Origin of the sequence: Tepidimonas charontis (assembly GCF_007556685.1) — a bacterium.
In the GTDB taxonomy this organism is placed as follows: domain Bacteria; phylum Pseudomonadota; class Gammaproteobacteria; order Burkholderiales; family Burkholderiaceae_C; genus Tepidimonas; species Tepidimonas charontis.
Genome location: NZ_VJON01000011.1, coordinates 1 through 57096 on the forward strand (window position 1 = coordinate 1; position 57096 = coordinate 57096).

Annotated in this window: 47 protein-coding genes, 2 tRNA genes, 1 other RNA gene and 1 pseudogene (1 of these 51 only partly in view); 32 read left to right on the forward strand and 19 right to left on the reverse strand. The window is 66.9% G+C overall.

What is annotated here, in order from left to right; genetic code table 11:
* Together Tchar_RS04830 and Tchar_RS04835 are read left to right on the forward strand one after the other, a co-directional pair.
* Window positions 1-331, forward strand: a 331-nt coding sequence (locus tag Tchar_RS04830; RefSeq protein WP_201739304.1) for a PD-(D/E)XK nuclease domain-containing protein, incomplete at its 5' end; no start/stop codon positions are given.
* Window positions 332-516: 185 nt separating this feature from the next.
* A pseudogene (locus Tchar_RS04835) lies at window positions 517-999 on the forward strand (transposase); the annotation flags it as partial.
* 84 nt (window positions 1000-1083) lie between these two features.
* Here the strand turns inward: Tchar_RS04835 and Tchar_RS04840 are convergent.
* Entirely contained in the window at window positions 1084-3195 is a 2112-nt protein-coding gene (locus tag Tchar_RS04840; RefSeq protein ID WP_144327954.1) for a M3 family metallopeptidase, read from the reverse strand.
* A gap of 78 nt (window positions 3196-3273) precedes the next feature.
* Entirely contained in the window at window positions 3274-3756 is a 483-nt protein-coding gene (locus tag Tchar_RS04845) for a YhbY family RNA-binding protein (protein ID WP_144327955.1), read from the reverse strand.
* 137 nt (window positions 3757-3893) lie between these two features.
* Here Tchar_RS04845 and Tchar_RS04850 point away from each other — a divergent pair, with 137 nt between their 5' ends.
* From Tchar_RS04850 to glmM, 4 genes are all read left to right on the forward strand, one after another.
* Window positions 3894-4601, forward strand: a complete 708-nt coding sequence (locus tag Tchar_RS04850) for an RlmE family RNA methyltransferase (protein WP_144327956.1) — start codon at window positions 3894-3896, stop codon at window positions 4599-4601.
* 183 nt (window positions 4602-4784) lie between these two features.
* Entirely contained in the window at window positions 4785-6674 is a 1890-nt protein-coding gene (gene ftsH, locus Tchar_RS04855; protein ID WP_144327997.1) for an ATP-dependent zinc metalloprotease FtsH, read from the forward strand.
* Between the two features lie 385 nt (window positions 6675-7059).
* On the forward strand, window positions 7060-7890 hold the full coding sequence (folP, locus tag Tchar_RS04860) for a dihydropteroate synthase (protein ID WP_144327998.1): 831 nt from the start codon (window positions 7060-7062) through the stop codon (window positions 7888-7890).
* A 234-nt stretch (window positions 7891-8124) separates the two neighbouring features.
* Window positions 8125-9465, forward strand: coding sequence for a phosphoglucosamine mutase (gene glmM, locus Tchar_RS04865; protein WP_144327957.1), 1341 nt, complete (start codon window positions 8125-8127; stop codon window positions 9463-9465).
* 102 nt (window positions 9466-9567) lie between these two features.
* Here glmM and asd read toward each other — a convergent pair whose 3' ends face one another.
* Complete coding sequence (gene asd / locus Tchar_RS04870; RefSeq protein WP_236640235.1) at window positions 9568-10461, reverse strand: archaetidylserine decarboxylase; 894 nt, start codon at window positions 10459-10461, stop codon at window positions 9568-9570.
* Between the two features lie 41 nt (window positions 10462-10502).
* Here asd and Tchar_RS04875 point away from each other — a divergent pair, with 41 nt between their 5' ends.
* Window positions 10503-12182 carry an aminotransferase class III-fold pyridoxal phosphate-dependent enzyme gene (locus Tchar_RS04875; RefSeq protein ID WP_144327958.1) on the forward strand — a complete coding sequence of 560 codons (1680 nt, stop codon included), beginning with the start codon at window positions 10503-10505 and terminating at the stop codon, window positions 12180-12182.
* Here the strand turns inward: Tchar_RS04875 and Tchar_RS04880 are convergent, their stop codons facing one another.
* On the reverse strand, window positions 12183-12785 hold the full coding sequence (locus Tchar_RS04880; RefSeq protein WP_144327959.1) for a hypothetical protein: 603 nt from the start codon (window positions 12783-12785) through the stop codon (window positions 12183-12185). It lies immediately after the preceding gene.
* 137 nt (window positions 12786-12922) lie between these two features.
* On the opposite strand from Tchar_RS04880, the gene Tchar_RS04885 reads away from it, so the two are divergent.
* Window positions 12923-14167: a glycosyltransferase family 4 protein gene (locus Tchar_RS04885; RefSeq protein WP_144327960.1), complete on the forward strand. Its 1245-nt coding sequence runs from the start codon at window positions 12923-12925 to the stop codon at window positions 14165-14167.
* Here Tchar_RS04885 and lplT read toward each other — a convergent pair.
* Complete coding sequence (gene lplT, locus Tchar_RS04890) at window positions 14088-15371, reverse strand: lysophospholipid transporter LplT (protein ID WP_161595456.1); 1284 nt, start codon at window positions 15369-15371, stop codon at window positions 14088-14090. The genes Tchar_RS04885 and lplT overlap by 80 nt on opposite strands.
* A gap of 217 nt (window positions 15372-15588) precedes the next feature.
* On the opposite strand from lplT, the gene Tchar_RS04895 reads away from it, so the two are divergent.
* The 4 genes from Tchar_RS04895 to Tchar_RS04910 all read left to right on the forward strand — a co-directional run bounded on the left by Tchar_RS04895 (window position 15589) and on the right by Tchar_RS04910 (window position 20061).
* Window positions 15589-16440, forward strand: coding sequence for a GNAT family N-acetyltransferase (locus Tchar_RS04895; protein ID WP_144327962.1), 852 nt, complete (start codon window positions 15589-15591; stop codon window positions 16438-16440).
* Window positions 16440-17318 carry a UDP-2,3-diacylglucosamine diphosphatase gene (locus Tchar_RS04900; protein ID WP_144327963.1) on the forward strand — a complete coding sequence of 293 codons (879 nt, stop codon included), beginning with the start codon at window positions 16440-16442 and terminating at the stop codon, window positions 17316-17318. The genes Tchar_RS04895 and Tchar_RS04900 overlap by 1 nt, the downstream gene beginning before the upstream one ends.
* Before the next feature lie 65 nt (window positions 17319-17383).
* Window positions 17384-19522, forward strand: a complete 2139-nt coding sequence (ppk1, locus tag Tchar_RS04905; protein WP_144327964.1) for a polyphosphate kinase 1 — start codon at window positions 17384-17386, stop codon at window positions 19520-19522.
* A gap of 65 nt (window positions 19523-19587) precedes the next feature.
* Window positions 19588-20061, forward strand: coding sequence for a SixA phosphatase family protein (locus tag Tchar_RS04910; RefSeq protein ID WP_144327965.1), 474 nt, complete (start codon window positions 19588-19590; stop codon window positions 20059-20061).
* A gap of 120 nt (window positions 20062-20181) precedes the next feature.
* Here the strand turns inward: Tchar_RS04910 and Tchar_RS04915 are convergent, their stop codons facing one another.
* Window positions 20182-21666 carry a Ppx/GppA phosphatase family protein gene (locus Tchar_RS04915; protein ID WP_144327966.1) on the reverse strand — a complete coding sequence of 495 codons (1485 nt, stop codon included), beginning with the start codon at window positions 21664-21666 and terminating at the stop codon, window positions 20182-20184.
* A 161-nt stretch (window positions 21667-21827) separates the two neighbouring features.
* On the opposite strand from Tchar_RS04915, the gene phoU reads away from it, so the two are divergent.
* The 3 genes from phoU to phoR are packed head-to-tail and all read left to right on the forward strand — an operon-like array spanning window position 21828 to window position 24638.
* A complete protein-coding gene (phoU, locus tag Tchar_RS04920; RefSeq protein WP_144327967.1) occupies window positions 21828-22529 on the forward strand; it encodes a phosphate signaling complex protein PhoU in 702 nt (233 codons plus the stop codon).
* The gene (phoB, locus tag Tchar_RS04925; RefSeq protein WP_144327968.1) at window positions 22526-23245 is read left to right on the forward strand and encodes a phosphate regulon transcriptional regulator PhoB; all 720 of its coding nucleotides are present in this window, start codon (window positions 22526-22528) and stop codon (window positions 23243-23245) included. Before phoU ends, phoB begins: the two co-directional genes overlap by 4 nt.
* Window positions 23246-23288: 43 nt before the next feature.
* Window positions 23289-24638 carry a phosphate regulon sensor histidine kinase PhoR gene (phoR, locus tag Tchar_RS04930; protein WP_144327969.1) on the forward strand — a complete coding sequence of 450 codons (1350 nt, stop codon included), beginning with the start codon at window positions 23289-23291 and terminating at the stop codon, window positions 24636-24638.
* Here phoR and Tchar_RS04935 read toward each other — a convergent pair.
* The 5 genes from Tchar_RS04935 to ffs form a co-directional block, all read right to left on the reverse strand.
* A complete protein-coding gene (locus Tchar_RS04935; RefSeq protein ID WP_144327970.1) occupies window positions 24635-26326 on the reverse strand; it encodes a hypothetical protein in 1692 nt (563 codons plus the stop codon). The genes phoR and Tchar_RS04935 overlap by 4 nt on opposite strands.
* Window positions 26327-26472: 146 nt before the next feature.
* On the reverse strand, window positions 26473-26727 hold the full coding sequence (locus tag Tchar_RS04940; RefSeq protein WP_144327971.1) for a type B 50S ribosomal protein L31: 255 nt from the start codon (window positions 26725-26727) through the stop codon (window positions 26473-26475).
* 90 nt (window positions 26728-26817) lie between these two features.
* Window positions 26818-28083, reverse strand: coding sequence for a transcription termination factor Rho (gene rho, locus Tchar_RS04945; protein ID WP_144327972.1), 1266 nt, complete (start codon window positions 28081-28083; stop codon window positions 26818-26820).
* A 269-nt stretch (window positions 28084-28352) separates the two neighbouring features.
* Window positions 28353-28685: a thioredoxin TrxA gene (gene trxA, locus Tchar_RS04950; RefSeq protein ID WP_144327973.1), complete on the reverse strand. Its 333-nt coding sequence runs from the start codon at window positions 28683-28685 to the stop codon at window positions 28353-28355.
* Between the two features lie 45 nt (window positions 28686-28730).
* Window positions 28731-28827: signal recognition particle sRNA small type (gene ffs, locus Tchar_RS04955), an RNA gene on the reverse strand.
* Between the two features lie 92 nt (window positions 28828-28919).
* Between ffs and dnaX the strand changes: the two genes are divergently transcribed.
* The 5 genes from dnaX (at window position 28920) to ligA (ending at window position 34915) form a co-directional block, all read left to right on the forward strand.
* Window positions 28920-30677 (forward strand): DNA polymerase III subunit gamma/tau, encoded by a 1758-nt coding sequence (gene dnaX / locus Tchar_RS04960; RefSeq protein ID WP_144327974.1) that lies wholly within the window; start codon window positions 28920-28922, stop codon window positions 30675-30677.
* Between the two features lie 23 nt (window positions 30678-30700).
* Complete coding sequence (locus Tchar_RS04965) at window positions 30701-31033, forward strand: YbaB/EbfC family nucleoid-associated protein (RefSeq protein WP_144327975.1); 333 nt, start codon at window positions 30701-30703, stop codon at window positions 31031-31033.
* A 19-nt stretch (window positions 31034-31052) separates the two neighbouring features.
* The gene (gene recR, locus Tchar_RS04970; RefSeq protein ID WP_144327976.1) at window positions 31053-31652 is read left to right on the forward strand and encodes a recombination mediator RecR; all 600 of its coding nucleotides are present in this window, start codon (window positions 31053-31055) and stop codon (window positions 31650-31652) included.
* A 116-nt stretch (window positions 31653-31768) separates the two neighbouring features.
* Window positions 31769-32755: an ABC transporter substrate-binding protein gene (locus tag Tchar_RS04975; protein WP_144327977.1), complete on the forward strand. Its 987-nt coding sequence runs from the start codon at window positions 31769-31771 to the stop codon at window positions 32753-32755.
* Window positions 32756-32794: 39 nt separating this feature from the next.
* Entirely contained in the window at window positions 32795-34915 is a 2121-nt protein-coding gene (ligA, locus tag Tchar_RS04980; RefSeq protein WP_144327978.1) for an NAD-dependent DNA ligase LigA, read from the forward strand.
* Here ligA and Tchar_RS04985 read toward each other — a convergent pair.
* From Tchar_RS04985 to map, 3 genes are all read right to left on the reverse strand, one after another.
* Window positions 34905-35291 (reverse strand): hypothetical protein, encoded by a 387-nt coding sequence (locus tag Tchar_RS04985; RefSeq protein WP_236640241.1) that lies wholly within the window; start codon window positions 35289-35291, stop codon window positions 34905-34907. The genes ligA and Tchar_RS04985 overlap by 11 nt on opposite strands.
* 66 nt (window positions 35292-35357) lie before the next feature.
* Window positions 35358-38042, reverse strand: coding sequence for a [protein-PII] uridylyltransferase (locus Tchar_RS04990; protein WP_144327979.1), 2685 nt, complete (start codon window positions 38040-38042; stop codon window positions 35358-35360).
* A gap of 64 nt (window positions 38043-38106) precedes the next feature.
* On the reverse strand, window positions 38107-38922 hold the full coding sequence (gene map, locus Tchar_RS04995) for a type I methionyl aminopeptidase (protein WP_144327980.1): 816 nt from the start codon (window positions 38920-38922) through the stop codon (window positions 38107-38109).
* Between the two features lie 345 nt (window positions 38923-39267).
* On the opposite strand from map, the gene Tchar_RS05000 reads away from it, so the two are divergent.
* From Tchar_RS05000 to Tchar_RS05010, 3 genes are read left to right on the forward strand one after another with little or no spacing between them, the layout of a single operon-like run.
* Window positions 39268-40350 carry an FIST signal transduction protein gene (locus Tchar_RS05000; protein ID WP_144327981.1) on the forward strand — a complete coding sequence of 361 codons (1083 nt, stop codon included), beginning with the start codon at window positions 39268-39270 and terminating at the stop codon, window positions 40348-40350.
* Between the two features lie 9 nt (window positions 40351-40359).
* Window positions 40360-43539 (forward strand): PAS domain S-box protein, encoded by a 3180-nt coding sequence (locus Tchar_RS05005; protein WP_144327982.1) that lies wholly within the window; start codon window positions 40360-40362, stop codon window positions 43537-43539.
* 19 nt (window positions 43540-43558) lie between these two features.
* Window positions 43559-44614: an HD-GYP domain-containing protein gene (locus Tchar_RS05010; RefSeq protein WP_144327983.1), complete on the forward strand. Its 1056-nt coding sequence runs from the start codon at window positions 43559-43561 to the stop codon at window positions 44612-44614.
* Between the two features lie 238 nt (window positions 44615-44852).
* Here the strand turns inward: Tchar_RS05010 and Tchar_RS05015 are convergent.
* From Tchar_RS05015 to Tchar_RS05025, 3 genes are all read right to left on the reverse strand, one after another.
* Window positions 44853-44929, reverse strand: a tRNA-Arg gene (locus tag Tchar_RS05015).
* Between the two features lie 16 nt (window positions 44930-44945).
* Window positions 44946-45022: transfer RNA gene (locus tag Tchar_RS05020), tRNA-Pro, on the reverse strand.
* A 43-nt stretch (window positions 45023-45065) separates the two neighbouring features.
* Entirely contained in the window at window positions 45066-45797 is a 732-nt protein-coding gene (locus Tchar_RS05025) for a glutathione binding-like protein (protein ID WP_144327984.1), read from the reverse strand.
* A gap of 211 nt (window positions 45798-46008) precedes the next feature.
* Here Tchar_RS05025 and rimP point away from each other — a divergent pair, with 211 nt between their 5' ends.
* Genes rimP through Tchar_RS05060 form a run of 7 tightly spaced genes read left to right on the forward strand, consistent with a single transcriptional unit; the run spans window position 46009 to window position 55395 of the window.
* Window positions 46009-46608, forward strand: coding sequence for a ribosome maturation factor RimP (gene rimP, locus Tchar_RS05030; RefSeq protein WP_144327985.1), 600 nt, complete (start codon window positions 46009-46011; stop codon window positions 46606-46608).
* A 39-nt stretch (window positions 46609-46647) separates the two neighbouring features.
* On the forward strand, window positions 46648-48153 hold the full coding sequence (gene nusA, locus Tchar_RS05035) for a transcription termination factor NusA (protein WP_144327986.1): 1506 nt from the start codon (window positions 46648-46650) through the stop codon (window positions 48151-48153).
* A 31-nt stretch (window positions 48154-48184) separates the two neighbouring features.
* On the forward strand, window positions 48185-51067 hold the full coding sequence (infB, locus tag Tchar_RS05040) for a translation initiation factor IF-2 (protein ID WP_144327987.1): 2883 nt from the start codon (window positions 48185-48187) through the stop codon (window positions 51065-51067).
* A 9-nt stretch (window positions 51068-51076) separates the two neighbouring features.
* A complete protein-coding gene (rbfA, locus tag Tchar_RS05045; RefSeq protein ID WP_144327988.1) occupies window positions 51077-51454 on the forward strand; it encodes a 30S ribosome-binding factor RbfA in 378 nt (125 codons plus the stop codon).
* Complete coding sequence (gene truB / locus Tchar_RS05050; protein ID WP_144327989.1) at window positions 51451-52410, forward strand: tRNA pseudouridine(55) synthase TruB; 960 nt, start codon at window positions 51451-51453, stop codon at window positions 52408-52410. The genes rbfA and truB overlap by 4 nt, the downstream gene beginning before the upstream one ends.
* Window positions 52407-54242 (forward strand): translational GTPase TypA, encoded by a 1836-nt coding sequence (gene typA, locus Tchar_RS05055; protein WP_144327990.1) that lies wholly within the window; start codon window positions 52407-52409, stop codon window positions 54240-54242. Before truB ends, typA begins: the two co-directional genes overlap by 4 nt.
* Before the next feature lie 22 nt (window positions 54243-54264).
* Window positions 54265-55395 carry a 3-hydroxyisobutyryl-CoA hydrolase gene (locus Tchar_RS05060; protein WP_144328001.1) on the forward strand — a complete coding sequence of 377 codons (1131 nt, stop codon included), beginning with the start codon at window positions 54265-54267 and terminating at the stop codon, window positions 55393-55395.
* A gap of 75 nt (window positions 55396-55470) precedes the next feature.
* On the opposite strand, the gene smpB is transcribed toward Tchar_RS05060, so the two are convergent.
* Window positions 55471-55953 carry an SsrA-binding protein SmpB gene (gene smpB / locus Tchar_RS05065; protein WP_144327991.1) on the reverse strand — a complete coding sequence of 161 codons (483 nt, stop codon included), beginning with the start codon at window positions 55951-55953 and terminating at the stop codon, window positions 55471-55473.
* Between the two features lie 33 nt (window positions 55954-55986).
* Here smpB and Tchar_RS05070 point away from each other — a divergent pair, with 33 nt between their 5' ends.
* Window positions 55987-56436 (forward strand): type II toxin-antitoxin system RatA family toxin, encoded by a 450-nt coding sequence (locus Tchar_RS05070; protein WP_144327992.1) that lies wholly within the window; start codon window positions 55987-55989, stop codon window positions 56434-56436.
* 11 nt (window positions 56437-56447) lie between these two features.
* Entirely contained in the window at window positions 56448-56786 is a 339-nt protein-coding gene (locus Tchar_RS05075) for an RnfH family protein (RefSeq protein WP_144327993.1), read from the forward strand.
* A 43-nt stretch (window positions 56787-56829) separates the two neighbouring features.
* Here Tchar_RS05075 and Tchar_RS05080 read toward each other — a convergent pair whose 3' ends face one another.
* Window positions 56830-57096, reverse strand: partial view of a DUF4124 domain-containing protein gene (locus Tchar_RS05080; RefSeq protein ID WP_161595457.1) — the 3' portion only. 252 nt of this gene lie beyond the right edge of the window; only the last 267 of its 519 coding nucleotides appear in the window; its start codon lies beyond the right edge, outside the window; its stop codon occupies window positions 56830-56832.

Sequence of the window (57096 nt, forward strand, 5' to 3'; positions counted from 1 at the left end):
CGACTGGTACCGCGCCAACCCCATCACCCAGTACGAGGGTTACTGGGCCAGCGTCTTCTACAGCCACCTGGCCGCGCTCGGCTTGGAGCTGATTGCCGAAGACGTCACCAACCACGGCTGCATCGACCTGACGGTGAAGATCCCTGAGCGCATCTATCTGTTCGAGTTCAAGGTGGTGCCCGACCAGGCCACCGGGCAGGCGCTGGCCCAGCTCAAAGCGCGCGGCTATGCGGACAAGTACCGCGCCGACGGGCGACCGCTGCATCTGGTCGGCATCGAGTTCAGCCGGCAGCAGCGCAATGTGGTGGGGTTTGAGGTGCAGATGGGCTGAAGCCTTGCCGCTGCGCGGCAGCAACAACCAAAGAAAAGCCTGTGCGCGCCGCACAACGGCCGCACAAGAGCCGTGACCCGCACACCGGCGGCCAGGCCCTAACAGGCCGTTGAAAAAATCCCCCGCCGACGCTGGCCTCGGCCAGTATGATCTGAAACGATCGGCGAACGACGCGGACGAGGACGATGAGAGGCAACCAAGACTTCCCAGGCAAGCGATGTTCAGCTACATCAGCCTTGAAGAGCGCGTGCCGCAGACACACCCGCTGCGCAAGCTGCGCGCCGCAGTCGTTGCGCTGCTGGCGACGATGAACCGCGAGTTCGACGCGGTGTACGCCCGCCGGGGCCGCCCCTCGGTGCCGCCGGGGATGCTCGATGCCCTGCTGCTGCAGATCCTGTTTTCCATCCGCAGCGAGCGCCAGTTGGTCGAGGCCATCGAGTACAACCTGCTGTACCGCTGGTTCGTGGGATTGAACATCGAGGACAAGGTCTGGGGCCACTGCCCCTTCAGCGCGCCAACCGCGAGCGGCTCTTCAACGAAGACTTGGCCCGCGCCTTTTTCGAGCGGGTCAAGCACACACCGCCGATTGGGCAAGCTTGAGCAGCGACGAACACTTCAGTGTGGATGGCACGCTGATCGAGGCCTGGGCCTCACACAAAAGTTTCAAGGTCAGGCCGTGCCCCGCGCACCAGCGCTCGAGCAGCACATGCAGCTAGGCTGCTTGGCTTTGCCGAGGTTGGATTACAGGAGTATCACACCAAGCCGCGGTGGCGCAGCAGGGCGTCGATGCGCGGCTCTCGGCCGCGAAAGGCACGGAACGACTCCAACGCCGGCCGACTGCCCCCGGTTTCCAGGATCTCGCGCCGGAAGCGCTCGCCGGTGGCGCGCTGCAGCGTGTCGCCGCCGGGGCCGGCAGCCTCTTCGAACGCCGCATAGGCATCGGCGCTGAGCACTTCCGCCCACAGGTAGCTGTAGTACCCCGCAGCGTAGCCGCCGGCGAAGATGTGGCTGAAGGTGTGCGGCATACGATGCCACGCCGGCGGCTGCAACACCGCCACCTCGTCGCGCACCTGCTGCAGCAGCGCCATCACATTGCCGTCCGGGGTGCCTTCCAAGTGCAGCCGCATGTCAAACAGCGCGTACTCGATCTGACGCAGCAGCTGCAGGCCGCTTTGGAAGTTGCGCGCCGCCACCATCTTGTCGTAGAGGGCGCGCGGCAGCGGCTCGCCGGTGTCCACGTGGGCCGTCATACGTTGCAAGACGCCCCATTCCCAGGCAAAGTTTTCCATGAACTGGCTGGGCAGTTCCACCGCATCCCACTCCACGCCGCTGATGCCTGCCACCGCGTGCTCGTCCACTTGCGTGAGCAGGTGGTGCAGCCCGTGCCCGAATTCATGAAACAGCGTGATGACGTCGTCGTGCGTGAGCAGCGCCGGCTTGCCCTGGACGCCCTCGGCGAAGTTGCACACCAGATGCGCCACCGGGGTTTGCAGGCCCGCGCCGTCGGGGCGGCACCAGCGGCTGCGCGCGTCATCCATCCAGGCGCCGCCGCGCTTGCCGGCGCGCGCGTGCGGGTCCAGGTAAAACTGCCCCAGCAGCCGGCCGTGCCGCTCGATGCGAAAGCGCCGCACCGTCGGGTGCCAGGTGGGCGCAGGATCTTCGTCGATGACGACATCGAACAGCGTTTGCACCACATGGAACAAGCCGTCGAGCACGCGCGGCAGCGGGAAGTACGCTTTGACCTCTTGCTCGCTGTAGGCGTAGCGTTCTTGACGCAGCTGCTCGGCCAGATAGGTCCAATCCCAGGCCTGCGGATCGTCCCAACCGAGGCGGTCACGCGCGAAGGCGCGCATGTCGGCCACGTCCTGCTGTGCGAAGGATCGCGCCCGCTGCGCCAAATCGCGCAAAAAGCCCAGCACGTGCTCAGGTGAGGGCGCCATCTTGGTGGCCAGCGACAGGTGGGCAAAACTCGGGTAGCCGAGCAGTGCAGCCTCTTCAGCGCGCAAGGCCAGGATCTCACGCAAAATGGGGCCGTTGTCCAGGCCAGCGGTGTCGCCTTCGGCTTGGTCGCTGGCGCGCGTGCCGTAGGCACGATACAGCCGCTGGCGCACGTCGCGATCGTGCGCAAACTGCATCACCGGTAGATACAGTGGCAGTTTCAGACTCAGGCGGCATTGGCCGTCGTGCCCGTCGGCGCGCGCGGCTTCGCGCATCGCCGTCAGCACGTCGTCGGGCACCCCGGCCAGTGTCGAGGGCTCGACGTACGCTCGATACCCGTCGGTGGCATCGAGCGCGTTTTCGCTGAATTTTTGCGCCAGCTCGGCCTGCCGCTCCTGAATCGCGGCAAAACGCGCCTTGGCTGCGCCCTGCAGTTCCGCGCCGCCCAGCACGAAGTCGCGCAGCGCCAGCGCCCGCGCGCGCTGCTGTGTGGCATCGAGCGTGCCCGCATCGATGGCCTTGAACTTGGCGTAGAGGCGTTCGTCCGCACCCAGGCGGGTCCAGAACTCGGTGACGGCCGGCAAGGTCGCGTTGTAGGCGGCGCGCAGCGCCGGCGTGTCGGCCACGGCGTTGAGGTGGCTGACCATGCCCCAGGCACGCGCCAAGCGCTCGGTGGCCACATCCAGTGTGCGCGCCAGCGCGGTCCACTCGGCCGGGAAGTCGTCGGCGGTGACGCGCTGCAGCGCGGCGTCGGCCTGTTGCAGCAGGGTTTCGATGGCCGGCTGCACATGCTGCGGCTGCACCGCGTCGAAGCGCGGCGGATCGGCAAAGTCCAAGAGCGGATTGTCGGCGGCGGGTATCTCGGTCGAGGGAGCCGCCGCGGAATCCGGGGTAGCCAGTGTGGTGAGGTCTGCGCGATCGTTCATGGCCGCAAGCATGCCAGATAAATCGATGCGCCGCGTCGCGGCAAGCGCGTGCCCCCTGGACGCCGCAGACAACCCCGCTCAATCCTGGGCGGCAGCAGCGGCCTTCTTGGCGCTTTTCATGCGCCGCTTGGCTTTTTTGACCAGGCCGCCCGGCGTGATGCGTTGGTTGCCCAGCACGCGCACGGTCTTGATTTCGGGCCGCTGCCCCGGTTTTTTGCCGTACTTGACGACTTTGTACTCGCGTGGGCCGGGCTTGCGATCGTCGTCGCTGGCTTTGCGCTTGGGTGGTAGCGGCCGCCACAGCACGAGCAGCTTGCCGATGTGCTGCACCGCTGCCGCCCCCAGGGTGTCTGCCAGTTCGAACAACCAGGCCTCACGCTGCGCGCGGTCGCCGGCGAGCACGCGCACTTTGATGAGGCCGTGGGCGTTGAGCGCCGCGTCGATTTCGGCTCGCACGGCGTCGGTCAGCCCATCGGCGCCGATCATCACGACCGGCTCCAGATGATGGGCTTCGCCACGGCGCACGGCGCGCTCGGCAGGGGTGAGTTCAATGCGGGCCATGAGACGCATTATCCCGCAATCGACGCCGCAGTGCCCATCGGGCGCAGCGGCTGGCCGGCGGGGGCTGGACACGCGGGTCACGCTGCCGCCACAGTCACCCGCTGCCGTCGCCGGTCGAGGCGGCTATAGTGGTGCGGATGAAGGTCAAAACGCAGAGCAAAAAGGTCAACAAGGCGTGGCTCAACCAGCACGTCAACGATCCGTGGGTGCGGCTGGCGCAGAAAGAAGGCTACCGCGCCCGCGCGGCCTACAAGCTCAAGGAGCTCGATGAGGCGTTTCATTTGGTGCGGCCTGGGCAGTGCATCGTCGATTTGGGCTGTGCGCCCGGCGCCTGGTGCCAGTATCTGCGGCGCCGCTTGGGCACCGTCAGCCGAGCGGGCGAGCCAGCGCGCCTGCGCGGCACCATCGTCGGCGTCGATGTGTTGCCGATGGAGCCGATCGACGGCGTGCACTTCATCCAGGGCGACTTTCGCGAGGAATCAACCCTGCAGGCGTTGCAGGCCGCGTTGCAGCAGGCGCGGCCGGCGGGGGCGCGCAGCGTCGATCTGATCGTGTCGGACATGGCGCCCAATCTCTCGGGGGTGGAAGAGGTGGATGCCGCACGCATCGAGCACCTGATCGAGCTGGCGCTGGACTTCGCCGTGCAACACCTCAAACCCGAGGGGGCCCTGGTGGCCAAAGTATTCCATGGCCAAGCCTACGACCGTGCGGTGCGCCTGTTTCGCCAACATTTTCAAACGGTCAAGGTGCACAAGCCCAAGGCGTCGCGCCCGCAGTCGGCGGAAACCTTTCTGATCGGGCGCGGTCTGAAAGGTGTGCCCAACGCCTGTGGCCACACGCCATAGGCTGCGGCAATCCGTTTCATTGGCAGGGTTGCAGACCAAAGGTGTCTCAAGGGCCCTCGACAAGCCCTACAATGCAACGCATATGGGTTTGGGCAGAGCACCCGCCGGGCGGCGGATGCGCACGGTCAGCGTCAGGAGTTTTCGTTGAACAACAACCAGTGGTTCTCTAAGGTGGCGGTCTGGATGGTGATCGCCATGGTGCTGTTCACCGTCTTCAAGCAGTTCGATGGCCGCGCCAGCAGCGGCGCCGGCTATATGGCCTACTCCGACTTCCTCAATGAGGTGCGCGCCCAGCGCATCAAGAGCGCGACCATCCAAGAGGGATCGAGCGGGACCGAAATCATCGCCATCACCACCGACGACCGGCGGGTGCGCACCAACGCCACCTATCTGGATCGCGGCTTGGTGGGCGACCTGATCGCCAACGACGTCAAATTCGACGTGCGGCCGCGCGAAGAAGGTTCGCTGCTGATGACCTTGCTCGTCAGCTGGGGGCCGATGTTGCTGCTCATCGGTGTGTGGATCTACTTCATGCGCCAGATGCAGGGCGGCGGCCGCGGCGGGGCGTTTAGCTTCGGCAAGAGCAAGGCGCGCATGCTGGATGAAAACGCCAACACCGTCACCTTTGCCGACGTGGCCGGCTGTGACGAGGCCAAGGAAGAGGTCAAGGAAGTCGTCGATTTCTTGAAGGACCCACAAAAGTTTCAAAAGCTCGGCGGCCGCATTCCGCGCGGGTTGCTGCTGGTTGGCCCGCCGGGCACGGGCAAGACGCTGCTGGCCAAGGCCATCGCCGGCGAAGCCAAGGTGCCGTTCTTCAGCATCTCCGGCTCCGATTTCGTCGAGATGTTCGTCGGCGTGGGTGCCGCGCGCGTGCGCGACATGTTCGAGCAGGCCAAGAAAAACGCGCCCTGCATCATCTTCATCGATGAAATCGACGCCGTTGGGCGGCAGCGCGGTGCGGGTTTGGGCGGCGGCAACGACGAGCGCGAGCAGACGCTCAACCAGATGCTGGTGGAGATGGATGGCTTCGAGACCAACCTCGGCGTCATCGTCATCGCCGCCACCAACCGGCCCGACATTTTGGATGCGGCGCTGCTGCGCCCGGGCCGCTTCGACCGCCAGGTGTACGTGACGCTGCCCGACATCCGCGGTCGCGAGCAGATTCTGAAAGTGCACATGCGCAAGATTCCGATCGGCCCCGATGTGAGCCCCGAAATCATCGCGCGCGGCACACCCGGCATGAGCGGCGCCGATCTGGCCAATCTGTGCAACGAAGCGGCCCTGATGGCGGCGCGGCGCAACGCGCGCGTCGTCGAGATGCAGGACTTCGAGAAGGCCAAGGACAAAATCCTGATGGGCCCCGAGCGCAAGTCGATGGTGATGCCCGAGGCGGAGCGCCGCAACACCGCCTATCACGAGGCCGGGCACGCCCTGATCGGCAAGCTGCTGCCCAAGTGTGATCCGGTGCACAAGGTCACCATCATCCCGCGTGGCCGTGCGCTCGGGGTGACGATGAGCCTGCCGGAGCAAGACCGCTACAGCTACGACAAGGAGTACATGCTCAATCAGATCGCGATGCTGTTTGGCGGCCGCATCGCCGAGGAGGTGTTCATGAACCAGATGACCACCGGGGCGAGCAACGACTTCGAGCGCGCCACCCAGATCGCGCGTGACATGGTGATGCGCTACGGTATGTCGGAAAAGCTCGGACCCATGGTGTACGCGGAAAACGAGGGCGAAATTTTCCTGGGCCGCTCGGTGACCAAAACCACCCACATCAGCGAAGAGACGATGCGCCAGGTCGATGCCGAGGTGCGCCGCATCATCGATGAGCAATATGCGCTGGCGCGCCGGCTGATCGAAGAAAACGCCGACAAGATGCATGCGATGGCCAAGGCGCTGCTGGAGTGGGAGACCATCGACAGTGACCAGATCGACGACATCATGGCTGGCCGCCCACCGCGGCCGCCGAAGGACATGAGCCCGCGTTCGCCCAACACCGGCGGCGGGGATTCGGGCGGCGCCGCGCAGCCCGTGCAGGGGGCCTCACCGCAGGCGCCGTCGGCGGCGTGAAGTCGCCCATGTATCGCCGGCGGCGTCGGCTCGGTGGTCGTTCGTTGGCTGCGCCTGGCTCGCACGAACGACAGCGAGTCAGGATGGCTGCAGGGCGGCGTCGAATCGGTGGCGTCCGTGACCGCGTAGCGCACCCGCCCGCGGTGCACCCGTCGAAAGAGGTCTGACAGTGAACGAGCTGGATGGAGGGCAGGCCGGCACCACCGCACCCGGCGCCGTAGCGCCTGCGTCATGGGGTGCGACCGGGGTGGCTGCCGCCAGTGGCGCTGTTGGGTGTTCGCCCGGCGCTGCGGACGCGTGCTCGGCGACCTCCCATTCTTCGGTGGCATCGGCAACCGTTTGGCGCACGACCCGCTTCGTCATCGATTTGTCACAGCCGCGGGTGATGGGCATCGTCAACGTCACCCCCGATTCGTTTTCCGATGGCGGGGCACACGCCGACGCCGCTGCGGCACTGCGACACGCCGAGGCGCTGCTGGCGCAGGGTGCCGATATGCTCGACATCGGGGGCGAGTCCACCCGGCCCGGTGCCCCGCCCGTGCCGCTGGAGGTCGAGCTGCAGCGCGTGCTGCCCGTGGTGCGCGCGGCGGTGCGGTTGGGGGTGCCGATCAGCGTCGATACCTACAAGCCGGAGGTGATGGCGGCCTGTCTGGACCTGGGGGCCGACATCATCAACGATGTGTGGGCGCTGCGCCGCTGCAGCGCCGATGGCCGCAGCGCCGAGGCGGTGGTGGCAGCGCACCCATCGTGCGGTGTGTGCCTGATGCACATGCATCGGCAGCCACAGGATATGCAGGTACAACCGATGCAGGGGCCGGCGACCCTGGCAGTGGTGGCCTTTTTGGCCGAGCGGGCCCAGGCTTTGCGTGCGCGCGGCGTCGCGCGCGAGCGCATCGTGCTCGACTACGGTATCGGTTTTGGCAAGACGGTCGAGCAAAACCTGGAGTTGCTGGTGCGGCAGGACGCCATCCTGGCCTTGGGCTACCCGCTGTTGGCGGGTTGGTCGCGCAAATCGACGCTGGGGCGGCTGACCGGACAGGATGAGGCCGCGCGCCGCGTCGGCGCCAGCGTGGCGGCCGCTTTGCTGGCGGTGCAGCGCGGCGCGCGCATCGTTCGCGTGCACGACGTCGAGCCGACCGTACAGGCCTTGCGCGTGTGGCAAGCCGTGCAAACGGCGCAACGGAACCAGGCAGGCCGCGAGGCCACGCGCGCGTAAACCCCGACCCGATCGGCGCTGCAAAGGCGAAGCGTAACACCTAGCGCGCGCCCGCGCCTGGCGCCACGCCGCCGGTGGGTGCGCAGCCAGCGTCGTCCGAAAAGCGACCGCTGCGTTGACCGGCCGACAGGCTTGACCTGTCGGGTCGGGCAGCGGCCCCTCCGTACAATCGACCACTGCTTTCACCGCGCCCGCGGCGAGGCGTCATCGTTTGCAGCAAGGGAGCCCGTTCACATGTCGCGCCGTTATTTTGGAACCGATGGCATCCGGGGTACGGTCGGCCAGTCGCCGATCACGCCCGATTTCGTTTTGCGCTTGGGGCACGCCGTCGGCCACGTGCTGCGGTGCCAGGCCGATGCCGACCACCGTCCGCTGGTGCTGATCGGCAAAGACACACGCATTTCGGGCTATATGCTGGAGTCGGCGTTGGAGGCGGGCTTCAATTCGGCCGGGGTCGATGTGATGTTGCTCGGGCCCGTTCCCACGCCGGCGGTGGCCTATCTGACGCGCGCGCAACGCGCCCGTCTGGGCGTCGTCATCAGCGCCAGCCACAACCCATACCCGGACAACGGTATCAAATTTTTCAGCGACCAAGGCATCAAACTGCCCGATGCCTGGGAGCTGGCGGTGGAGGCGGCGCTCGAAGACGCGCCGCTCTGGGTCGACTCGGCGCACCTGGGTGGGGCGCGGCGCCTGGACGACGCGGCGGGGCGATACATCGAATTTTGCAAGAGCACCTTTCCGGCCGAACTGTCGCTGCGGGGGCTCAAAATCGTCGTCGATGCGGCCCACGGTGCGGCCTACCACATCGCGCCGGCGGTGTTTCACGAGCTGGGAGCCGAGGTGGTGCCCATCGGCTGCAGCCCCAACGGCCGCAATATCAACGATGGCGTCGGCGCCACCCATCCGCAAACCCTGGTGGCGGCGGTGCGCGCGCATCAGGCCGATTTGGGCATCGCCCTGGACGGCGATGCGGACCGGCTGCAGATGGCCGATGCCAGCGGGCGGCTGTTCAACGGCGACGAGCTGCTCTATCTGCTGGCGGACGACCGTCTGGGCTGCGACGAAGTGGTGCCGGGTGTGGTGGGCACCCTGATGACCAATATGGCGGTGGAGCAGGCATTGGCGGCGCGCGGCGTGCGCTTGGTGCGCGCACCGGTGGGTGACCGCTACGTTCTGGAAGAGCTGCACCGCCATCACTGGTTGCTCGGTGGCGAAGGCTCGGGCCACTTGATCATTCTGGACAAGCAAACCACGGGCGATGGCATCGTGGCCGCGTTGCAGGTACTGCAGGCTTGTGTGCGGCAGCAGCGCACGTTGGCCGAGCGCTTGCAGGGTGTGACGCTGTTTCCCCAAGTGCTGCGCAACGTGCGATTGCGCCCGGATCAGGACTGGCGGGCGAATGCAGCGCTGGCCGCAGCCATTCGCGCCGCCGAAGCCGATTTGGGGGCCGACGGGCGCGTCCTCATCCGCCCCAGCGGCACCGAGCCCGTGCTGCGCGTGATGGTGGAGGCGCGCGACGAACAACGGGCACGGCATTGGGCCGATGAGCTGGCCGCGGCTGCACAAGTCTGAGACCAGCGTATCGCCGGGCGCCGTTGGCGGATGTCGCGACGGGCAGTGGCTGATCCGCGCGGTTCGGCTGTGCCCGTAGGGCCGGGACCCGCAGGGCTGCGCTCAACCCACGCGCTGCCACAAAGGCTGCCCGGCGCGCAGCCGCACGCCCGATTCGACCCCCGGCGCCAACTCATAGCCCGCTGGTACGAAGACGATGATCGTCGAGCCGTGCTCGAACCAGCCGATTTCCTGCCCGCGTTGCAGCGCCACGCCACAGGGAATCACGTTCGGTCCCGAATAGCGCAGGTGCAAGGTCACGTCCACCGGATGCAGGCGAATGCTGGCAACCAAAATGGCGGCCACGGCCACCATCGCCATGGGCGTGCCGTCAGTCAGCTCAGTCTCCAGTAAGGCACGTTCGTTGCGGCAAAACAGCCGCTGCACGCGGCGCAGCGCAATCGGGTTGACGTTCCAGGTGTCGCCACTGAAGTAGGTGACGCGATGCAGGCGCAGGTCGGCCGGGGCGTGGAAACGGTGGTACATGGTCGCCGTCAGCCGCAAGGTGACGAAGCGCCCATCCGCGAAGGTGCGTGCACACGTCTCCCCCATCAAATCTTCCAGCCGATAGGGGAAGCCCTTGGCCTGCCAAGCGGTGGTGCCGCACACCGGCCCACAGGCGCCGACGATGGCGTCGCACGGACTGCACAAAATATCCGCTCTGGGGTCGAAGGGGCGGGCGCCGGGACGCAGCGCGCGTGTGAAGACGTCGCGTAGGCTGCGATAGGGGCCGGGCGCGGCATCGCTCAAGTCCAGATCGTCGAATAGCCGCCACAGCGTCAGCGACAGCCGCAGCAGCAACGGACTGTCGATGCGCGCGTACCAGCCCATCGCATGGGTTAGGGCTGCACGCGGCACGCGATTGGTCAGCAAAAAGTTCAGGTCCTCGTGCAGCAGCACGCGGTCACGCCAGTGCCGCCAGCCGCTGCTGGCCTTCATCGGATTGTCAACGCCCATGGCTACAACTGTGGCGACCGATGTTGAAAGGGGTGTGACAAATGGCCGATTGGTGGAGCTGGGCAGCATGGGCGCCTGCGGTGGCGGCACTGCCATGGGCGCGGCAGCGCTGGCGTCTGTCGCGCGCCAAATACCCGTCGTTGGCCGGTCATGCCCGCTTGGCCAAGACGGTGGCGCGTCTCGTACCGGGCTATGCCTACTCGCTGGAGACGGCCTTCGACGTCGATGGTGCGCCCGCCGATGTGGCCCAGACGCGCCGGGCGGCCTTCCTCGCTTTGGGTGAACGCCTGCGCATGCGCAGCCCCCGCACCCTGCAGGCCACACGGGCCGCGCGCAGCGCACTGCCCGACTTGCAGCTCACGGGACGCTACCGGGTGCCGTTTCCCTTTGCCGACGTGGTGGCCGCGCATTTACCGCTGGGCGCGTTTTGGGACCGCAGCCATGGCGTACAGCTGGTGGATCTGGACGGCCACACCTACTACGACTTGGCGGGCTCGTATGGCGTCAATCTGTTCGGCCCGGATTTTTACAAGGACTGCGTGCAAGAGGGCGAGCGCATGGCCCGCTCGTTGGGGCCGGTGTTGGGCGGCTATCACGCCTGCGTGGCCGACAACGTGGCGCGGCTGCAGGCGATCTCAGGGCTGGAGCAGGTGAGCTTTCACATGTCGGGCACGGAAGCCGTGATGCAGGCGGTGCGGCTGGCGCGCTACCACACCGGGCGGCGGTACGTGGTGCGCTTTGCCGGGGCCTATCACGGCTGGTGGGAGGATGTGCAGCCTGGGCCCGGCAATCCGCTGCCGCCACGCGACACCTATACCCTCGCCGATCTGTCCGAGCGCAGCCTGGAGGTGTTGCGCTCGCGCCGCGACATCGCCTGCGTGCTGGTCAACCCGCTGCAGGCGCTACACCCCAACCACAACGCACCGGCAGACTCTTCCCTGGTGGGCACCCGGTGCTTGCAGCGCGCCGAGCGCAGCGCCTATGCCGATTGGCTGCGTCGCCTGCGCGCGGTGTGCCGCGAGCGCGGTATCGCCTTCATTTTGGACGACGTCTTCATGGGCTTTCGTCTGGCGCGCGGCGGCTCTCAAGAATATTTCGGCGTCGAGGCCGATATGGTGTGCTACGGCAAGACGCTGGGCGGCGGCTTGCCGGTGGGCGTGGTGTGCGGCCGCGCCGAGTGGATGCAACGCTTTCGCCCTGAGCGCCCGGCCGACTTGTGTCTGGCGCGGGGCACCTTCAACGCCCACCCGTATGTGATGGCCACCATGAACGCGTTTTTGCGCCGGCTCGACGAGCCCGCGGTGGCGGCTGCCTACGAGGGGCTGGATGAACGCTGGCAGCGGTGGGAACACGAATTCAACGCCGCCTTGCAAGCCGGGGGTTTTCCGGTGCGGGTGTCGGCGCTGTCGTCGGTGTGGACGCTAAACTACCTGCAACCCAGCCGCTATCACTGGATGTTGCAGTACTACTTGCGCGAGGCCGGCTTGGCCTTGAGTTGGGTGGGCACCGGACGCTTCATTTTCAGTCTGGCTTACCGCGACGAGGACTTGGTCGAGGTGCGCACACGGCTGCTGGAAGCGTGTGCGCGCATGGCGGCCGACGGCTGGTGGTGGCGCGATCCGAGCGTGGATGAGGCGCAATGGCGGCGCCAACAACGCCGCCGCCTCTTGGGTGAGCTGGTGCGTGCCCGTGGGTGGGGCCGCGCTGCTCCACCTGCCTGATCAGCCCGCGCGTTGCTCGCCGTCGAGCCGCTGCCCGCGCCACAAGTGCAGCGGTGCGCGGTGGTAGAGCTTGATATCGTGGAACGGATCGGTGAGGATCTTGGTGGCCCAGGCCAGCGCCGTCAACGCGTTGTGGGTCCACCACAGCTGCACGACGCGAAACAGCAGGCCACCGATGGCCAGCCACAGCCACAACCAGCCCACGTTGCGCCAAAAGCCCCAGTTGTCGCTGTGCGGCTGCAGCCAGCCAAAGAAGTCCGGGTCCCACCACAGCAGCACCGGTATCGCGGCCCAGAGTGCCATCAGCACCGTCTTGCGACGCAAGTTGTAGCCGACCTTGATCGCCTCCTTGTACTCGTGGGTGGCTTGGTTGACGTGATCGTAGCCCTTCGGTTCAAAGAAAAAATGCCCGGACTGGCGCGTCACCATCGAAATGCCCCAGCCGATCAGGGCGGCGACGGCGGGGTCGATCCACAGCCAGACATACGCCACCAAAAACGAGATCGCGCTGATCAGGTGCAGGGTCTGGTTGATGCGGCTGTGGTGATAGTAGCGGTGGTCATCCCAACGTTGGGTGCGCAAGGTATGCAAAAAAGCATTCACGGGTTCGACTCCTTGGATGTGGGCTGCTACGAGTGCGTCGCCGATGGTGCGCGTCGTGTATGAAAACGTGGTGACAGCCGCCGCCGTGCCGCCGGCCTGTCATACCGCTGTCGCGCAGCGCGGGCACGCTCGCTGCCATGGATGAAGCCCTGACCATCGACAGCCTGCCGCCGCGCAATCCCTCCTTGCGCGTGGCGGTGGTGACCGAGACCTTCCCGCCCGAGATCAACGGCGTGGCGCAGACCATCGAGCAGCTGGCGCGCGCGCTGCAGGTGCGCAACCACCACGTGCAGATCGTGCGCCCGCGTCAGCGCGCCGACGACTATGACCGCGATGGCGCGCGCCTAGGGCTGGAGCAGGTGCTCACGCGCGGCTTGCCCATCCCGCGCTACCCCCAGCTGCGTGTGGGTCTGCCAGCCAAACGGGCGCTGCAGTCGCTGTGGACCGTGCGGCGACCGGACCTGGTGCACATCGCCACCGAGGGGCCGCTGGGTTGGTCGGCTCTGCGGGTGGCGCGCAAACTGCGCCTGCCGCTGAGCACCGACTTTCGCACCCAGTTCCACGCCTACAGCCGGCACTACGGCCTGGGGTGGATGGAAAAATCGATCCTGGGCTATCTGCGGCACTTCCACAACCAGGCCGACTGCACCTTCGTGCCCACCGAGGCGTTGCGTGCCCAACTGGCGGGCTGGGGGTTCGAGCGGCTGTGCGTGGCGCCGCGTGGGGTCGATGCCGAGCGCTTCTCACCGCGCTGGCGCAGCGCGGCGCTGCGCGCGGCGTGGTCGGCCAGCGCCGACGCGCGCATCGTGCTTTATGTGGGACGGCTGGCGGCGGAAAAAAACCTCGACTTGCTGGTGCGTGCCTATGAGGCCATGCGTGCCCACGACCCGGCTTGGCGGCTGGTCGTCGTCGGCGATGGCCCCGAGCGCGGCGCGTTGCAGGCGCGCTGCCCGACCGCCGTCCTCACCGGGGCGCTGTCGGGCATGGCCCTGGCCGAAGCCTACGCCAGCGCCGACGTGTTCATCTTTCCCAGCCAGACCGAGACGTTCGGCAACGTCGTCACCGAAGCGCTGGCCAGCGGTGTGCCGGTGTTGGCCTTCGATCTGGCGGGGGCCCACACGCTGGTGCAAAGCGGGCGCAACGGCGTGTTGGTGCCGCCTGGGGACGAGCGGGCCTTCGTGCGCGCAGCCGAACTTCTGGCACGCGAGCCGCACACCGTCGCGCGCCTGGCGCAGGCGGCGCGGCCGAGCGTGCTGCACCTGTCGTGGGCGCACATCGCCGAGCACATGGAGCAGCACTGGCTCAGGCTACTGGCGGCCCGCCAGGGCGCGGGGATGTCCTTTGCGCTGGCGTGGCACGGTCGCCCCGCCAGTGACGGGTGATGGCCCACAGCAGCCCAAAGCCCAGGCCCATCGTCAGCCCCAACCCGCTCATCAGCGGCAGCAACGGCAGACCTGCTTGCTGGGTGGCACTGTACAGCGCCAAGGCCAGCAGGACGCTGGCGTTCTCGTTGAAGCCTTGGATGGCGATCGAGCGCCCCGGGCTGAGCAAGCGGTGCCCGCGGTATTGCAGCAAGGCGTTCATCGGTACCACCAGCACACCGCCCAAGGCCCCGATCAGAACCAGCACGGCCACTGCCCACACGGGTTGGGTGATGTGAACGCCCGCCGCCAATGTCAGGCCGAGCACGGCTCCGACCGGCAAAACCCGCAACGCGTGCCGCAGTGTGATGTGCCGCGCCACCAGCACCGCGCCCACCACCACCCCAAGCGCCACCGCCGCCTGCAGATAGGCCGCTTGCGACAAGGGCCAGTGCAGCCGCTCCTCAGCCCAGCGCAGCACGGCGAATTGCATGACGGCCCCAAAACCCCAAAAAAAGGTGGTCACGCCGAGCGACAACCCGCCGTAGGGGTCGCGCCACAGCCGCGCGTTGTCAGCCCCGAACGATTGCCACACGCGCAGCGCCTGCGACCAAGGCAGGCGATGGCGCGGCGGCCGCGGCGGCACGTGCAGATGACCGATGGCGGCGGCGCTGTACAGGCCCAGGATCAGCAGCAAGGCCGCTGCCAGGGAGGGCGGCACCGCCGTGGCAGGCCACACCGGTGTCAAAGCGATGTGGCTGAGTTGCCGCATGGGTTCGGACACCAGCCACCCACCCAGCGCCGTGCCCAGCAATACCGCCAGCACCACCGACCCCTCCAGCCAGCCGTTGGCAGCGACCAGCCGCTGCCCCGCAACCGACTCCGTGATCCAGCCGTATTTGGCCGGCGCATACAGGGCCGCACCGATGCCCATCCAGGCCAACGCGAGCAAGGGATGGCCGCCCAGGGTCAGCGCCAGCGCGCCCAAGGCCTTGACCGCGTTCATCGCCGTCATCAGCGCTGGCTTCGGTACCGCGTCGGACCATGCCCCCACCATGGGGCCGAGCACGACGTAGGCGGTGGTGAAGCTGAATTTGAGCAGCGGCGCCCACCAAGCTGGGTGGCCTTGCTCGTGCAACAGCGCCACGGCCACGATGAGCAGGGCGTGGTCGGCCAGTCCCGAGACGAATTGCGCGGCGATCAGCCAGAGAAATCCCGTCGGCATGGGCTCTGCAGTGTGGCCCTGGCCTGTGGCGCTTTCATGACGAGGGCGCCGAGCGCCGCTGCCGGTGATGCCCATTCACGCAATCGACACACGCGCGCCATCGGCGCGTCATGCGGCGTCGCCACACTGCGATGCTGCAGGCCTCGTGGCAGGGCGCTCGGCGCAATGAGCGCCCCCGCTGGCCGCACCGTCAGGCAACCGCTGGAGATCACCGTCCATGAAAGAACTGCCCACCCCGACCTTACACCTGGCTTCGCTGACGCCCCCGCTGCCGGGGGCGGCCAGGAGGTTGCTTCATCCTTTACCGCAGGATGGAGCTGCGGCGGGCGGCTTGCGGGTGGCCTGGGCGCGGCATCTGGACGATGTTCGCCAAGCGCAGCGGCTGAGGTACCGGGTATTCGTCGAGGAAATGGGTGCGCGTGTGACCAGCCCCGTGCCGGGCCACGATGTGGACTTGTTCGACGACTATTGCGAGCACCTGCTGGTGCGTGAGGAGGGCAGCGGCGAGGTCGTCGGCACCTACCGGGTGCTCACACCGGCGCAGGCGCGCCGCGTGGGGTGCTTCTACAGCGACACCGAATTCGATTTGACCCGCTTGCGCGCCTGGCGCGAGCAGATGGTCGAGTTGGGGCGCAGCTGCGTACACCCCCAACATCGGCACGGTGGCGTCATCATGGCGCTGTGGGCGGCGCTGGCCGACTTCATGGTGCGCAACAAACTGCACCTGATGATCGGCTGCGCGAGCATCCCGATGGGCTACGGGGGCGCGCACGCCATGTCCGGCGGCGGTCACGCCGCCGCCAGCATTTGGCGTCAGGTGCGCGAGCGGCACCTGGCCTCGGTGGAATTTCACGTTCAGCCGCGGGTGCCGCTGCCCGTTGATGCGCTCGACGACGGCTCGGTGGTGGAACCCCCGGCGTTGGTCAAAGGCTATCTGCGGCTGGGCGCCAAGGTGTTGGGGCCACCGGCATGGGACCCAGAGTTCAACACGGCCGATTTGCCGATGATGATGCGGCTGGACGATATGCCGCCGCGCTATCGGCGCCATCTGCTGGGGGAGCGATGCTGATGGGCTGGGGCCCGCTGGCGCAGCGTCTGCAGACGCGCGACGCCGGGCTGCGCTCGGCCGCCGACGCTGCGGTATTCGACGCCGATGGCGCCGTCGGCGACGACAAGGAGCGCAAGCCCCCGTTGTTGCGCGCGGTGTTCATATCGGACGTGCACCTGGGCACGCCTGGCTGTCAGGCCAAGGCCCTGCTGGCCTTCTTGAAGGCGCACCCGTGCGAGCGCTTGTACCTGGTGGGTGACATCATCGACGGCTGGCAGCTGCGACGCCGCTGGTACTGGCCGCAAAGCCACAACGACGTGGTGCAAAAGGTGCTGCGTGCGGCGCGCAAAGGCTGTCGGGTCATCTTCGTGCCCGGCAATCACGACGAGTTCGCGCGTCACTTCGTGGGCCACCATTTCGGTGGCGTCGAAGTCGTGGAGGAGGCGGTTCACGTGACCGCCGATGGGCGCCGCCTGTGGGTCACACACGGCGATCTCTACGATGGCGTGGTGCAGTATGCGCGCTGGCTGGCCTACCTGGGCGATACGCTCTACGAGCTGGCCCTGCGCCTGAACCGGCACTTCAATTCCTGGCGCGCGCTGCTGGGCTTGCCCTACTGGTCGTTGTCCCAGTATCTCAAGCACCGGGTGAAATCGGCGGTATCCTTCATCACGCGGTTCGAGGAGGCGCTGGCGCGCGAGGCGCGCCGCCGCGGCATGGACGGAGTGGTGTGCGGCCACATCCACCGCCCCGAAATGCGCGACATCGGCGGCATTCTGTACTGCAATGACGGCGACTGGGTCGAGAGTCTGAGTGCGTTGCTCGAGCACAAGGACGGGCGACTGGAGATCGTGCATTGGGCCGCGCGCGCCGAAGCGGTGTCGACGCGTGCATCGTGAGCTTGGTGACCTCGATGTCATGAAAATGTCACGGAAGTGCGGCGTTTTCGCGAAATAATGTAACGATGACGTCCGCTGTTGCAACTTCTGCTTCGACGAGCCCCGCTGCCGCGCCTGCTGCTGCCACCGCTGCTGTTCCGTCGGTTCGCCACGCGTTTTTGGATCGCGACCAAAGCATCCTGGCGTTCAATGAGCGGGTGCTGGATTGGGCCTGCCGCAAGGAGGTGCCGCTGCTGGAGCGCCTGCGGTATTTGGCGATCGTCTCCTCCAATCTGGATGAGTTTTTCGAGGTGCGCTTTGCCCCTCATCACGCGGCGCGTATGACCAACGAACAGCGCGGCGTGGCCACGGTGGAGACCTACCACGCGCTGACGCAGCGTGTGCACGCGCTGGTGCAGCGCCAATACACCGTCTACAACGACGAGTTGCTGCCGGCGCTGGAAAAACGCGGCATTCGCATCGTCACCCATGGCGAGCGCAATCCGCGCCAGCGCCGCTGGGTGCGGGACTATTTCGTCAACGAGGTCCAGCCACTGCTACTGCCGGTTGGTCTGGACCCCTCGCATCCGTTCCCGCAGGTGGCCAACAAATCGCTCAATTTCATCGTGCGGCTGGGCGGGCGCGATGCCTTCGGACGCGAGAACGACATCGCCATCGTCAAGGTACCACGCGCGCTCAAGCGCTTCGTGGCGATGCCGGCGGCCGCGGGCAGCAAGCAGCTGCATTTCGTCTCCATCTCCAGCATCATCCGCACCCACTTGGCCGATCTGTTCCCCGGGCGCACGGTGCTGGAGTTTTCGCAATTTCGCGTCACGCGCCACTCCGACCTGGCGCTGGACGAGGAGGAGGTGAAAAACCTGCGTACCGCGCTGCGCCTCGGGTTGCAACAGCGCCACTACGGGCAGGCCTTGCGGCTGGAGGTCTCGGCGGGCTGCTCCGATTATTTGGCCAACTTTCTGTTGGAGCAGTTCGGCCTGCCGCCCGAGAGCCTCTATCGCGTGCCGGGTCCGGTCAACCTGGTGCGTCTGAACCAGCTCATCGACCAGATCGACGCGCCAGCGCTGCGCTTCGAGCGCTTCACGCCGGGCTGGCCGGTAGAGCTGACGCCAGGGCAGTCGTTTTTCGAACGCCTCAAACGCGGCGATGTGCTGATTCACCAGCCTTACGAGAGCTTCGACGCGGTGCTGGCGTTTTTGCGCGAAGCGGTGGAAGACCCCAGTGTGCTGGCCATCAAACAAACCATCTACCGCACGGGTCAGCGCAGCGAAATGACCGAACTGCTGCGCGAAGCGGTGCGGCGTGGCAAGGAAGTCACGGCCGTGGTCGAGCTCAAGGCGCGCTTTGACGAAGAGGCCAACATCAACCACGCCGAGCAGCTGGAATCGGTGGGTGCGCAGGTGGTCTATGGCATCGTCGGCTTGAAGACGCACGCCAAGATGCTGCTGATCACCCGCCGCGAGGGTGCGCGCCTGGTGCGCTACGCCCACATCTCCACCGGCAACTACAACCCCGGCACGGCTCGGGCCTACACCGATTTGAGTTACCTGACCGCCGACGAGGCGCTGACGGCGGATATCGATGCGATTTTCGGCCACCTGGCCAGCCAGAACCGGCTGCCGCGCCTCAACAAAGTGCTGATGGCGCCTTTTTTGCTGCAAAAAGGCTTGCTGGAGCGCATCGACGCCACCATCGCCGCCGCCAAGGCCGGGCAGCCGGCGCGCATTCTGCTCAAAATGAATGCGCTTACCGACGAGCCGCTCGTGCGCGCGCTGGTGCACGCGTCGCAGGCGGGGGTTCAGATCGAGGCCATCGTGCGCGGCGCCTGCATCTTGCCCGCCGGCGTGCCGGGCTACACCGACCATGTGCGCATCCGCTCGGTGATCGGGCGTTTTCTCGAGCACTCGCGGGTGTTTTATTTTCATTACGGCGAGCACGAGGAGCTGTGGCTGTCCAGCGCCGATTGGATGAACCGCAATATGCTGCGCCGCGTCGAGCTGGCTTGGCCGGTGACCGACCCGCAATTGCGGGCGCGCATCATGGACGAGTGCCTGCATTTGTACCTGGCCGATCAGCGCGATGCCTGGCTCTTGCAGCCCGATGGGACCTATGTGAAAGCAGCGACCGTGGCCGGTAAACCCGGACGCGGCGGGGCGCTGCCGGCGGCTCAAGCGACGTTGATGAACCGCTACGGCACCAAGGGTTAGCACGCGGCGCTGGTCGACGGCGCCCCGAGCCAGCCGGCGGCGCGGCAGGGGCAGAGAGGATGAATATGGACCTGATACTGTGGCGCCACGCCGAAGCCGAAGACTTGGACGAGACCGATGAGCGTGGCGGCGATGATCTGTCGCGTCGGCTGACCGCGCGCGGTGAAAAGCAAGCTGCGCGGATGGCGGTCTGGCTCGATCGCCACTTGCCCGAAGGCACCCGCGTGTGGTGCAGCCCGGCGGTGCGGGCGGAGCAAACCGCACTGGCCTTGGGGCGCAAATACCGTGTGCGCGCCGAGCTGGCCCCAGGCGCCGCGCCCGAGGCGTTGCTGGAGGTGGTGCAATGGCCGCACGCACACCAGGCGGCGCTGGTGGTGGGGCACCAGCCGACTTTGGGGCAGGTGGTGGCGCAGTTGCTGGGGTTGACGACCGGCGCGTGTTCGATTCGTAAAGGGGCGGTGTGGTGGTTGCGGCATCGCGAGCGCGAGGGCCAGTGGCAAACGATACTGCTGAGCGTCCAAGCGCCCGATCTGTTGTGAGCGCTTGGCGGTGGCGGTACCCGGGCCGCGGACCGGTGCACCGCCGCGGACGATGTGAATCGGGCGGCTGCAGCGCGTCTTGACCGACGACCTCCTGGCGTCCGCAGCCTCAGCCGTTGTTTACGGTAGTGCCAATTGCAGGCGCCAGGGGGTGCGTGCCCAGTGCTGCGCTTCTTCCTGCAGCAGCCACGCCGACTGCGGATACTGTTGGGCCCAGCCGCTTGTCGCCTGGAAGCGAAAAATCTGTCGCACGTACGACAGCCGAATCGCATCGATGTCGGGGTCTTTGCGGGCATGACACAGCAGCACCGCCAGGCGCAAACACAGCAGCTGCTTGACGAATAGCTCATCGTCGAGGTGCGCTTCGAGTTTGCGCAGCTTGCCCCGCTGGCCCAGCACCAGCAAACTCATGCGGTGCAGCTCTGGCAGCGAAAAACCCGGTGCATCGACGTGGTCCAAGATATAGGCGCCATGGCGGTGAGCGCTGGTGTGCGAGATGTGTGCGCCGATTTCGTGCAGATGGGCCGCCCACGCCAGCTTTTGCGAGTAGCGGCCGTTGCGCGGGTCGGGCCGCGCCACCTGCTCGAACAAGCGCGTCGCCACCCGTCCCACGCGCTCGGCCTGGGCCGTGTCGACGGCGAATTTTTGCGCCAACCAGCGCACGGTGCGCTCACGCACGTCGGTTTGGTCCGAGGCGCGATCGATCAGGTCGTACAGCGCCCCCTGCCGCAGCGCGCCTTGCGCGCGGTGCACCCGTGACCAGTCGAACAGTTCGAACAGCGCCAGCAAAACGCTCAGCCCCCCGGCCAGCACCGGGCGGCGATCGTCCTTGAGCCCATCGAGGCGCAGCTCATGGACGTTGCCGGCGCGCACCAGGCGCTGCACGATCCACTGCATCCCCTCACGCGTGATCACGCCCAGCTCAAAGCCAGCCTGCCCCAGTATGTCGGTCAGCGCCCCGGCGGTGCCCGACGAGGCATACACGGCGTCCCAGCTGCCGCTGGGGAAGACGTCCAGCGCCTGGTCCAGTACCGCCTTGGCGGCCACGACGGCGGTGCGCATGTCGGCTTCGGTGACGCGCCCGGCCGGAAAGTATCGCTGCGACCACGCCACGCTGCCCAGACCATAGGACTCCATGCGCAGTGGGCGGTAGCCCTGTCCCAAGATCATTTCGGTCGAGCGCCCCCCGATGTCCACCACCAAGCGGCGCTCGTCCGACTGCGGCAACAGATGGGAGACGCCTTGGTATATCAAGCGCGCTTCTTCGTGCCCGGCGATGACATCGATGGGAAACCCCAAGATGGCTTGCGCGCGCTCCAGGAACACGTCGCGGTTGCGCGCTTCGCGCAGCGTCTGGGTGGCGACGGCGCGCACCTGGTGACGTTCAAAGGTACGTAATTTTTCGGCAAAGCGAGCCAGGCAGGCCCACCCCCGCGCCATCGCGTCGGCCGACAGTGTCTTCGTATCATCGAGCCCCGCGCCCAGGCGCACGGTTTCCTTCAAATACTCCACCCGCTCGATGTGGCCGCCGCTGTAGCGGCCGATTTCGAGTCGGAAACTGTTCGAGCCAAGGTCCAGCGCGGCCAGCAGGGTTCCGTCTTGCATGCAGGGCTTCCGTCGTTGCCTCTGAGCATACCAAAGCCGCTTGCCCCGTTTGCATGGCCAGTCGCCGCGCTCAACCGTCAAACTGTCACGCAACGTTCACGGAAAGCGGGTATCGTATAAAGGTAGGTTTATTCATCATGACACACGAGGAGTGACGGCGGATCATGGAACGACACCTGTCCAGCCAATTCGACGAGGAGCTCAACCACATTTCGTCCAGCGTGCTGGAGATGGGTGGCCTGGTCGAAACCCAGTTGCGGCAAGCCATGCGTGCGCTGCACCAGCTCGACACGCAGGCCACCCAGGTGGTGCTGGATTTGGAGGAGCGCGTCAACCGGCTCGAGGTCGAGATCGACGCCGAGATCACCTCGGTGATGTGCCGCCGCCAGCCCACTGCGCGTGACCTGCGCCTGCTGGTGGGCGTGTCGCGTGTGATCGTGAATCTGGAGCGTGCCGGTGACGAAGCGGCGCGGGTGGCGCGCATGACGCGTGACTTCGTGGCCGCCGGCGCGCCGCGCGTGCTGCCCCTGGACGATCTGGTGCACGCCGCCACGTTGGCGGCGGGTTCGATTCGTGCCGCCCTTGATGCGTTCGCGCGCCTGGACGTGCCGGCTCTGTTGCAGGTGATCGACACCGACGATCGCATCGACGTCGTCTACGAGGGCTTTTTGCGCAAGCTCATCACCTTCATGATGGAGGATCCGCGCCTGATCACGCCGTGCCTGAACCTGACTTTTCTGGCCAAGGCCATCGAGCGTATCGGTGACCACGCCAAAAATATCGCCGAGGCCGGGGTCTATGTGGCCGTGGGTAAGGATATCCGGCACGTCTCGCCGCAGGAACGGGAGTCGGCGCTGAAATGAGAAAACTGCCCCGTGTGCTGGTGGTGGAGGACGAGCCGGCCATCGCCGAGCTGATTGCCGTCAACCTGCGGCACAACGGCTTTGCCCCGATCATCGTGTTCGACGCCGAGGCAGCGCAACGCGAGGTCGAGGCCATCCTGCCCGACGTCATTTTATTGGACTGGATGCTGCCGGGTGGCAGTGGTCTGAACCTGGCGCGACAGTGGCGGGCGCACGAACGCACCAAGGGCGTGCCCATCATCATGCTGACGGCGCGCTCCGAAGAGACCGATAAAGTGCAGGGGCTGGATGCCGGCGCCGACGATTACGTCACCAAGCCGTTTTCGACGCAGGAGCTGCTGGCGCGCATTCGCGCTGTACTGCGCCGGCGTGTGCCCGAGGCGGTGGCCGACCGCGTCAGCGCCGGGGCCTTGCTGCTCGATGCCGAGGCGCACCGCGTCAGTTTCGAGGGGCGCGAACTGCGCATGGGGCCCACCGAGTTTCGTCTGCTGCACTTCCTGATGAAACACCCTGAGCGGGTGCACTCACGGGCGACGCTGCTCGACCGCGTCTGGGGTGACCACGTCTTCATCGAAGAGCGGACGGTGGATGTGCATATCAAGCGCTTGCGCGAAGCCTTGGGGCCGGCGGGGGTGGCGCTGGAGACCGTGCGGGGGGCTGGCTATCGCTTCTCGGCGCGGCCGCTGCAAACCCAAACCGACGCCGCCAGCGCCTGATGTGCGCCGTGACGGCCGCTAATGGCGCTAAGATGAGTGGCGCATGCTGCGCTTTGCCGAACTGACACTGGTCGTGGTCGTGGGCACCGCGCTGGGCGCGGCTTGGCCCGGGGGGACATTCGCCGTCGCCCTGGGGGCCCTGGGTGGAGCGTGGCTGTGGCTGTGGTGGGATGCTCGCCGAGCACGGCGTCTGCTGCGTTGGCTCGACGACCCGGTGGGCGTCATGCCACCGGATCTGGGGCCCTTGTGGGACGATATCGCCTCGCGCGCGCGCCGCGCCTTCAAAGCGCTCAACCGCAAGGCGCGCAAGGCCAACGCCCGCTTGCAGGCGTTTCTGTCGGCGATCCAGGCCTCGCCCAACGGCATCGTTTTGCTGGACAAACAGGGCTGCATCGAATGGTGTAATCTGATGGCGGGTGTGCATCTGGGGTTCGATGCGCGGCGCGACATCGGCCAGCGCATCCGCAATCTGGTGCGCGATCCAGCCTTCATCGCTTACCTCAACCGCGGTGACTACCGTCACCCGATCGAGATCGAAGGGCGCGATGCACGCCCCGGCCACCCACAGCACATCGCGGTGCAGCTGTTTCCGTACAGCAAGGGCCGGCGGCTAATGCTGACGCGCGATGTCACCGCCATCGAGCTCGCCGAGGCGATGCGGCGCGATTTCGTCGCCAATGTCTCGCACGAAATTCGCAGCCCGCTCACCGTCATCTCGGGCTTCATCGAGACGCTGCAGACGCTGGAGCTCAGTGCCGAGGAGCGCGCCCATTTTTTGGCGCTGATGCAGCAGCAGGCGCAGCGCATGCAAAACCTGGTGAGCGATCTGCTGCTGCTGTCGCGGCTGGAGGGCAGTCCACCCCCCGACGAATCCGAGTGTGTGGCCGTGGCCGACTGGGTGTCGGAGGCGCTGACGCAGGCGCAGGCGCTGTCCAACGTGCTCCATGGGGGTAGTCAAACCTTGTCCGTCGTCGCGGGGCCGCCCAGGTTGGTGGTGGGGGCACGCAGCGAATTGCTCAGCGCCTTGGGCAATTTGCTGTCCAACGCCGTGCGCTACGCTGGTGCACAGGGCCACATCGACGTCGGTTGGCAGGAGCGCGCCGACGGTGGGCTGGAGGTGTGGGTGCGCGATGACGGACCGGGCATTGCCCCAGAGCACCTGCCGCGGCTGACCGAGCGCTTCTATCGGGTCGATCGCAGCCGCTCGCGCGAAAGCGGCGGCACGGGTTTGGGGCTGGCCATCGTCAAGCATGTCATCCAGCGCCACGGCGGCGAACTGCTCATCGACAGCGTCGTGGGGCAGGGCTCGACGTTTCGTCTGACGCTGCCGCCAGCGCGCATCCGACCTGCAGCCAGTGCCGAGCCGTCGGTGCCGTTGCCGCACGGTGGCTAATCGGCGCGCTCGAACACCAGCCAGCGTTCCCGGTTTTCACGCAGGCGCGGAATCTCGCTGCGCAGGCGCCAGCGCCCCGATTGCAGCCACGGTGAAGCCACCGGGTACGCTGCGGGGGCCAGCACCAGGATGGGGCAATCCGTCTGCCCGCGCGCGCCGACGCGGCGCACGGTCAGCCCGCCGTGGTGCTGCAGGCCCGCAATGCGGGCGCCGTCGAGGCCGAAGACGGCCACACAGGCCCCAGGCGGCACCATGGCCGCCACGCGCCGCGAAATCGGCGCCTGCCCCATGCCGTAGTTGAGCAACGGCAGCCACAGCGTCATCAGCAACAGCCAGTTCAGCGTCAGCCCGGACGCCGACAAGACCAAGCCTTTCCACAACGCTGGGGTGTGGCGTCCCAGCCGCCAAGCCACGATCAGCAGCCACGCGATGCTGGCCAGCGCAGCCGGGGTGAACAGCCAGGCGTCGAAGGCTGGCTCGAAGCCAGGCACCAAGCGTGCCACGTTGGCCGCGGGCTTCGGCGGTACACCGGTTTGCATCGCCACCCAGATGACCCAGATGACGATGGCGGCACCGCTGAAGAACAGCAGGGCAAACCAGTCGATCGCAGCCGCGACGCCGCGCCGCAGGGTCGGCAAGGCAAACGCGGCCAGCGCCGCCAACGCCGGCAGCGCCAGCAGGAGCGTGCGGTCGTCGCCGCCGTCGAGCACGGTGGCCGCGCCCGTCACGACCACGCAAGTCAGCGGCCAACCGATGTGCGGTTCACGCCAGCGCGCGCGCCAGCGCCATAGCGCCCACAGCGCCAGCGCCGCCGACGGCCAGACAAACCAGGCCAGCAGACGCACGAAGCTGTGCCAGCCTTCCAGCGTCGTCCATCGCGCCAAGCGTATGTCCCACAGCTCGGGGGCGCGCCCTGCCAGCCACGCCAGCCCAACGCTTGCGGCCAAGGCCGAGATACTGCCCAGCGCAGCGCCCAGTCGCATCCTGCGAGGCTGATACGGCCACCACCAGGCCAGCGCTGCAGCGGCCAAGGCCGCGCCCAGCAGCGGGGCGCCGGACAAGGCCAGCCCCCACGCTGCCCCCCACCATGGCAGCAGCAAGCGCGCGTTGCCGGCGGCCGCAGGCGTCAAGCCGCGCGCGGCGGTGTGGAACAACAGGGCGGCAAACGCCAACTGCGCAGCCGCTGGCGTGGCTTCGTGCGCGCGCAGCGCCAGCCCCAGGGTGGCCACCAGCGCCAGCAGCGCTGCGTCGGCCAGCGCCCGGGCATAGTCGGTGGGTGAGATACGGTCACCAAACGCCAGATCGATCGGCTGCGCAGCGGGCAAGCGGGCCAGGCGATAAGTCGCGTACCACGTGCTGGCCAGTGTGAGCCCAAGCAGGGCGATGAAGGGCAGACGAACCGCCAGCTCAGCGGGCAACGGCGGCGCCAAAGCCAGCGCCGCTGCTCCCACCCAGTAGGGCAGCCACGCCAGAGGGCCCGCCGTCTCTCCCAGGACTTCGGGTGAGAGCCACGATCCGCCGCCGCGCATGTCCAGCATGACGGCGAAGGCGGCCAAATCATCGGGCCGCCACGGGTCGCGCCCCACGAAGCCCGGTAGCACGAACGCTGCGACGATGAGCCAAGGCACCCAGCGCGGCAAGCGCCGGATGGCAGCGGCGGTCACGAGGGCGGGGGTGGGATGGATCACGGTCGGGCGAACAGGGCCACGGGGTGGCCCGGATTATCGAACGGCGGCGGGGGCGCATCCACCGTCTGCCCACGTCGTCGCCATCGCGCTCAACAAAAGAGCAGCCCGCGGGCTGCTCTTCGTGTGCACTCGAACGAGGGTGCCGTTTACTTGGCCGCGCGGGCGTAGCGATTGCGGAATTTTTCCACCCGGCCGCCCATAGTGTCCACGGTTTTTTGCGTGCCGGTGTAGAAAGGATGCGATTCGCTCGAGGTTTCCAGCTTGAACAGTGGCAACTCGCGGCCATCGTCCAACTTGATCGTTTCCTTGGTGGGCGCGCACGAACGAATGATGAACTGAGCGCCGTTGGAAAGATCGACGAAGCAGACTTCGCGGTAGTTCGGGTGGATGCCTTCTTTCATGATCGTCTGACCTACTGCAGTAGCCACGACCGGCCCATCCGGTGCACTTGCTGCAAAGCTCCGCATTATACGGCGCGACCGACCGTGGCATCAACCACCACGGCGCATCAGCTCGAAGAACTCCTGGTTGTTCTTGGTTTGCTTCATGCTCTTGAGCACCATCTCCATCGCCTCGATCTCGTCCATGTTGTAGAAGAACTGGCGCAGGATACGGGTCTTTTGCAGGATCTCGGGCGGCAGCAGCAGCTCTTCGCGGCGGGTGCCGCTGCGGCTGAGCTGGATCGAGGGGAAGACGCGCTTTTCGTACAGACGGCGGTCGAGGTGGATCTCGCAGTTGCCGGTGCCCTTGAACTCTTCGAAGATCACCTCGTCCATGCGGCTGCCCGTGTCCACCAGTGCGGTGGCGATGATGGTGAGGCTGCCGCCTTCCTCGACGTTGCGGGCGGCGCCGAAGAAACGTTTGGGTCGCTGCAGGGCGTTGGCGTCCACACCGCCGGTTAGCACCTTGCCGCTGGAGGGCAGCACGTTGTTGTAGGCACGCGCCAGGCGCGTGATCGAGTCGAGCAGGATCACCACGTCCTTTTTCAGCTCCACCAGGCGCTTGGCGCGCTCGATCACCATTTCGGCCACGTGTACGTGGCGCGCTGCCGGCTCATCGAAGGTGGAGGCGATGACCTCACCGCGCACCGTGCGCTGCATCTCGGTCACCTCCTCGGGGCGCTCGTCCACCAGCAACACCATCAAAATTACCTCCGGATAGTTGGTGGTGATGGCGTGCGCGATGTGCTGCATCATCACCGTCTTGCCGCTCTTGGGCGGCGCAACGATCAGGGCGCGCTGGCCTTTGCCGATCGGGGCGATGATGTCGATGATGCGGCCGGTGATGTTTTCTTCGCCCTTGAGGCCCTCACGCTCGAGCTTCATCTGTTCCTTGGGGAACAGCGGCGTGAGGTTCTCGAACATGATCTTGTGCTTGTTCTGCTCGGGCGGCAGGCCGTTGATCTTGTCGAGCTTGTTGAGGGCAAAGTAGCGCTCACCATCTTTGGGGATGCGCACGTCGCCCTCGATCATGTCGCCGGTGTGCAGATTGAAGCGGCGAATCTGGCTGGGCGAGATGTAGATATCGTCGGTGCTGGCGGTGTAGCTGGCGCTGGGGTCGCGCAGAAAGCCGAAGCCGTCGGGCAGCACCTCCAGCACGCCATCGGCAAAGACCTGTTCGCCCGCCTTGGCGCGCCGCTTGATGATGGCGAACATCAGCTCCTGCTTGCGCAGGCGGCTGGCGTTTTCGATCTCGAGCTCCTCGGCCATCTTCAGCAATGCCGAGACGTGCAAGGCCTTTAGTTCGTTGAGGTGCATGGAAAGACACTCCGAGCGGAGGAAATGCGTGAATGGGCAAATGCCATATGCACGCCGAAATCGGCCAACGCGGCCGAGGCGGCCACAAGGGGAAGGTTGGGGGCTTGCAGCGGCGTCGGGGCGGTCGTACGGCTTCGACGACGCGTGGATTCAACGGCGACCGACACCGCATCGGTGCCGGCCAGACGCCCCTTCAGCCTTGATTATGACACCAGGAGCGGCGTCCGGTGACGTGCGCTGTGCGCCCGCACTGTCGGCGCGTGCCGCGCTCAACTCAGGTGCGGCTCGATGAAAGCGGTCAATTGCGCTTTCGACAAAGCGCCAACCTTGGTGGCGGCAAGCTGTCCGTCCTTGAACAGCATCAGGGTCGGAATGCCGCGGATGCCGTACTGTGCTGGTACCGAGCGGTTTTCATCGACGTTGACCTTGGCGACCTGCAGCTTGCCCCGGTACGCCGCTGCCACCTCATCCAGAATGGGGGCGATCATACGGCACGGACCGCACCATTCGGCCCAGAAATCCACCAGCACCGGCGTCGCCGACTTCAGCACATCGGCGTCGAAGGTGGCATCGGTCACGTGTTTGATCAGGTCGCTGGCCATGGTGGTGGATCTCGGGTCGTCGATAACGTCAGATGGATGAACGGAGGTGACGAGCCTTGACCCCGGCACTGGCTACACGGTTAGGGCTGCTTGGTTCCCCACCTGACCCGGTTGGCCGCTTCCCCATGCGGGAAGGCCCGTCGCTTGCCATTGTATGACAGGATGGCGTACACCGGGGGCACTGCCGCGTGGTGGCGTCGCCAGGTGCGCGGGGGCACCGATAGAATCCAACACATGTCGTACTTGGTCCTGGCCCGTAAATACCGTCCGAAGACCTTTGCCGAGATGGTGGGGCAGGAGCACGTGGTGCAGGCGCTCGGCCACGCGTTGCGCACGCGGCGGCTGCATCATGCCTATCTGTTTACGGGCACGCGCGGCGTGGGCAAGACGACGGTGTCGCGCATCCTGGCCAAATCCTTGAATTGCACCGGGCCGGATGGTCAGGGCGACATCACGGATGCCCCCTGTGGCGTCTGCGAGGCCTGCCGTGCCATCGACGCCGGTCGCTTCGTCGACTACACCGAGCTCGACGCGGCCTCCAACCGCGGCGTCGACGAGGTGCAGACGCTGCTGGAGCAGGCGATTTACAAGCCGGTGCAAGGGCGCTTCAAGGTCTTCATGATCGATGAAGTGCACATGCTCACCCATACCGCCTTCAACGCGATGTTGAAGACGCTGGAGGAGCCGCCGGAATACCTCAAATTCGTGCTGGCCACCACCGATCCGCAGAAGGTACCGGTGACGGTGCTGAGCCGTTGCCTGCAGTTCAACTTGCGTCCGATGGCGCCCGATACGGTCGCCGAGCACCTGCAGCGCGTGTTGACCGCCGAAGGCATCGCGGCCGAGGCAGGGGCGATACGTCTGCTGGCGCGCGCGGCGCGTGGCTCGATGCGCGACGCGCTCAGCCTGACCGATCAGGCCATCGCCTATGGCGGCGGTGCGGTGCGCGAGGCCGACGTGCGCCAGATGTTGGGGGCGGCTGAGCATGAGTACGTGTGGGCCCTGTTGCAGGCGCTGGCCGAGCGCGATGCCGCGCGCGTGGTGCAAACGGTGCAGGACATGCGCCTGCACGGTGTGGCGAGCGACGCGACGCTGGAGGAGCTGGTGGTGTGGCTGCAGCGCATCGCCGTCCTGCAGTGGGTCGGTGAAGCCGCCGAGCCCGATGTCGAAGACGCCCGCTTGCGCGCATTGGCGCAGGCTCTGCCGCCCGATGTCACCCAGCTGCTGTACAGCCTGTTTCTGCACGGCCGCAGCGAGCTGGGGTTGGCCCCGGATGAGTACGCGGCACTGACGATGGTGCTGCTGCGGGCCTTCGCGTTTGGGGCGCCGGCGGCCCCCGCTGCCCCGAGGTCCGATGGTCTGGAAGCGGTCGCGGGCGGCGCACGGTTGCCCGCGTCGACAGCGGGTGGCATGGGGGCAAGCGCCTCAGCATCCGCTCCAACACCCGCTCCAACACCCGCCCCGACACCCGCCCCGACACCCGCCGGCGATGATGCGCCGACGAGGCAAGGTGTTGCCGCCGGCACCGCGCAAGCCGGCGTGCTGGCCGCCCATAGCGCTTTGGCGCCGCTCGACGTCGCCGATGCGGCGCGCTGGTGGGAGGGGGTGGTGGGCGAGTTGGAGGCCGCCGGGCGCGTGCAGGCGTTGGTGCGCGAGTTGGCGCTGCAGGCTGAATGCGTGCAGTGGGGTGACACCGGGGCGCGCCTGCGGGTGCCGCAGGCGGTGTTGAACCAAGATGGCGCGCGCGAGCGCTTGCGCCGCGCACTCGTCGACCACCTGGGGCTGGCGAGCGACTGGCGCCTGGAAGTGGAAGTCGGCCCCGCGCCACAGGCGCCCGCGCAGCGGCGCGCCGCTGCCCAGCGCGCGCGCTTGGTCGCCGCCGAAGCGGCGCTGCGCGCCGACCCGTATGTGCAGACGCTTGCACACGACTATGGCGCGACCATCGTCCCTGGTAGCATCGAACCCATCGGCGGCCCCCTGCCGTCGCCCTGATCGTTGGTTGAGGATACACACCCATGTTCAACAAAGGACAACTGGCGGGCCTGATGAAGCAGGCCCAGGCCATGCAAGACAACCTGCGCCGTGCGCAGGAAGAGCTGGCGACGATGGAGGTGACCGGGGAATCCGGTGCCGGCCTGGTCAAAGTGGTGATGACCGGCAAGCACGAGGTCAAGCGCGTCACCATCGACCCCAGCTTGCTGGCCGATGACAAGGACATGCTGGAAGACCTGGTGGCCGCCGCCTTCAACGCCGCCGTGCGGCGGGTGGAGGAGGCGACGCAAGAGCGCATGGCCAAGGTCACCGCGGGCATGCCCGGTCTGCCGGGTGGTCTGAAGTTCCCGTTCTGAGGCGGGTGCAGCCCGGTCCATGACACATGCCCCGCCGCGCCGCCTGCAGACTTTAATGCAGGCCCTGCAGCGCCTGCCCGGCGTCGGGCAGCGATCGGCGGCGCGCATGGCCTACCATTTGTTGCAACACGACCGCGACGGTGCCCTGCAACTGGCGCAGGCACTGCAGGAGGCCGTGCAGGGAATGCGGCACTGTGTGCTGTGCCATACCCTGGCCGAAGAGGAGGTGTGTCCCACCTGCGCCGACCCAACACGCGATGCCAGCCAGCTGTGCGTCGTGGAGACACCGGCGGATCAGGCGGCCATCGAGCGCACCGGCGCCTACCGGGGGCGCTATTTCGTATTGATGGGGCGGCTCAGCCCGCTCGACGGGGTCGGACCGGACGACATCGGTGTGCGCCCGCTGTTGCAGCGGCTGCAGGCCACGCCACCGGTGCGAGAGGTGATCGTGGCCACCAATTTCACCGCCGAGGGCGAGGCCACGGCACACGTCGTCACCCAACTGGCCAGCGCCCTGGGGCTGCATGTCACGCGTCTGGCGCGTGGGGTGCCCGTGGGCAGCGAACTGGAGTATGTGGATCTGGGCACCATTGCCCACGCGCTGGCGGACCGGCGCTGAGGCCCCGCTGCGGGTTGACCCCAATGGGGCAGTTCCCGATGGTCGCACCCCAATCATGGGCATAAGCTTGTCGCCGATGGCCCTGTGTTGCAGGGGTCGCATGGGGTGTTTGGGCCATGAATCGGCGGCAGTTCGTCCACGCAGCCGTTCTGACGGTGGGGACGCTGGGGACGGTGCGTCGCGCCGGGGCGGCGCAGCGGGTCCACGTCACGCTCGTCAGCCCGTGTACGGTGCCGTGTTTGCCGCTGCATCTGGCCCGGCGCTTGGGGTTTTACGAGGCGGAGGGGCTCACCGTCGCGCTCGAGGTCGATGATCGAGCCGATAACACGCCGGGTGCGGGCGCACGGGTGTACGCGTGTACATTCGATGCGCTCGTCGAGGCGCACGCCCGCGCTCAACCACGGCTGATCTTCGCGGCGCTGACGCGCACCCCCCAGGTGGCCATTGGCTGGCACAGCGATGCGGCACTGCGTGTGCCGGCAGCGCAACGCCGGCCTGGGGGGGCGGTGGGAGTTCTGGCCGGTGACGGCATGGCGCGCTTGGCGCTGGCGCATTGGTGGCGTCTCAATGGCGCAGCCAGTGACGCGGTGGCGCCCGTGCTGTATGCCACGCCCGATGCGCTGGAGCAGGACGTGCTGAGCCGGCGCGTGGACGCCGTCTGTGTCGGTGACCCGCTGCTGACGCGCCTGCAGCGCATGGGTGTGCTGTATCTGTTGACGGATATGCGCGATCCCGAGCACAGTCAACGCCTGTTCGGCGGTTCGGTGATCGGCGTTGCACTGAGTGCCGCCCCAGCGGTGCTGGCCGCCCATCAGCCCGAGTTGCAAGCGCTGGCGCGCGCCGTGCAGCGCAGCCTGCGCTGGTTGCAAACGGCCAGTCCGATGGACTTGGCGGCGCACGCCGATCTGTTCGATCTGGCCCATGATCGCGCGTTGTTTCTCACTGTCTTGGAGCACGCCCGGGCCTCGTTCGTGACCGATGTGCTGCCCCAGGCGGCGGCGGTGCGCCGCACGCTGCGCTGGCTGTACCCGGATGTGGGGCAACACATGCCGACGCTGGAGCCCGGACGCTGGTTTACCGCACGCGTGGCGCCCGAGGCCTGAGCGCGGCGGCGGGTGGGCCGCCGTCGGATAATCTCAGCTGTGAGCACTGCCGATTTCACCCCTGCTGCCGCGGGCGCCGCGCCGACGGCGCCCGCCGACGCCGATGCGGCCGAGCGCGCGCGCGCCGAGACCTTGCGCGCGCTGCTGAATTACCATGCCTGGCGCTACTATGTGCTGGACGACCCCGAAATTCCCGATGCCGAATACGACCGGCTGTTTGCCGAGCTGCAAGCCATCGAGGCACGGCACCCCGACTGGGTGACCCCCGATTCGCCGACCCAGCGCGTCGGCGGTCGCCCACTGGAGGCTTTTGCCACCGTGCGCCACCGGGTGCCGATGCTGAGCATCCGCACCGAGACCGACACCGACGCGGCCGCGGCGCTGGCCTTCGATGCGCGTATCCGCAAAGAGCTCGGCCTGGGGCCGGATGATCCGCCGGTGACCTATGTCGCTGAGCCCAAGTTCGACGGTTTGGCGATCAGCCTGCGCTACGAGGCCGGGGTGTTGGTGTGCGCGGCCACGCGTGGTGACGGTGAAACCGGGGAGGATGTGACGCACACCATTCGCACCATCGGCCAGATTCCGTTGCGCGTGCGTGGTGCCGGGGCTGCGGTGCTGCAGTTGGAAGTGCGCGGCGAGGTGTATATGCGGCGTGACGCGTTCGAGGCGCTCAATGCACGCCAGCGCGCGGCCGGCGAGAAGACCTTCGTCAACCCGCGTAATGCGGCGGCCGGGGCGGTGCGTCAGCTCGACCCGACGGTGGCGGCCTCGCGCCCGCTGAGCTTCTTTGCGTACGGGGTGGGCGAGGTGAGCCCGCCCGAAGCCGGTGGACCGCGTTGGGCCACCCATTGGGAGGTGTTGCAGACCTTGCGTGAGTGGGGTTTTCCGGTATCGGAATGGGCGCGGCGCTGCAGCGGCGGACAGGCACTGGCCGACTACCATCGTGAGATGGGCGAGCGCCGTGACCAGCTGCCCTACGACATCGACGGCGTCGTCTACAAGGTGGACCGGCTCGACTGGCAGCAGCGGCTGGGCTTCGTGACGCGCGAGCCACGCTGGGCCATTGCGCACAAATACCCGGCGCAGGAGCAGCTCACGCGCGTGCTGGCCATCGAGGTGCAGGTGGGGCGCACCGGCAAGCTCACGCCGGTGGCCAAGTTGGAGCCGGTATTCGTGGGCGGCGTGACGGTGACCAACGCCACCCTGCACAACGCCGACGAAGTCGCGCGCAAGGACGTGCGCGTGGGTGACACCGTGATCGTGCGCCGCGCTGGCGACGTGATTCCCGAAGTGGTGGCGGTGGCCCCACCATTGCCCGAGCCGCGCGGCGCGCCCTTTCGTATGCCCACCCACTGCCCGGTGTGTGGCTCGGCCGTGGTGCGCGAAGAAGGCGAAGTCGATCACCGCTGCACCGGTGGGCTGTATTGCCCGGCGCAGCGCAAGCAGGCCATTTTGCACTTCGCACAGCGGCGCGCGATGGATATCGAGGGCTTGGGCGAGAAGTTGGTCGATCAACTGGTGGACGCCGGGCTGGTGCGCACCGTGGCCGATTTGTATCGCCTGGGCCTGACCGCCTTGGTGGGGCTGGATCGCATGGCCGAAAAGTCGGCTTCCAACGTCCTGGCGGCGATCGAGGCGTCGAAGACCACCACGCTGGCGCGTTTTTTGTTTGCCCTGGGCATTCGGCACGTGGGCGAGCGCACGGCGCGCGATCTGGCGCGCCACTTCGGCACGCTGGAGGCGATCATGGATGCGTCTGTGCAGACGCTGCAGCAAGCGCCCGACGTCGGCCCGGTGGTGGCCCGCAGCATTGCGACCTTTTTTGCCCAGCCACACAACCGCGAGGTGATCGAGCAGCTGCGGGCCTGCGGCGTGCATTGGCCGCAGCCCGATCCCGAATATGGCGCGCATACGCTGCGGCCGCTGGCGGGCAAAACCTTCGTGCTGACCGGCACACTGCCCACGCTCACCCGCGAACAGGCGCAGGCGCGCATCGAGGCCGCCGGCGGCAAGGTCAGCGGCTCGGTCAGCCGCAAGACCGACTATGTGGTGGCCGGTGAGGCCGCTGGCAGCAAGCTCGACAAAGCGCGCGAGCTCGGCGTGCCCGTCATCGACGAAGCCGGCTTGTTGGCGTTGTTGAACGCTGCCGTCAGTCCTTGAAACGATAGTGATCGCGGTTGAGTACGGCAGCCACCGCCGTCACCTCTTCGGGCCACATCTGCAAGTTGAGCGCACTATTGCACTGCTCGACCATGCCGCGCAGCAAACCGGCGGTGTTGACGCGCCCCAGCGGACGGTAGATGGCGCTGCCGTCGCCACCGACTTTTTCGGCGTGGCATTGGCTGCAGCGGTGCTGGCGGATGAGCTGCTCGCCCAGCGCCAAATCGGCATCGCGAAAGATCGCGGGTATGTCGGCTTGGGCTGCCAGGGCCCATAGGCAGCCGGCAGCAACGGCGCCGTGGCGTATCGCGCGCATGGCAGCGTGCCACGGCAAACCATACCGATCCGCGCGCGGCGGCTGACGAGTCGTACGCATGGCAACACTCCCCGATGTGATGACGTCAACGTGGTCGCATCCGTTGCGCTCACTATAGCGACAAGGTCAGGCGTCGTCGAGTACCGCCAGCAATTCCTGCGTCAGCGCCGCTTGCTCGCGGGCCACGTGCAGCGTGGGGCTGCTGATGACGAAGGTATCCTCGACCCGCTCGCCCAGGGTGGTGACTTTGGCCAGCTGCAGCTGCACCCCATGACGCGTGAAGACGTCGGCAATGCGCACCAGCAAGCCCTTGCGGTCGCTGGCCGACACATTGAGCAGCCAGCGCTGCCCGCGCTCGTCGGGCTGCAGCTGCACGCGCGGCACCACCGGAAAACTGCGAACCCGCCGCGAGACCCGCCCTTTGCCCACCGACGGCAGCGGCGCACCAGGTGCCAGCGCCAGCGGCAAATTGCGCTCGACCATCGAGATCAGTTCGCGGTAGTGCTCCGCCAAGGTGTCGGTGGCGACCTGGAAGGTATCGAGCGCGTGGCCGTCGGCCGTGGTGTGGATTTTGGCGTCCAGAATCGAAAAACCCGCCTGGTCGAAGTAGCCGCAGATGCGCGCGAACAGATCGGGTTGATCGGGGCAATACACCAGCACCTGCAGGCCCTCGCCGGCCGGCGACAGGCGTGCGCGCACCACGGTGGCTGCAGCCGGCTGGGCGGTTTGCGCCAGCGCCCGCGTGATGTGCCGCGTATGCCAGGCGATTTCGTCGGCGCTGTGGCGCATGAAGTAGCCCACGTCCAGCCGCGCCCACAGCGCCTGGTGGGCTTGGTGCGGCAGGGCATGCAGCGCCAGCAGGCTCAGCGCCTCGCGCCGGCGGGCCTCGATTTCCGCATGCGGGTCGGGCGCGCCGCCGCCGAGCACGCGCAGCGTCATGCGGTACAGATCTTCCAGCAGCTTGGCCTTCCAGCCGTTCCACACTTTGGGACTGGTGCCACGGATGTCGGCCACCGTCAGCAGATACAAGCCGGTGAGGCGGCGTTCGTCGCCGACGCGGCGAGCGAAGGCGCGGATGACCTCGGGGTCGCTGATGTCCTCGCGCTGGGCAACGTGGCTCAGGGTGAGGTGTTCGGCGACCAAGAAGCGCACCAGCTCCGTGTCCTCGGCCGTCATGCCGTGCTGGCGCGCAAACGTCACCACGTCGCGCGCGCCCAGCACCGAGTGATCGCCGCTGCGCCCTTTGCCGATATCGTGGAACAACGCGGCCAAGTACAGCAGCCAGGGTTTGTCCCAACCCGCCGCCAGCTGTGAGCAAAAGGGGTATTCGTGGGCGTGTTCGGGCATGAAAAATCGCCGCATATTGCGCACCACCATCAGAATGTGCTGGTCCACCGTGTAGACGTGGAACAGGTCGTGCTGCATCTGGCCGACGGTGTTGCGAAAAGGCCACAGGTAGCGGCCCAATACCGAGGTCTGATTCATCAGGCGCAGCGCGTGCGTGATGCCTTGCGGTTGCTGCAGGATGTGCAAAAAGGTGCGGCGGTTGACGGGGTCGCGTCGGAAGGCAGCGTTCATGACCGGGCGCGCGTTGTACAGCGCGCGCAGCGTGCGTGCCGACAGCCCCTTGATGCCCGGTGTTTGCTGATAGAGCAAGAAGGTTTCGAGAATCGCCTGGGGCTGGCGCCAGTACAAATCATCGCCGGCCACTTCGAGCATGCCGCCGCGGTCGAAAAAGCGATCATTGAGGGGGCGCAGCGCTTGCTCGCCGTGTTCGTCGCGTGCCAGTCGCTCCTGGATGTTGAGCAGCAAGATCTGATTGAGCTGGGTGACGGCTTTGGCAGCCCAGTAGTAGCGCCGCATCAGGCGCTCGCTGGCGCGCCGTGCCCGGCGCGCGCTTTGTTCGCGTGCGCTGCCACTGACGCCGCCCGGTTCGATGCCGAAGGCTGTGGCCAGCGCCGTCTGCAGGTCGAACACCAGCCGGTCTTCGCGGCGGCGTGCCAGCACGTGCAGCCGGGCGCGGATGAGGCTCAAAAACGCTTCGTTGGCTTTGAGCTGGCGGGCTTCGCGTGCGGTGGCCAGGCCGCGGCGCGCCAGCTCGTCCCACGAGTGACCCAGCCCCGCTGCTTTGGCCACCCACAGGATGACGTGCAGGTCGCGCAGGCCACCGGGCGACTCCTTGCAGTTGGGCTCCAGCGCGTAGGGGGTGTTTTCGTAGCGCTGGTGGCGTTGTTGCATTTCGAACAGCTTGGCGCGGCAGAAGGCCAGCGGTTCGATCTGTTCGGCCAGCGCGTGCCCCAAGGCCACGAAACGGCGCCGGTCGCCCGCCAGCCAGCGGCTCTCCAGCAGCGCGGCTTGCACCGAAATATCGGCGGCCGCCTCGTCAAGGCACTCCCGTACCGTGCGCACGCTGGAGCCGATTTCGAGCCCCGCGTCCCAGCAGCTGCCGATGAAGCGCTCCAGCGCCTGCTGCAGGCACGCATCCCCATGCGGGCGCGCATCGTCTGGCAGCAGCACCAAGACGTCGATATCGGAGTAGGGGAACAGCTCCCCGCGCCCATACCCTCCGACCGCCACCAACGCCGCCGTGCGTGGCAATCCGCAGCCACGCCAGAGTGTGCGCAAGACGGCGTCGGTTAGCCGCGCCAGCCGGCGCAGCTGTGGTCGCACGCCGCGCGAGCGGGCACTCAGCGCCTCGATGGCACGCAGCACGGCATCTTTGTCGTCTCGGTAGCGCTGGCGCAGCGCCGCCACGTCGAGATGGGGCAGCGGCGTGTGGGGGCTGGAGCGGGGCGAGCGGGTTGGGTTCATGGCACAGCGCAGTCAAGCAAACCGCGGGCCACGGTCGACGCGATCGCCGTTGCCCGGTCAAACGTTACGCCGCAGCAGCGATGTCGACAAACGCAGGTGGGGCGGGCATGCCCGCAGAGACGGTCAGCACTTCGACGCCGGTGTCGGTGCACAACACCGTGTGCTCCCACTGGGCCGACAATGATCGGTCCTTGGTGACGATGGTCCAGCCGTCGCCCAGTTCGCGGATCTCACGCCGCCCTTGGTTGATCATCGGCTCGATGGTGAAGGTCATGCCGGGACGCAGTTCCATGCCGGTGCCTGGGCGACCGTAGTGCAGCACCTGCGGGTCTTCGTGAAAGCGCTGGCCAATGCCGTGACCGCAAAACTCGCGCACCACGCTGTAGCCTGCGGCCTCGGCGTAGCTCTGGATGGCGTGACCGATGTCGCCCAGACGCACGCCCGGCCGCACCATGGCGATGCCTTTCCACATGGCTTCGTAGGTGATTTGGCACAGGCGGCGCGCGTGCGGCGCCACCTCGCCGACCAAAAACATACGGCTGGTGTCGCCATGCCAGCCGTCCTTGATCACGGTGACGTCGATATTGACGATATCGCCCTTTTTCAGCGGTTTGTCATTCGGGATGCCGTGGCAGACGACGTGGTTGACCGAAGTGCAGATGCTCTTGGGATAGGGCGTGTAACCATTGGGCGCATAGTTCAGCGGCGCGGGAATGGCCTGCTGAACGTTGACGATGTAGTCGTGCGCCAAACGGTCGAGCTCATTGGTGGTGACGCCCGGACGCACGTAAGGGGTCAGGTAGTCCAGTACCTCGGCGGCCAGGCGGCCGGCACGCCGCATCCCTTCGATGCCGGCGGAATCTTTGATGGTGACAGTCATGGTGCGCGGTGGACGCGAATCGATGAGGGATAGCGCGGTTGGGGCGGCGTGGCACGCATGACGAGCATCGTTCACGGACGTGCTTATACCGACGTCCGACCGCGGTCAGCCCGGCCGCGGTCGCGAGGCATGACCCCATTCGAAGCTTTCGATATTATCAAGGCCTCGTTATCCGCAGCGGTCAGCGGGTCGTTGGGAATGCCTGCGCATCGCCCACGTTTGCCGCTGGCTGCCGCGGCGCGGTGTAGGCGGCTCGGGGTTATAGTCGGCATGTCGTTGCGCCGCGGGCGGCGGGCATGATTTGAACGACACGTCCGCACGCCACGCTGGATTGGGAGTGTCGTGATGCTGGTGCACGTTTTTGAATCGTCCGACCTCGACGCCCTGCGCGCCGCGGTCGTGCGTATGCGGGCCACACCAGAGGTGCGGAGTCTGTTGATCTTGCTGGCGGAGGGGACCGGGTGGCCGGCGGCTGCACTGGACACTTGGGCGCGAGCGCAATCCATGCCGCTGATCGGCGGCATCTTCCCGCGGGTATTGGCGCAGCGGAGGCTGCTCGCACAAGGCGGCGTGGTGGTGGGGCTACCGTGGCAGATCACCGTACACCGCATCCCGTTGGGGGAGCAGCCCCAGGTTCCGAGCACCTTGGCCGATGCGGCCTCGCTGCTGGTGTTGGCGGATGGGCTGTCGGCCCATGTCCAGCCGCTCATCGATGCCCTTTATGACACGGTTGGCGTTGAGGTGACCAGCGTGGGGGGCGGCTGTGGCTCGCTGTCGCTGCGGCAGTCGCCTTGCGTGCTGACGGCGCGTGGCCTGGATACGGATGTGGCCGCGGTGGCGGCGTTGCCCGTGCCACTGATGCTAGGCGTGCGCCACGGCTGGCGCCCGCTGGACCCGGGCCTGGTGCTGGAGGCTACCGGCGCCAGTGGCAATGTGGTGCATACGTTGAACTGGGAGCCAGCGTTGGCGGTCTATCGCCGCGTGGTCGAGCCCGTGGCCGGGGTGACGATCACGGCCGACAATTTTTTCGACGTCGCCAAGGCGTTTCCGCTCGGCCTGCTACGCGCCGATGGCGAGTTCATCGTCCGCGACCCGATCCGCGTCGAGGGCGATGCGCTGGTGTGCGTAGGGGCGGTGCGACCACACGCCACCCTGACCATCCTCAACGGCAGCCCGACCACGTTGCTGCAGGCCGCGCAGGACCTCGGCCAGCTGCAGGCGCCCGGCGCCTCGGGCCGGTGGATCTTCGACTGCATTTCGCGTGTGCTGTTTTTGGGGGAGGAGGACGGCTTTACGGCGGAGCTGCAACGCCTGGTGCCCGATGCGCTGCCCACGGCCGGTGCGCTGACCTTGGGAGAGGTGGCCGGCACGCCGAACCAGCGCATTGCCTTTTGCAACAAAACGGCGACGGTGGCCTTGCTGCCCTAGGATCAGGCCATGCTGGACAGGGTGGCGGACGTGGAGACCTTCATCGGGCGCTTGCGTCCGGTGTTGTTCGAGGTCGCCTTGGGCCTAGGTACCACGCTGGATGAACAACGCGAGATCGCCAACTTGCTGGCGGTGATTGCCGATCGCTTGATGCCGCTGGCCTGCGTGCTGGCGCGCCGTGGCGGCGATGGCCGTTGGATCTATGAGAGCCGACCGCGCCGCCATGATTGGGCCGCGCGCTGGAACGAGTGGCTGCTCGGCAGCCCGCTGGAGCCGGGGTTGGCCGATGCGGCTCACACGCTGCCGGTGCCAACGGCCCATTGGTCGCGCGCCGCCGATGGGGCAGCCTCTGTGGTGGCGCAGCAGCCTGCCGTGCATTTCTGGCCGCTGGGCGAATTCGGCGTATTGGCACTGCACGTCCATCGCCCGTACCCGCCGCCGGCTCTGGCTGAGATGGCACGGGTGTTGCAGCGCTTCATGATGGCGTTGGCGGCCTGCCGCGAGCACCGGCGCGTCAACGAATTGTTGATGGCGCAGCGCTTGAGCGCGCGGGTATTCGACCTTTCGCCACAGGCCATGCTGGTGTGCGACGCCGAGCAGCGCATCGTCGATGTCAACCCGGCCTTCACACGCATCACCGGCTACGCCCGCGACGAGGCGGTCGGTCGCACGCCACGCTTGCTGTCCTCCGGCGTGCACGACGAGGCGTTTTTCGACGCGATGTGGTCTGCCATCCGTCATGAGGGCCACTGGCAAGGCGAGATCTGGAATCGCCGCAAGGATGGCACCGTCTATCCCGAGCTGCTGACCATCGTCGCGGTGCCGGATCAAGCGGGCGTCGTACGCAGTTATGTTGGCATTTTTCAGGACATCGGCGAGCAAAAAGAGCGCGAGGCCGAGTTGGAGCGCTTGCGCGATTCGCTGCAGCGCAGCAACGATTATCTGCAATCCATCGTCGATCACCTGGGCGAAGGCATCTACACACTCGACGGTGAGGGACGCTGCACGTTTTTCAACGCCGCGGCCGAGCGCTTGCTCGGCTGGCGGGCCGAGGAGGTGCTGGGGCGCAAGCTGCACGACATCATTCATCACCACCGGGCCGATGGGGCCCCGTTGGCGGAAAGCGAATGCCCGATTCGGCGCGCCTTCATCGAGCGCGCCATCTACCGCTCCGAAGACGAAGTGTTTTGGCACAAGGATGGGCATCCGGTGCCGGTGCGCGTGGTCGCCGCCCCCCTGTATCGTGGGGAGACGTTGATCGCGTCGGTAGCGGTGTTCGACGATGTCTCGGCGCAGAAGGAGTTGGAGCAACGCTTGCGCCAAGCCAAAGACGCTGCCGAGGCCGCCGCACGCCTGAAGGCCGAATTTTTGGCGGTGATGAGTCACGAGATCCGCACGCCGCTCAATGGCGTCATCGGCATGGCCGACCTGCTGGCCGACACGCCGCTCAGCGGCGAGCAGCAGGACTACGTGCGCACCATCAAACATTCGGCGGACCATCTGCTGGCGCTCATCAACGACATCCTCGATTACTCGAAACTGGAAGCCGATGCGGTCGAGCTCGACTGGCGCCCCGTGGACCTGGGGGCGCTGCTCGATGACTGCGTGGATGTGGTGGCGCCGCGCCTGGAAAATCGCCCCGTGGTGCTGGCCAGCCGACTCGACCCCGGCTTGCCGCGCACGCTGCGCCTGGACCCGACTCGGGTACGCCAGATCGTGCTCAACCTACTCGGCAACGCCGTCAAGTTCACCGAGCAAGGCAGCATCGAACTGGTGGCCCAGGCGACCGACGGCCGGCTGCGCCTGATGGTGCGCGACACCGGCCCGGGCATCGCGGCGGATCTGTTGCCGCGCCTGTTCAAGCCATTCACCCAAGCCGAGGCCGCCACCACGCGCAAGTACGGTGGTACGGGGCTGGGGCTGGCGATTTGCAAGCGGCTGGCCGAATTGATGGGCGGCTCGATCCGGGTTGAGAGCGAAGTCGGCCGTGGCAGCGCGTTCATCGTCGAGCTGCCCTTGCAGCCGTTGGAGACTTCGCCCGCGCGGGATTCACTGGCCGGACTGCGTTTGGCGGTGGCCGGGGCTGAAGGCACGCTGCTGGCCGCGTGGCAGCGCTTGCTGCAGGCGTGGCAGATCGACGTGCGGTATTGCGCCGATGCCGAAGCGCTGGGGCTGGCGCTGCAGCAGGGCGTGGAGGGGGTGCTGCTGGTGGAGCCGGGTGGTCCCGAGGGGGCCGCGCTGGCCGAGCAGGTGTTGGTGCACCCGCGGCCGCTGTTGGTGGCGCTGCCCGCAGCGGGCGAACGCTCGGCACGCGCGTCGTGGCTACAGCGTGGCGCGGTGGCGGTGTTCGTGCCGCCACTGGCACAGTCCCGCATTCACGACCGCTTGGCCGACATCTTTTTGGGCGGTCCCTCGACGCAGCCCGCGCCGGAAGCGGGGGCGCACGATTCCCTGCAAGGTCTGACGGTCTTGCTCGCTGAGGACAATACCGTCAACCAGCGCGTCGCGCAAGCAATGCTGGGCAAATTGGGGTACCGCGTCGTGCTGGCCAACGATGGCCGGGAGGCGGTAACGCAGTGGTGCCAGCACCCCGTGGACGTGATTTTGATGGATTGCCAGATGCCGGAGGTGGATGGCTTCGCTGCCACCGCCGAGATCCGGCGTCTGGAGGCGCAGCTGGGGCGAGCGCGCGTGCCGATCGTGGCGATGACGGCCAATGCGCTCGAGGGCGACCGTGAGGCGTGTCTGGCCGCCGGCATGGATGATTACCTCTCCAAGCCGGTGACGCGCGAGCGCCTGGAAGCGGTGCTGCAACGGGTGCGGCCCGTGCACCCCCATACCATGGGAGAATGCGACATGGACGATGTGATCGATGCGGCCGCTTTGGCGGCCGCCACCGGGGACGACGCGGCGCTGGCGCGCGATATCTTGCAACTGTTCGATGCAGGGCTGGATGAGTTGCTCGCGCGCGTGCGCCAATCCGCCTCGGCGCTCGACACAGCGGCGCTGTTTGGCGCAGCGCACGAACTCAAGGGCGCGGCAGCCAGCGTAGGGGCACGGGCGCTGGCGGGCCTGGCCGAAGCGATCGAGAACGCTGCCCGCGCGGGCCGGATCGAGGCCGCCGCGGTGGCAGCGCTGGAGGGGGCAGCGGCGGCGTTTCGGGTCCGCCTGTCCGGTTGGCTGCAGTGACCCCCGTGAGGCGCCCGCCATGGCCTTGATTCTTGCCGTCGATGACAACACAACCAATCTGACGTTGATCGAGCGCTTGTTGCAACGCGTGCCGCAGGCCGAAAGCGTAGCGCTGGACGATCCGCAGCTGGCCTTGCAATGGTGCGCCCAGCACCGGCCCGACCTGATTTTGCTCGACTACATGATGCCCAGCATGGATGGCCTGACGTTCATGCAGCGGCTGGCCGCCCTGCCGCAGCGGGCGGATGTCCCCGTCATCATGATCACGGCCGATCTGGAGCGCCAGGTGCGCTACCGCGCGCTGGAGCTGGGGGCCCGTGACTTCTTGAACAAACCCTTGGACAGCGTCGAATTCATCGCGCGGGTGCGCAACCAGTTGGCGCTGATCGACGCCGAGCGCAAGCTCAAGGATCGCGCCGCCTGGTTGGCCGAGGAGGTGGCCAAGGCCACCGCCGACATTCGGCGGCGCGAGCAAGAGACCGTGCTGCGCCTGTCGCGAGCGGCCGAATACCGCGACCCCGAGACCGGCGCCCATCTGCTGCGCATGTCGCATTACGCGCAATTGATCGGGCGCGTCGTCGGGCTGCCGCCAGCAGAGCAGGATCTGCTGCTGCAGGCCAGCCCGATGCACGACGTGGGCAAAGTGGGCATCCCGGATGCCATTTTGCTCAAGCCGGGGCGGCTGGATGAGTCCGAATTCGCCATCATGAAGCGCCACCCGCAAATCGGCTACGACATTCTGGCCGGTTCGCAGGCGCCGTTGCTACAAGCCGCGGCCACCATCGCCTTGACCCATCACGAAAAGTTCGATGGCAGCGGCTACCCCAACGGTTTGGCGGGGCAGGATATTCCGCTGTATGGTCGTATCGTGGCCGTGGCGGACGTGTTCGACGCGCTCACCTCGGAGCGCCCGTACAAGAAGGCTTGGCCGATGGAGCGCGCACGTGCCTTTTTGCAGGAGCAGTCCGGGCGTCACTTCGACCCCGAGTTGGTGCAGGCGTTCTTGTCGGCCTGGGATGAGGTATGCGCCATTCACGCGCGCTACCAAGACGACTCGAGTGAAGCAAACAGCTGAGAGGGTGAAACGCGCGTCGGACGGCCGTGCGCGTGGGTTTGGCGTCGGGGCTCTCCCGATGTCCCGCTCTCCCGCGCACGTTGGAGAACGTTGGACGCCGATGCCGGCAACGGGGCAAGGTCGACGTGGCGGTGAGCAAGGTCTGCCTCGCGCCGCCCTGAGCCGACGCGGCATGGTGTGCGACGAACGGGCCGCTGGCCCGTGTACGACGGGGCGACGAGGGTCGGCAGGGATGATCTGGCCCGTCCGGAGGGGCTCGAACCCCCGACCCACGGCTTAGAAGGCCGTTGCTCTATCCAGCTGAGCTACGGACGGCTGGGGGTGTATGGGATGGTCGGAGCGAAAGGATTCGAACCTTCGACCCTCTGCTCCCAAAGCAGATGCGCTACCAGGCTGCGCTACGCTCCGACGTCAAGGGCCTCATTGTAGCGTTTTGCGCCACGCCGGGTGCTCACGACGGCTGTGCCGGTGAGGCCCCTTCGGCGCGGGGCGCCGCCTGGCCTGCACCGAACAACACCTGCCGCGCCTTATCATCCAGCGGCTTGCGGGCGTCGGCCAAGACCTGCAAACCCCGCTGCACCGCCGGGCGTTCTGCAATCCTCTGCAGCCACGCCCGCACCGCTGGAAAGTCATCCAGGTCGATGCCCTGGTTGTGCCACACCCGTACCCAGGGAAAGGTGGCCACGTCGGCCACGCTGTAGCTGCGCCCGCCCAGCCATGGACTGGCTTGCAAGCGGCGCTCCATGACGCCGTACAGGCGCTGCGCCTCCTTGGTATAGCGTTCGATGGCGTAGTCGATTTTCTGCGGCGCGTAGAGCCGGAAATGGTGCGCCTGCCCAAGCATCGGGCCGACACCCCCCATTTGGAACATCAGCCATTGCAGCACCTCCCAGCGCTGGCGCTCACCCTTGGGCAGCAGCTTGCCGGTCTTGCCGGCCAGGTATAGCAGAATGGCGCCCGATTCGAACAAGGCCATCGGCCGTCCGTCGGGGCCGTCGGGGTCGACGATGGCTGGAATCTTGTTGTTGGGGCTGATGCGCAGGAAGGCGGGGGCGAATTGGTCGCCTTTGCCGATGTCAATGGGATGTACGCGCCAGTCTCGCCCCAGGCGCAGGCCGCATTCCTCGAGTGCGATATGGACCTTGTGCCCATTGGGCGTGGGCCAGGAGTAAACCTCGATCATGGTGGGCTCCAGAAAAAGGCAACGGCGGGACGCTGGCTGCGTGCTGGGGCGCCGGGGGATGCATTTTTAGCTCACGATGCTACAATAGCAACCTCACGACCAAATGGGCGGGTGTTTACCGGCCCATTTTTTTTGGTGGCTGCGCTCGTCGATGGCGAGTCGGTGCTCGGCACGGCGCGCAGTCGACGGGGGTGCGAGGCAGAAGGCAGGCATGGGTTGGCAGCAGACGGTTGAGCAAACGGTCACGGGGCTCGGCTATGAATTGGTAGACGTGGAGCGCAGCGCCGGCGGGTTGCTGCGCGTGACGATCGACTGGCCGTGGGCACCGGGCGCCGAAGAGCGCTTCATCACCGTGGATGACTGCGAGCGCGTCACGCGCCAGCTGCAATATGTGCTGGAAGTCGAGGGCGTGGATTACCGGCGCCTGGAAGTCGGCTCGCCGGGCATCGACCGGCCGCTGCGTCACGAGCGCGACTATCAGCGCTTCACGGGCGCGGTGGTGGACGTGACGCTGCGCCAGCCGATTGGCAGTGCCGCCCTGGCCGGTGTGGCGCCGGCGCGCAAGCATTTTCGCGGGGTATTGCGGGCGGGGGAGGTGCCGGGCCAGTGGCAGCTCGAGCTGTTGCCCGATGCCGCCGGTGCGCAGGGTGGCGGCACGCGGCCGCGCCGTGATCGCACCGCTGCCGCGGCAACCGACGGCGGCGCCGTGACCGTGCTGGGCTTCTCGCTGGACGAAGTGCGTGAAGCGCGCCTGGCCCCGATCGTGGATTTCAAAGGGCGCCGCCCGCGTGGCGCCCGTACACCGGATTGACCCAACCCTCACAGGCAGTGTGAAAGGCAGGCCAAAACAATGAATCGCGAAATGTTGATGTTGATCGATGCCATCTCGCGCGAAAAGAACGTGGAGCCGCGCGTCGTGCTGGCGGCGGTGGAGGCCGCGCTGGCATCGGCCACGCGCAAGCTGCTGGGAGGGGATGTGGATGTGCGCGTCGCCATCGACCCCGACACCGGCAGCTACGAGACCTTCCGGCGCTGGAAGGTGGTGCCGGATGAAGCCGGTCTGCAAAACCCGGACGCCGAGGAGTTGTACTCCGATGCGGTCGAGGACCACCCTGGCATCCAAGTCGGTGACGTGATCGAAAAGCGCATCGAAAGCGTGCCCATCGGCCGCATCGGGGCCATGGCCGCCAAACAGGTGATCCTGCAAAAGATTCGCGACGCCGAGCGCGAGATGCTGCTCAACGACTTCCTGTCGCGTGGCGACCGCATTTTCGTTGGCACCGTCAAGCGGTTGGACAAGGGCGACGTGATCGTCGAGAGCGGCCGGGTGGAGGGGCGCCTGAAGCGCAGCGAGATGATCCCGAAGGAGAACTTTCGCACGGGAGACCGCGTGCGCGCGCTCATCATCGAGGTCGATCCCACCCTGCGCGGCGCGCCGATTCTGCTGTCGCGGGCCGCGCCGGAGTTCATGATCGAACTGTTTCGCCAAGAGGTGCCCGAGATCGAGCAGGGGTTGCTGGAGATCAAGGCCTGCGCGCGCGACCCGGGCAGCCGCGCCAAGATCGCCGTGTTGTCGCACGACCGTCGCATCGACCCGATCGGCACCTGCGTCGGGGTGCGCGGCTCGCGCGTCAATGCCGTGACCAATGAACTCAGTGGCGAGCGCGTCGATATCGTGCTGTGGAGCGACGACCCGGCGCAGTTCGTCATCGGTGCGCTGGCGCCGGCGAACGTACAGTCGATCGTGGTCGATGAAGACCGCCATGCGATGGACGTCGTGGTCGATGAAGAAAATCTGCCAATCGCGATCGGCCGCGGCGGCCAGAACGTGCGCCTGGCCTCGGAGCTGACCGGCTGGAAGATCAACATCATGACGGCCGAGGAGTCGGCGCAGAAACAGGCCCAGGAGCGGCAGGCGCTGCGCGAGTTGTTCATGCACAAGCTCGACGTGGACGAGGAAATCGCCGACATCCTGATCGAAGAGGGCTTCACGAGCTTGGAGGAGGTGGCCTATGTGCCGCTGGCCGAGATGCTGGAGATCGAAGCCTTCGACGAAGAGACGGTCAATGAGCTGCGCGCCCGCGCCAAGGACGCCTTGCTGACGATGGAAATCGCCAAGGAAGAGCGGCTAGAGGAAGTCTCGCAGGATCTACGCAGCCTCGAAGGATTGGATGCCGAGCGCATCGCGCAGTTGGCGGCCGCAGGCGTGCACACGCTCGACGACTTGGCCGATCTGTCGGTCGATGAATTGATCGAAATCACGGGACAGAGCCGCGAAGAAGCGACGGCCCTGATCATGAAGGCGCGCGAACACTGGTTCGCCGACGGCGCATCGTCGTCACGGACGCAGTCGTGATCCGCCCCGCCGAGAATAAGGATACAGGCCTATGTCGAGTAATACCGTCGCCGAATTTGCTGCCGAACTGAACAAGCCGGTCTCATTGCTGTTGGAGCAGTTCGCCGCCGCCGGCGTGCACAAGCGCGCGGGCAGCGATCCCGTCACCGAAGCCGACAAGCAGCGCTTGCTCGCGTATCTGAAGGCGGCGCACGGCACCTCGGGGCAGGAGCGGCGCAAAATCACGCTGACCAAGCGCTCTACCACCGAAATCAAGCAGGCCGACGCCACGGGGCGCGCCCGCACCATCCAGGTGGAAGTGCGCAAGAAGCGCACCTTCGTCAAGCGTGAGGACGAGGTGCCACCGCCGACCGTCGAGACCGTGGCGACGGCGGAGGAAGAGGCCCTGCAGGCCGAGCAGGCGGCCGAGCTGGCGCGGCGCGAGGAGGAAGCGCGCGCCCAGGCCGAGCGCCTGCGGCAAGAAGAGGAGGAACTGGCGCGTCAGCGCCGCGAACGCGAGGAGGCACAGGCCCGCGCGGCCGAAGAAGCGCGGCTGGCCCGTGAAGCCGCCGAGGCGCGCGCCCGCGCCGAGCGCGAGGCGGCCGAGCGGCGCGCGGCTACCGAGGTGGCCGCGGCGTCACCAGCCGAGGCCGCCGAGCAGGCCTCCGCAGAGCAGGCGCGGCGCGAAGAGGAAGCACGCCTGCAGGCCGAGCGGCAGGCGGCCGAAGCCGCCGCCCGCGCCGAGGCCGAAAAGGCCGCCGAGGAAGCGCGTGCTCGCGAGCTGGAAGAGCGGCGGCGCAAGGCTTTGGCCGAGGCCGAAGCCATCCGGGCCATGATGGCGCAACCGCGCAAAGTGCTGGTCGCCAAGAAGCCGGAAGAGCCCAAGCCCGCCGAGGCGCCCAAGCCGGGCTTGAAGGGCACGCTGCACAAACCCGCCGCGACGCCGGCCCGCAGTACGGTGGCCCCGGCGCCTGCGCCGGCCAAAAAGGAAATCAAGTCGGAAGCGCTGTCGTCGTCGTGGAAGGACGAGGCCGGCAAGAAGAAGGAGCTCAAGACACGGGGCGACGCCGCGCCGGCGCGGGGTGCCAGCGCCTGGCGTGCCGGGCCGAAAGGCAAGCCCGGGCGTGGTGGGCGCGACGAGCGCGGTGGGGCGACCACCCAGACCGCCAGTGAGCAGCGGGTGCTCGAGGTGCACGTGCCGGAGACGATCACCGTCGCCGAGTTGGCGCACAAGATGGCGCTCAAAGCCTCCGAAGTCATCAAGGTGCTGATGAAGCTCGGCCAGATGGTGACGATCAACCAGTCGCTCGATCAGGACACGGCGATGATCGTGGTCGAGGAGCTGGGACACAAAGCGGTGGCGGCAGCGCTGGATGATCCGGAGGCGTTTTCGGAAGAGGAAGCGGTGCTGTACCAGGGCGAGCCCAAGCCGCGTCCGCCGGTGGTCACCGTCATGGGCCACGTGGACCACGGCAAGACCTCGCTGCTGGACTACATCCGCCGCTCGAAAGTGGCGGCGGGCGAGGCCGGCGGCATCACCCAGCACATCGGTGCCTATCATGTCGAGACGCCGCGCGGGGTCATCACCTTTTTGGATACCCCGGGCCACGAGGCCTTCACGGCGATGCGTGCGCGCGGCGCCCAGGCCACCGACATCGTGATCTTGGTGGTGGCGGCCGATGACGGTGTCATGCCGCAGACGCGCGAAGCGATCAAGCACGCCAAGGCCGCCGGGGTGCCGATCGTGGTGGCCCTGACCAAGGCCGACAAGCCCGAAGCCAATATCGAGAAGGTCAAGGCCGAGCTGGTGGCCGAGGAGGTGGTGCCGGAGGAGTTCGGCGGCGACTCGCCATTCGTCGCGGTCTCGTCCAAGACTGGCATGGGCATCGACGACTTGCTGGAAAACGTGCTGCTGCAGGCCGAAGTGCTGGAGCTCAAGGCCCCGGTGGACGCCAAAGCCAAGGGGCTGGTGATCGAAGCGCGGCTGGACAAAGGCCGTGGCCCGGTGGCCACCGCGTTGGTGCTGTCGGGCACGCTGCGCGTGGGCGATGTGGTGCTGGCTGGCCAGACCTACGGCCGCGTGCGCGCCATGCTCGATGAAAACGGCCGCCAGGTCAAGGAGGCCGGCCCCTCGATTCCCGTGGAGATTCTGGGTCTGGCCGAAGTGCCGATGGCCGGCGACGACTTCATGGTCATGGCCGATGAGCGTCGCGCGCGCGAAATCGCCACATACCGCGCCGGCAAATACCGCAGCACCAAGCTGGCCAAACAGCAGGCGGCCAAGTTGGAGAATATGTTTGCCGAGATGACGGCGGGCGAGGTCAAGACGCTGCCCATCATCCTCAAGGCCGATGTGCAGGGTTCGCAGGAAGCGCTCACCGCGGCGCTGCAAAAGCTCTCCACCGACGAAGTGCGGGTGCAGATCGTCTACGCCGGGGTAGGGGGCATCAGCGAGTCCGACATCAACCTGGCGATCGCCTCCAAGGCCGTCGTCATTGGCTTCAATACCCGTGCCGATGCCAACGCACGCAAGCTCGCCGAGTCCGCCGGGGTCGATATCCGCTACTACGACATCATCTACGACGTGGTGGATGATCTGAAGGCGGCGATGGCCGGGCTGCTGGCGCCGGAGAAGCGCGAGGAGATCATCGGTATGGCCGAGATCCGCAACGTCTTCGTCGCATCCAAGATCGGCACCGTGGCGGGCTGTATGGTCACGCAGGGCTATGTCACGCGCAGCGCGCATTTCCGTCTGTTGCGCGACAACGTGGTCATCTACACGGGCGAGTTGGAGTCGCTCAAGCGCTTCAAGGATGACGTGCGCGAGGTCAAAGAGGGCTTCGAGTGCGGCATCAAGCTCAAGAACTACAACGACATCCAGGTGGGTGACCAGTTGGAGTTCTTCGAGATCAAAGAAGTCGCACGGACGCTGTAAGGAGCGGCGATGGCGGGCAAACGCAAAGGGCCGGGGCGCAGCCTCAAAGTGGCCGACCAGATCCAGCGCGACTTGAGCGAGCTCATCCCGCGCGAGCTCAAGGATCCTCGTCTGGGGCTGGTGACGATCCAGGCGGTGGAGGTCACGCCCGACTACGCTCACGCCAAGGTGTACTTCAGTGTGCTGGTAGGCGACCCGCAGGCCAGCGAAGAAGCGCTCAACCAAGGCGCGGGCTTTCTGCGCAACGCGCTGTTCAAGCGGCTGCACATCCACACCGTGCCCACGCTGCACTTCGTTTATGACCGCTCCATCGAGCGTGCTGCCGACATGAATGCCCTCATCGCCAAGGCGGTGGCCTCACGCAGCAAGGACGAGGATCCGATATGAGCGCCGAGCCCCGTGCACGGGTGCCGCGGCGCCCCGTGCATGGGGTGCTGCTGCTGGACAAGCCCGTGGGTCTGTCGGCGCAGGCGGCCGTCTCGCGCGTGCGCTCGCTGCTGGCGGCCGAAAAAGCGGGCCACACCGGCACGCTCGACCCGCTGGCCAGCGGGCTGCTGCCGGTCTGTCTGGGCGCGGCGACCAAATTTGCGCAGCTGCAGCTCGACGCCGACAAGGCCTACGACGCGACGTTGCGCCTGGGCGTGCGCACCAGCACCGGCGACGCCGAGGGCGAGATCGTCGCCACCGCGCCGGTCGAGGTACAGCGACTGACGCCCGCAGGGCTGGCGGCGGTGGCACAACGCTTCACCGGCCCCATCACCCAGGTGCCACCGATGTACAGCGCGCTGAAGAAAGACGGCAAGCCGCTGTACGTGTACGCGCGCGCCGGCGTCGAGGTCGAGCGCCACCCGCGTGCCGTCGTCATCCATGCGCTCACCCTGTCGCTGGCAGCGGACGACCCGACGGCGCTGCGGCTGCAGGTACGCTGCAGCAAGGGCACCTACGTGCGCACCTTGGCCGAGGACATCGGCGCCGCCTTGGGCTGTGGCGCGCACCTGAGCGCGTTGCGCCGCACGGCCACGGGCGCCTTCACCCTCGACCGCGCCATCACCCTCGAGGCCTTGGCGGCCCTGTCGCCGCAAGAGCGTCTGCATCACGTGCTGCCGACCGAGGTCCTGCTGCGCGAACTGCCCGTCGTCACGTTGGACGAAGCCGACGCCGCCCGTTTTCTGAGCGGCCTGCGTCGCCGTGGCCCGTGGCCCGCCGCCGAGCAGGTGGCCGTCTTTGGCCGCCGCCCGCGTGCACTGTTGGGCGTGGCCCGCTGCGCCGGCGGCGAGCTGATTCCGCTGCGCCTGTTGGCCCCCACCGAGATTGCCCAAACCCTGCAACAAAGCCTGTCATGACCCATCGTCCCCCGATTCGCAATATCGCCATCATCGCCCACGTGGACCACGGCAAAACCACCCTGGTTGACCAACTGCTGCGCCAAAGTGGCACCTTTCGCGACAACCAGGCGGTGGGTGAGCGCGTCATGGACAGCAACGACCTGGAGCGCGAGCGCGGCATCACGATCCTGGCCAAAAACTGCGCGGTGCGCTGGGCAGGCACACACATCAACATCGTGGACACCCCGGGTCACGCCGACTTCGGCGGTGAGGTCGAGCGCGCCCTGTCGATGGTCGATGGCGTGTTGCTGCTGATCGACGCGCAAGAAGGCCCGATGCCGCAGACGCGCTTCGTGACCAAGAAGGCGCTGGCCCTGGGCCTGAAGCCGATCGTCGTCGTCAACAAGGTGGACAAGCCCGGCGCACGGCCCGACTACGTCATCAATGCGGCCTTCGATCTGTTCGACAAACTGGGCGCCACCGACGAGCAGCTCGACTTCCCGGTCGTCTATGCTTCCGGGCTCAATGGCTGGGCATCCCTGACCGAAGGCGAGCCAGGCCAGCCCTGGGGCACCGACATGGCGCCGCTGTTCGAGACGATTTTGAAACATGTGCCCGTGCATCAGGGCGACCCGACGGCGCCCTTGCAACTGCAAATTTCGTCGCTCGACTACTCCACCTACGTCGGCCGCATCGGTGTGGGACGCATCAATGCCGGCACCGTGCGACCCGGCATGGAGGTGCTGGTGTGCGAGGGGCCCGACGGCGCGCGGCGCAAGGGTCGCATCAACCAGGTGCTCACCTTCCAAGGGTTGGAGCGCACGCCGGTGGACAGCGCAGGTCCTGGCGACATCGTGCTCATCAACGGCATCGATGACATCGGCATCGGGGTGACGGTGTGCGACCCACTCGACCCGCGCCCGCTGCCCATGCTCAAGATCGACGAGCCGACGTTGACCATGAACTTTTGCGTCAACACCTCGCCGCTGGCCGGGCGCGAGGGCAAATTCGTCACCAGCCGCCAAATTTGGGACCGCTTGCAGCGCGAGCTGCAAAGCAACGTGGCGCTGCGGGTGCGCGAAACCGCCGAGGACGGCGTGTTCGAGGTGAGTGGACGCGGCGAGCTGCACCTGACCATCCTGCTGGAGAACATGCGCCGCGAGGGCTACGAGCTGGCGGTGTCCAAGCCGCGCGTGGTCTTTCAGGACATCGACGGTGTGCGCCACGAGCCGATCGAGTTGCTCACGGTGGACATCGAGGAGCCGCACCAAGGGTCGGTGATGCAGGCGCTGGGCGAGCGGCGGGGGGAATTGGTCAATATGGAGCCGGACGGCCGCGGCCGTGTACGGCTGGAGTACCGCATCCCGGCGCGCGGTCTGATCGGTTTTCAGACCGAATTTTTGAACCTGACGCGCGGCACCGGCCTGATGTCGAATATCTTCGACGGCTACGAGCCGTATCGCGGTGAAATCGCCAGCCGTAAAAACGGGGTCCTGGTCAGCCAGGACGACGGCGAAATCGTGGCGTATGCGCTGGGCAAGCTGGATGACCGTGGCCGCATGTTCGTGCGCCCCGGCGACCCGGTGTACGAGGGGATGATCATCGGCATCCACAGCCGCGACAACGACTTGGTCGTCAACCCGGTGCGCACCAAGCAGCTGACCAACTTCCGCGCGGCGGGCAAGGACGAGGCGATCAAACTCACCCCGCCGATCGAACTCACGCTGGAGTACGCGGTGGAGTTCATCGAGGACGACGAGTTGGTGGAAATCACCCCCAAGAGCATCCGCTTGCGCAAGCGCTACCTCAAGGAGCATGAGCGCAAGCGCGCCAGCCGCGAAGCGGTCTGAGATCGAGATGGGAGACCGCATGATGACAACGACCTGGAGTGCGTACGTCGAAATCGAGCGCTGCGCCAATGGCGTGGGGCGCCTGACGCTGAAGCGTCCGCAGGCGCTCAATGCGTTGGATCTGGGCATGATCCGGGCACTGACCGACACCCTGCTGCGTTGGCGCGACGATGCGGGCATCGTGGCGGTGGCGATTCGCGGTGTCAGTAAAACGGGCCCGTTCGGCGCCTTTTGTGCCGGCGGCGACATCCGGTTTTTTCACCAGGCGGCGCTGGCGGGTGACGCGCGCCTGGAAGATTTTTTCACCGAGGAGTACGCCCTCAACCATCTGATCTTCACCTATCCCAAGCCCTACATCGCCTTCATGGATGGCGTCGTCATGGGCGGTGGTATGGGCATCAGCCAAGGCGGGCGCTGCCGCATCGTCACCGAGCGCACCAAAATGGCGATGCCGGAGACCAACATCGGCTTGTTTCCGGATGTGGGCGGCGGCTACTTCCTGAGCCGTTGCCCCGGTTTCGTCGGCGAATATCTGGGGTTGACCGGCGTGGTGGTGGGCGCCGATGCCGCGCTGGCCTGGGGCTTGGCGGATGTCGCAGCTCCCGCTGAAGATCTGCCGCGCGCCTGGGAGGCACTGGCGACGCTGGAGGCTGAGGGGGCAGCCGACTTCGAGGCCACCTGGCACGACTGGATGACCCAGGCCGGATGGCGTCGCGCGGGCGCGCGCAGCGTGGCCCCGTTGGCCGAGGAGGTCAACGCTGCGTTCGGTGCCAAGGACGTTGGCGCCATCGTGCAGCGGCTGCAGGCTGCTGGCACCGAGGCGGCAGCCCAAGCCCTGGCGGCGCTGCGACAACGCAGCCCGCTGATGCTGCACGTGGTACTGGAGCAGGTGCGCCGGGCGCGCGCCATGCGCTTGGCCGATGATTTGCGCATGGAGCGCGATTTGGTGCGACATTGCTTCCACCCTCATCACCTGGGGCGCTCGGCCGCGCAGAGCGAAACGGTGGAAGGCATCCGCGCGCTGGCGGTGGACAAGGATCACGCGCCGCGCTGGAGCCCGGCCCGCATTGAAGACGTCACGCCGGCGATGGTGGCACCGTTTTTCGACAGCCCCTGGCCCGCCCACGCGCATCCGTTGCGCCACCTGGCCTGAGTCGGGCTCGAGGTCAGCCCCGCCGGGCGCCTGCCTGGCGGCGTGGGCGCCGCCCATCCGCTGTCGGGTGCCGCATCAGCGCAGGCGCTGCTTCATCGCGCGCTCGACTTCGCGCTTGCCTTCGCGCTCTTTGATGGTGTCGCGCTTGTCGTGCAGCGCTTTGCCGCGTGCCAGCGCAATCTCGCATTTGACGCGGCCGTTCTTCCAGTGCAGGTTCAGCGGCACCAGGGTGTAGCCCTTTTGCTCGACCTTGCCGATCAGGCGGCGGATTTCGGCCTTGTGCATCAGCAACTTGCGGGTGCGCTCGCTGTCGGCGCGCACGTGGGTGGAGGCGCTGCGCAGCGGGTGGATCAGGCAGCCGATCAGAAACAGCTCGCCATCGCGCACAATCACATAGCCCTCGGTGATTTGCACCTTGCCCTGGCGGATGGCCTTGACCTCCCAGCCCTGCAGCACGACGCCGGCTTCGAAGCGCTCTTCGATGTGGTAGTTGAAATGCGCCTTTTTGTTCTCGGCAATGCGGCTATTCGCAGGGGGCTTGGGCTTGGCGGTGGACATGGGACCTACAATCGCGGCAGGGCCACCGATTGTATGAAACCGAAGACCGTCCGCAAATCCGTGCTCGTCTGGCACAGCCCCCACGAGATGTTCGAGCTGGTCAGCGACGTCACCCGCTACCCCGAGTTTTTGCCGTGGTGCGTCTCTGGCCAAGTGTTGGAGCGCACGGCCGACGGCATGGTGGCCTCCATCGGTATGGCTTTCAGCGGGGTGCGTCAATCGTTCACCACCCGCAACCGTCATGTGCCCGATCGGCGCATCGACCTCGAGCTGGTGGACGGGCCTTTTTCCCAGCTGCGCGGACACTGGGAGTTCCTACCCGTGGGCGATGGCAGCCAGCGCGCCTGCCGCATCGAATTTGCCTTGACGTATGGCTTTTCCAGCAGTGTGCTGGCGGCCCTCGTGGGGCCGGTGTTCGACCGTATCGCGGACACCTTGGTGGATGCGTTCGTCAAGCGCGCCGATCAGGTGTATGGCGCGTGAGGGGCGGGGGGATGAGCGGGCAGGGCAGCGCTCTCGGCACCGTGCAGGTGGTCATCGTTTGGGCCGAGGCACCGCGCACGGTGCGGGAAGCCACGCTGACGTTGCCGGCACCAGCCATGGTGATGGATGCCGTGCGTGCCTGCGGCTGGTTTGCGCCGGGACAGGAGCCGGAGCCGGCCGCGTTGAGCGTCTGGGGCCGGCGGGTGACGCCCGACGCGCCGTTGCGCGCCGGGGATCGGATCGAAGTCACCCGGGCACTGCGGGTGGACCCGAAAGTGGCCCGCCGCGAGCGCTTTCAGCAGCAGGGTGCGCGCGCACCGGGGTTGTTTGCGCGCCTACCTCGGCGCTGAGCCGAGGCGGACGCGCCGCTGCTCGATGCCGAAGGGGCTGCGGTCAGCGGCAATATTCGCGCACCGCCTGCTCCAAGCGCGCTTGTTCGGCGGCTTTCATTTCGGGGGTCATCGTGACACGCCGACCTTGGGCGTCGACGGTCACCAAGCGTCCGCCCGCCTGTAACGTGGCCAAGCCGGCACGAGCGCGCTGGCAATTTTCGGCGCGGATCTCGGCATTGCGTTTTTCTTGCGCTTGGCGCGCCCGCTCGTCGTCCGCGGCGGGCGCCTGGGGCCCGGCAGGCGTTGGTGCACCAGGGGCGGCCGGCGC

Coding starts and splice junctions, on each gene's coding strand:
- phoR (WP_144327969.1), top strand. CDS start 23,289: ATGCTGCGCTTTGCCGAACTGACACTGGTCGTGGTCGTGGGCACCGCG.
- Tchar_RS04975 (WP_144327977.1), top strand. CDS start 31,769: ATGAATCGGCGGCAGTTCGTCCACGCAGCCGTTCTGACGGTGGGGACG.
- dnaX (WP_144327974.1), top strand. CDS start 28,920: ATGTCGTACTTGGTCCTGGCCCGTAAATACCGTCCGAAGACCTTTGCC.
- Tchar_RS04915 (WP_144327966.1), bottom strand. CDS start 21,666: ATGCAAGACGGAACCCTGCTGGCCGCGCTGGACCTTGGCTCGAACAGT.
- Tchar_RS04850 (WP_144327956.1), top strand. CDS start 3,894: ATGAAGGTCAAAACGCAGAGCAAAAAGGTCAACAAGGCGTGGCTCAAC.
- Tchar_RS04985 (WP_236640241.1), bottom strand. CDS start 35,291: ATGCGTACGACTCGTCAGCCGCCGCGCGCGGATCGGTATGGTTTGCCG.
- Tchar_RS05005 (WP_144327982.1), top strand. CDS start 40,360: ATGCTGGACAGGGTGGCGGACGTGGAGACCTTCATCGGGCGCTTGCGT.
- Tchar_RS04965 (WP_144327975.1), top strand. CDS start 30,701: ATGTTCAACAAAGGACAACTGGCGGGCCTGATGAAGCAGGCCCAGGCC.
- smpB (WP_144327991.1), bottom strand. CDS start 55,953: ATGTCCACCGCCAAGCCCAAGCCCCCTGCGAATAGCCGCATTGCCGAG.
- Tchar_RS04875 (WP_144327958.1), top strand. CDS start 10,503: ATGGCCGATTGGTGGAGCTGGGCAGCATGGGCGCCTGCGGTGGCGGCA.
- rho (WP_144327972.1), bottom strand. CDS start 28,083: ATGCACCTCAACGAACTAAAGGCCTTGCACGTCTCGGCATTGCTGAAG.
- recR (WP_144327976.1), top strand. CDS start 31,053: ATGACACATGCCCCGCCGCGCCGCCTGCAGACTTTAATGCAGGCCCTG.
- ftsH (WP_144327997.1), top strand. CDS start 4,785: ATGGTGATCGCCATGGTGCTGTTCACCGTCTTCAAGCAGTTCGATGGC.
- Tchar_RS04840 (WP_144327954.1), bottom strand. CDS start 3,195: ATGAACGATCGCGCAGACCTCACCACACTGGCTACCCCGGATTCCGCG.
- trxA (WP_144327973.1), bottom strand. CDS start 28,685: ATGGCCAGCGACCTGATCAAACACGTGACCGATGCCACCTTCGACGCC.
- Tchar_RS04895 (WP_144327962.1), top strand. CDS start 15,589: ATGAAAGAACTGCCCACCCCGACCTTACACCTGGCTTCGCTGACGCCC.
- Tchar_RS05060 (WP_144328001.1), top strand. CDS start 54,265: ATGACAACGACCTGGAGTGCGTACGTCGAAATCGAGCGCTGCGCCAAT.
- lplT (WP_161595456.1), bottom strand. CDS start 15,371: ATGCCGACGGGATTTCTCTGGCTGATCGCCGCGCAATTCGTCTCGGGA.
- nusA (WP_144327986.1), top strand. CDS start 46,648: ATGAATCGCGAAATGTTGATGTTGATCGATGCCATCTCGCGCGAAAAG.
- infB (WP_144327987.1), top strand. CDS start 48,185: ATGTCGAGTAATACCGTCGCCGAATTTGCTGCCGAACTGAACAAGCCG.
- phoB (WP_144327968.1), top strand. CDS start 22,526: ATGAGAAAACTGCCCCGTGTGCTGGTGGTGGAGGACGAGCCGGCCATC.
- map (WP_144327980.1), bottom strand. CDS start 38,922: ATGACTGTCACCATCAAAGATTCCGCCGGCATCGAAGGGATGCGGCGT.
- Tchar_RS04885 (WP_144327960.1), top strand. CDS start 12,923: ATGGATGAAGCCCTGACCATCGACAGCCTGCCGCCGCGCAATCCCTCC.
- typA (WP_144327990.1), top strand. CDS start 52,407: ATGACCCATCGTCCCCCGATTCGCAATATCGCCATCATCGCCCACGTG.
- rbfA (WP_144327988.1), top strand. CDS start 51,077: ATGGCGGGCAAACGCAAAGGGCCGGGGCGCAGCCTCAAAGTGGCCGAC.
- Tchar_RS05000 (WP_144327981.1), top strand. CDS start 39,268: ATGCTGGTGCACGTTTTTGAATCGTCCGACCTCGACGCCCTGCGCGCC.
- Tchar_RS04910 (WP_144327965.1), top strand. CDS start 19,588: ATGGACCTGATACTGTGGCGCCACGCCGAAGCCGAAGACTTGGACGAG.
- Tchar_RS04900 (WP_144327963.1), top strand. CDS start 16,440: ATGGGCTGGGGCCCGCTGGCGCAGCGTCTGCAGACGCGCGACGCCGGG.
- Tchar_RS04845 (WP_144327955.1), bottom strand. CDS start 3,756: ATGGCCCGCATTGAACTCACCCCTGCCGAGCGCGCCGTGCGCCGTGGC.
- Tchar_RS05025 (WP_144327984.1), bottom strand. CDS start 45,797: ATGATCGAGGTTTACTCCTGGCCCACGCCCAATGGGCACAAGGTCCAT.
- rimP (WP_144327985.1), top strand. CDS start 46,009: ATGGGTTGGCAGCAGACGGTTGAGCAAACGGTCACGGGGCTCGGCTAT.
- Tchar_RS05075 (WP_144327993.1), top strand. CDS start 56,448: ATGAGCGGGCAGGGCAGCGCTCTCGGCACCGTGCAGGTGGTCATCGTT.
- Tchar_RS04940 (WP_144327971.1), bottom strand. CDS start 26,727: ATGAAAGAAGGCATCCACCCGAACTACCGCGAAGTCTGCTTCGTCGAT.
- Tchar_RS05070 (WP_144327992.1), top strand. CDS start 55,987: ATGAAACCGAAGACCGTCCGCAAATCCGTGCTCGTCTGGCACAGCCCC.
- Tchar_RS05010 (WP_144327983.1), top strand. CDS start 43,559: ATGGCCTTGATTCTTGCCGTCGATGACAACACAACCAATCTGACGTTG.
- ppk1 (WP_144327964.1), top strand. CDS start 17,384: ATGACGTCCGCTGTTGCAACTTCTGCTTCGACGAGCCCCGCTGCCGCG.
- glmM (WP_144327957.1), top strand. CDS start 8,125: ATGTCGCGCCGTTATTTTGGAACCGATGGCATCCGGGGTACGGTCGGC.
- Tchar_RS04990 (WP_144327979.1), bottom strand. CDS start 38,042: ATGAACCCAACCCGCTCGCCCCGCTCCAGCCCCCACACGCCGCTGCCC.
- truB (WP_144327989.1), top strand. CDS start 51,451: ATGAGCGCCGAGCCCCGTGCACGGGTGCCGCGGCGCCCCGTGCATGGG.
- asd (WP_236640235.1), bottom strand. CDS start 10,461: ATGGGCGTTGACAATCCGATGAAGGCCAGCAGCGGCTGGCGGCACTGG.
- folP (WP_144327998.1), top strand. CDS start 7,060: ATGGGCATCGTCAACGTCACCCCCGATTCGTTTTCCGATGGCGGGGCA.